General features: G+C 69.2%; 49 protein-coding genes and 3 tRNA genes (2 of these 52 cut by a window edge). 28 read left to right on the top strand and 24 right to left on the bottom strand.

Annotation, left to right across the window (positions count from 1 at the left end; translation table 11 throughout):
* From cmrA to ACH46_RS07990, 4 genes are all read right to left on the bottom strand, one after another.
* Positions 1–86 carry the 5' end (the start) of a mycolate reductase gene (cmrA, locus tag ACH46_RS07975; protein ID WP_062392435.1) on the bottom strand. Its footprint begins 721 nt before the window's first position, so only the first 86 of its 807 coding nucleotides appear in the window; it begins with the start codon at positions 84–86; its stop codon lies beyond the left edge, outside the window.
* A 67-nt stretch (positions 87–153) separates the two neighbouring features.
* Entirely contained in the window at positions 154–1,698 is a 1,545-nt protein-coding gene (locus tag ACH46_RS07980; protein ID WP_062392436.1) for an HNH endonuclease signature motif containing protein, read from the bottom strand.
* 180 nt (positions 1,699–1,878) lie between these two features.
* A complete protein-coding gene (locus ACH46_RS07985; protein ID WP_062392437.1) occupies positions 1,879–3,939 on the bottom strand; it encodes an NADPH-dependent 2,4-dienoyl-CoA reductase in 2,061 nt (686 codons plus the stop codon).
* Between the two features lie 79 nt (positions 3,940–4,018).
* Positions 4,019–4,594, bottom strand: a complete 576-nt coding sequence (locus tag ACH46_RS07990) for a PadR family transcriptional regulator (RefSeq protein WP_062392438.1) — start codon at positions 4,592–4,594, stop codon at positions 4,019–4,021.
* 182 nt (positions 4,595–4,776) lie between these two features.
* Between ACH46_RS07990 and ACH46_RS07995 the strand changes: the two genes are divergently transcribed.
* The gene (locus tag ACH46_RS07995) at positions 4,777–5,700 is read left to right on the top strand and encodes an SMP-30/gluconolactonase/LRE family protein (protein ID WP_062392439.1); all 924 of its coding nucleotides are present in this window, start codon (positions 4,777–4,779) and stop codon (positions 5,698–5,700) included.
* On the opposite strand, the gene ACH46_RS08000 is transcribed toward ACH46_RS07995, so the two are convergent.
* Together ACH46_RS08000 and ACH46_RS21815 are read right to left on the bottom strand one after the other, a co-directional pair.
* Positions 5,643–7,367 (bottom strand): ABC transporter ATP-binding protein, encoded by a 1,725-nt coding sequence (locus tag ACH46_RS08000; RefSeq protein ID WP_062392440.1) that lies wholly within the window; start codon positions 7,365–7,367, stop codon positions 5,643–5,645. The genes ACH46_RS07995 and ACH46_RS08000 overlap by 58 nt on opposite strands.
* Before the next feature lie 83 nt (positions 7,368–7,450).
* Positions 7,451–7,582, bottom strand: a complete 132-nt coding sequence (locus tag ACH46_RS21815; RefSeq protein WP_257720459.1) for a hypothetical protein — start codon at positions 7,580–7,582, stop codon at positions 7,451–7,453.
* Between the two features lie 319 nt (positions 7,583–7,901).
* Here ACH46_RS21815 and ACH46_RS08005 point away from each other — a divergent pair, with 319 nt between their 5' ends.
* Both ACH46_RS08005 and ACH46_RS08010 read left to right on the top strand, forming a co-directional pair.
* Positions 7,902–9,293: an MFS transporter gene (locus ACH46_RS08005; RefSeq protein WP_226995802.1), complete on the top strand. Its 1,392-nt coding sequence runs from the start codon at positions 7,902–7,904 to the stop codon at positions 9,291–9,293.
* On the top strand, positions 9,290–10,438 hold the full coding sequence (locus tag ACH46_RS08010) for a uroporphyrinogen-III synthase (RefSeq protein WP_082399494.1): 1,149 nt from the start codon (positions 9,290–9,292) through the stop codon (positions 10,436–10,438). The genes ACH46_RS08005 and ACH46_RS08010 overlap by 4 nt, the downstream gene beginning before the upstream one ends.
* Here the strand turns inward: ACH46_RS08010 and ACH46_RS08015 are convergent.
* From ACH46_RS08015 to ACH46_RS08030, 4 genes are all read right to left on the bottom strand, one after another.
* Positions 10,401–11,138 carry a sirohydrochlorin chelatase gene (locus ACH46_RS08015; protein ID WP_062392441.1) on the bottom strand — a complete coding sequence of 246 codons (738 nt, stop codon included), beginning with the start codon at positions 11,136–11,138 and terminating at the stop codon, positions 10,401–10,403. The two genes, ACH46_RS08010 and ACH46_RS08015, sit on opposite strands and share 38 nt — an antisense overlap.
* Positions 11,135–11,545: a nitrite reductase small subunit NirD gene (gene nirD / locus ACH46_RS08020; RefSeq protein WP_062392442.1), complete on the bottom strand. Its 411-nt coding sequence runs from the start codon at positions 11,543–11,545 to the stop codon at positions 11,135–11,137. The genes ACH46_RS08015 and nirD overlap by 4 nt, the downstream gene beginning before the upstream one ends.
* A 10-nt stretch (positions 11,546–11,555) precedes the next feature.
* The gene (nirB, locus tag ACH46_RS08025) at positions 11,556–14,090 is read right to left on the bottom strand and encodes a nitrite reductase large subunit NirB (protein WP_062392443.1); all 2,535 of its coding nucleotides are present in this window, start codon (positions 14,088–14,090) and stop codon (positions 11,556–11,558) included.
* Between the two features lie 148 nt (positions 14,091–14,238).
* Positions 14,239–18,252, bottom strand: coding sequence for a bifunctional nitrate reductase/sulfite reductase flavoprotein subunit alpha (locus ACH46_RS08030; protein ID WP_062395138.1), 4,014 nt, complete (start codon positions 18,250–18,252; stop codon positions 14,239–14,241).
* Between the two features lie 109 nt (positions 18,253–18,361).
* Between ACH46_RS08030 and ACH46_RS08035 the strand changes: the two genes are divergently transcribed.
* The 3 genes from ACH46_RS08035 to ACH46_RS08045 are packed head-to-tail and all read left to right on the top strand — an operon-like array spanning position 18,362 to position 21,457.
* Complete coding sequence (locus tag ACH46_RS08035) at positions 18,362–19,495, top strand: thiolase family protein (RefSeq protein WP_062392444.1); 1,134 nt, start codon at positions 18,362–18,364, stop codon at positions 19,493–19,495.
* A complete protein-coding gene (locus ACH46_RS08040; RefSeq protein WP_062392445.1) occupies positions 19,492–20,295 on the top strand; it encodes a crotonase/enoyl-CoA hydratase family protein in 804 nt (267 codons plus the stop codon). Before ACH46_RS08035 ends, ACH46_RS08040 begins: the two co-directional genes overlap by 4 nt.
* Before the next feature lie 4 nt (positions 20,296–20,299).
* Positions 20,300–21,457 carry an FAD-dependent monooxygenase gene (locus tag ACH46_RS08045; RefSeq protein WP_062392446.1) on the top strand — a complete coding sequence of 386 codons (1,158 nt, stop codon included), beginning with the start codon at positions 20,300–20,302 and terminating at the stop codon, positions 21,455–21,457.
* 125 nt (positions 21,458–21,582) lie between these two features.
* On the opposite strand, the gene ACH46_RS08050 is transcribed toward ACH46_RS08045, so the two are convergent.
* Positions 21,583–21,656, bottom strand: a tRNA-Arg gene (locus ACH46_RS08050).
* A gap of 59 nt (positions 21,657–21,715) precedes the next feature.
* Between ACH46_RS08050 and ACH46_RS08055 the strand changes: the two genes are divergently transcribed.
* Entirely contained in the window at positions 21,716–23,839 is a 2,124-nt protein-coding gene (locus tag ACH46_RS08055; protein ID WP_062392447.1) for a bifunctional copper resistance protein CopD/cytochrome c oxidase assembly protein, read from the top strand.
* A gap of 9 nt (positions 23,840–23,848) precedes the next feature.
* Here ACH46_RS08055 and ACH46_RS08060 read toward each other — a convergent pair whose 3' ends face one another.
* Positions 23,849–24,250 (bottom strand): TIGR02611 family protein, encoded by a 402-nt coding sequence (locus tag ACH46_RS08060; RefSeq protein WP_062392448.1) that lies wholly within the window; start codon positions 24,248–24,250, stop codon positions 23,849–23,851.
* A 308-nt stretch (positions 24,251–24,558) separates the two neighbouring features.
* Between ACH46_RS08060 and ettA the strand changes: the two genes are divergently transcribed.
* From ettA to ACH46_RS08080, 4 genes are read left to right on the top strand one after another with little or no spacing between them, the layout of a single operon-like run.
* The gene (gene ettA, locus ACH46_RS08065; protein ID WP_062392449.1) at positions 24,559–26,232 is read left to right on the top strand and encodes an energy-dependent translational throttle protein EttA; all 1,674 of its coding nucleotides are present in this window, start codon (positions 24,559–24,561) and stop codon (positions 26,230–26,232) included.
* A gap of 51 nt (positions 26,233–26,283) precedes the next feature.
* Positions 26,284–30,972, top strand: coding sequence for an NAD-glutamate dehydrogenase (locus ACH46_RS08070; RefSeq protein ID WP_226995803.1), 4,689 nt, complete (start codon positions 26,284–26,286; stop codon positions 30,970–30,972).
* Between the two features lie 8 nt (positions 30,973–30,980).
* On the top strand, positions 30,981–31,490 hold the full coding sequence (locus ACH46_RS08075) for an acyl-CoA thioesterase (RefSeq protein ID WP_062392450.1): 510 nt from the start codon (positions 30,981–30,983) through the stop codon (positions 31,488–31,490).
* Between the two features lie 5 nt (positions 31,491–31,495).
* Positions 31,496–32,200 carry a DUF8185 domain-containing protein gene (locus tag ACH46_RS08080; protein WP_062395141.1) on the top strand — a complete coding sequence of 235 codons (705 nt, stop codon included), beginning with the start codon at positions 31,496–31,498 and terminating at the stop codon, positions 32,198–32,200.
* Between the two features lie 3 nt (positions 32,201–32,203).
* Here the strand turns inward: ACH46_RS08080 and ACH46_RS08085 are convergent, their stop codons facing one another.
* A complete protein-coding gene (locus ACH46_RS08085) occupies positions 32,204–33,820 on the bottom strand; it encodes a glycoside hydrolase family 13 protein (RefSeq protein WP_062392451.1) in 1,617 nt (538 codons plus the stop codon).
* 98 nt (positions 33,821–33,918) lie between these two features.
* Positions 33,919–34,311, bottom strand: a complete 393-nt coding sequence (locus ACH46_RS08090; protein ID WP_062392452.1) for a globin — start codon at positions 34,309–34,311, stop codon at positions 33,919–33,921.
* Between the two features lie 168 nt (positions 34,312–34,479).
* On the opposite strand from ACH46_RS08090, the gene ctaJ reads away from it, so the two are divergent.
* Positions 34,480–34,728 carry an aa3-type cytochrome oxidase subunit CtaJ gene (ctaJ, locus tag ACH46_RS08095; RefSeq protein WP_062392453.1) on the top strand — a complete coding sequence of 83 codons (249 nt, stop codon included), beginning with the start codon at positions 34,480–34,482 and terminating at the stop codon, positions 34,726–34,728.
* A complete protein-coding gene (locus ACH46_RS08100; RefSeq protein ID WP_193392957.1) occupies positions 34,715–35,197 on the top strand; it encodes a DUF5130 family protein in 483 nt (160 codons plus the stop codon). The genes ctaJ and ACH46_RS08100 overlap by 14 nt, the downstream gene beginning before the upstream one ends.
* 78 nt (positions 35,198–35,275) lie before the next feature.
* On the opposite strand, the gene pepN is transcribed toward ACH46_RS08100, so the two are convergent.
* Together pepN and ACH46_RS08110 are read right to left on the bottom strand one after the other, a co-directional pair.
* Complete coding sequence (gene pepN / locus ACH46_RS08105; RefSeq protein ID WP_062392455.1) at positions 35,276–37,852, bottom strand: aminopeptidase N; 2,577 nt, start codon at positions 37,850–37,852, stop codon at positions 35,276–35,278.
* Between the two features lie 21 nt (positions 37,853–37,873).
* Positions 37,874–39,391 (bottom strand): AMP-binding protein, encoded by a 1,518-nt coding sequence (locus ACH46_RS08110; RefSeq protein WP_062392456.1) that lies wholly within the window; start codon positions 39,389–39,391, stop codon positions 37,874–37,876.
* Positions 39,392–39,458: 67 nt separating this feature from the next.
* Here ACH46_RS08110 and ACH46_RS08115 point away from each other — a divergent pair, with 67 nt between their 5' ends.
* Entirely contained in the window at positions 39,459–40,088 is a 630-nt protein-coding gene (locus ACH46_RS08115; protein WP_062395143.1) for a mycothiol-dependent nitroreductase Rv2466c family protein, read from the top strand.
* Positions 40,089–40,131: 43 nt separating this feature from the next.
* On the opposite strand, the gene ACH46_RS08120 is transcribed toward ACH46_RS08115, so the two are convergent.
* A complete protein-coding gene (locus tag ACH46_RS08120) occupies positions 40,132–41,145 on the bottom strand; it encodes a M48 family metallopeptidase (RefSeq protein WP_226995804.1) in 1,014 nt (337 codons plus the stop codon).
* A gap of 37 nt (positions 41,146–41,182) precedes the next feature.
* On the opposite strand from ACH46_RS08120, the gene ACH46_RS08125 reads away from it, so the two are divergent.
* The 3 genes from ACH46_RS08125 (at position 41,183) to ACH46_RS08135 (ending at position 43,503) form a co-directional block, all read left to right on the top strand.
* Positions 41,183–41,659, top strand: a complete 477-nt coding sequence (locus ACH46_RS08125; protein WP_062392458.1) for a ribose-5-phosphate isomerase — start codon at positions 41,183–41,185, stop codon at positions 41,657–41,659.
* A 6-nt stretch (positions 41,660–41,665) separates the two neighbouring features.
* Positions 41,666–42,484, top strand: coding sequence for an Fpg/Nei family DNA glycosylase (locus tag ACH46_RS08130; protein WP_062392459.1), 819 nt, complete (start codon positions 41,666–41,668; stop codon positions 42,482–42,484).
* A 125-nt stretch (positions 42,485–42,609) separates the two neighbouring features.
* Positions 42,610–43,503: a PE-PPE domain-containing protein gene (locus ACH46_RS08135; RefSeq protein ID WP_062392460.1), complete on the top strand. Its 894-nt coding sequence runs from the start codon at positions 42,610–42,612 to the stop codon at positions 43,501–43,503.
* A gap of 131 nt (positions 43,504–43,634) precedes the next feature.
* On the opposite strand, the gene ACH46_RS08140 is transcribed toward ACH46_RS08135, so the two are convergent.
* Positions 43,635–44,330 (bottom strand): L,D-transpeptidase, encoded by a 696-nt coding sequence (locus ACH46_RS08140; RefSeq protein ID WP_062392461.1) that lies wholly within the window; start codon positions 44,328–44,330, stop codon positions 43,635–43,637.
* 276 nt (positions 44,331–44,606) lie between these two features.
* On the opposite strand from ACH46_RS08140, the gene ACH46_RS08145 reads away from it, so the two are divergent.
* Positions 44,607–45,296, top strand: a complete 690-nt coding sequence (locus tag ACH46_RS08145; RefSeq protein WP_062392462.1) for an adenosylcobinamide amidohydrolase — start codon at positions 44,607–44,609, stop codon at positions 45,294–45,296.
* Between the two features lie 21 nt (positions 45,297–45,317).
* Here ACH46_RS08145 and ACH46_RS08150 read toward each other — a convergent pair whose 3' ends face one another.
* Both ACH46_RS08150 and ACH46_RS08155 read right to left on the bottom strand, forming a co-directional pair.
* The gene (locus tag ACH46_RS08150) at positions 45,318–45,746 is read right to left on the bottom strand and encodes an HIT family protein (protein WP_062392463.1); all 429 of its coding nucleotides are present in this window, start codon (positions 45,744–45,746) and stop codon (positions 45,318–45,320) included.
* A gap of 96 nt (positions 45,747–45,842) precedes the next feature.
* Positions 45,843–45,913, bottom strand: a tRNA-Gly gene (locus tag ACH46_RS08155).
* 156 nt (positions 45,914–46,069) lie between these two features.
* On the opposite strand from ACH46_RS08155, the gene ACH46_RS08160 reads away from it, so the two are divergent.
* The 5 genes from ACH46_RS08160 (at position 46,070) to clpX (ending at position 50,622) form a co-directional block, all read left to right on the top strand.
* Positions 46,070–46,143, top strand: a tRNA-Pro gene (locus tag ACH46_RS08160).
* 85 nt (positions 46,144–46,228) lie between these two features.
* Positions 46,229–47,599: a trigger factor gene (gene tig, locus ACH46_RS08165; protein ID WP_062392464.1), complete on the top strand. Its 1,371-nt coding sequence runs from the start codon at positions 46,229–46,231 to the stop codon at positions 47,597–47,599.
* A gap of 233 nt (positions 47,600–47,832) precedes the next feature.
* A complete protein-coding gene (locus tag ACH46_RS08170; protein ID WP_062392465.1) occupies positions 47,833–48,444 on the top strand; it encodes an ATP-dependent Clp protease proteolytic subunit in 612 nt (203 codons plus the stop codon).
* Between the two features lie 41 nt (positions 48,445–48,485).
* Entirely contained in the window at positions 48,486–49,169 is a 684-nt protein-coding gene (locus ACH46_RS08175) for an ATP-dependent Clp protease proteolytic subunit (RefSeq protein ID WP_062392466.1), read from the top strand.
* 166 nt (positions 49,170–49,335) lie between these two features.
* Entirely contained in the window at positions 49,336–50,622 is a 1,287-nt protein-coding gene (gene clpX / locus ACH46_RS08180) for an ATP-dependent Clp protease ATP-binding subunit ClpX (protein WP_062392467.1), read from the top strand.
* Between the two features lie 102 nt (positions 50,623–50,724).
* Here clpX and ACH46_RS08185 read toward each other — a convergent pair whose 3' ends face one another.
* Entirely contained in the window at positions 50,725–51,636 is a 912-nt protein-coding gene (locus ACH46_RS08185; RefSeq protein ID WP_062392468.1) for a hypothetical protein, read from the bottom strand.
* Here ACH46_RS08185 and ACH46_RS08190 point away from each other — a divergent pair.
* Positions 51,635–52,150 (top strand): SDR family NAD(P)-dependent oxidoreductase, encoded by a 516-nt coding sequence (locus tag ACH46_RS08190; protein WP_226995806.1) that lies wholly within the window; start codon positions 51,635–51,637, stop codon positions 52,148–52,150. The genes ACH46_RS08185 and ACH46_RS08190 overlap by 2 nt on opposite strands.
* A gap of 7 nt (positions 52,151–52,157) precedes the next feature.
* Here the strand turns inward: ACH46_RS08190 and ACH46_RS08195 are convergent, their stop codons facing one another.
* A complete protein-coding gene (locus ACH46_RS08195) occupies positions 52,158–53,834 on the bottom strand; it encodes a hypothetical protein (protein ID WP_157851025.1) in 1,677 nt (558 codons plus the stop codon).
* Between the two features lie 72 nt (positions 53,835–53,906).
* Between ACH46_RS08195 and ACH46_RS08200 the strand changes: the two genes are divergently transcribed.
* The gene (locus tag ACH46_RS08200) at positions 53,907–55,454 is read left to right on the top strand and encodes an acyl-CoA carboxylase subunit beta (RefSeq protein WP_062392471.1); all 1,548 of its coding nucleotides are present in this window, start codon (positions 53,907–53,909) and stop codon (positions 55,452–55,454) included.
* A gap of 77 nt (positions 55,455–55,531) precedes the next feature.
* Positions 55,532–56,143, top strand: a complete 612-nt coding sequence (mobA, locus tag ACH46_RS08205; protein ID WP_062392472.1) for a molybdenum cofactor guanylyltransferase — start codon at positions 55,532–55,534, stop codon at positions 56,141–56,143.
* On the opposite strand, the gene ACH46_RS08210 is transcribed toward mobA, so the two are convergent.
* Positions 56,140–56,448: a hypothetical protein gene (locus tag ACH46_RS08210; RefSeq protein ID WP_062392473.1), complete on the bottom strand. Its 309-nt coding sequence runs from the start codon at positions 56,446–56,448 to the stop codon at positions 56,140–56,142. The genes mobA and ACH46_RS08210 overlap by 4 nt on opposite strands.
* Positions 56,445–56,834, bottom strand: coding sequence for a YidH family protein (locus ACH46_RS08215; RefSeq protein WP_062392474.1), 390 nt, complete (start codon positions 56,832–56,834; stop codon positions 56,445–56,447). The genes ACH46_RS08210 and ACH46_RS08215 overlap by 4 nt, the downstream gene beginning before the upstream one ends.
* A gap of 50 nt (positions 56,835–56,884) precedes the next feature.
* Here ACH46_RS08215 and ACH46_RS08220 point away from each other — a divergent pair, with 50 nt between their 5' ends.
* Positions 56,885–57,358 (top strand): MarR family winged helix-turn-helix transcriptional regulator, encoded by a 474-nt coding sequence (locus ACH46_RS08220; RefSeq protein ID WP_062392475.1) that lies wholly within the window; start codon positions 56,885–56,887, stop codon positions 57,356–57,358.
* 33 nt (positions 57,359–57,391) lie between these two features.
* On the top strand, positions 57,392–57,671 hold the 5' end (the start) of the coding sequence (locus ACH46_RS08225; protein ID WP_062392476.1) for a valine--tRNA ligase. The gene runs 2,396 nt beyond the window's last position; the window shows 280 of its 2,676 coding nt (coding positions 1–280); the start codon lies at positions 57,392–57,394; the stop codon falls past the right edge of the window.

A 57,671-nucleotide genomic window follows, 5' to 3' on the forward strand; every position in this document is an offset into this window, starting at 1 on the left:
GCGAGCTCGCGGGCCAGTGCCATCCCGATGCCGGAGGAGGCTCCGGTGACGACGGCGCGGGCGGCGGAGCGAGGAGGGATCGGCATGGGGGACATGGTATCGGCGGAGCGGAATGCCTGGGCAACGGCTCCTGCCCGCTGCCTGACGGGGTGGTCAGGCAGCGGGTGGGAACTGCAGGTCCGTCGCGCCGGTGGGCGTGGCGGGGTGGCCTGCGAGCAGGCGCAGGAGTTGGTACTCCGCTGGGGAGGTCCGCGCGGTGGGCGGGTGGGCCGCGGGTGGTGGTCGGCGGAGTGGGAGGTCCGCGTAGTGGATGGGGTTGACCGTGGGAGCGACGTCGCGGTCGGCCGGTTTCCAGCCGACCCGGCCCGCGTCGTCGCCTGCCTCGGCGTCGAGGACGGTGGTGTCCCAGCGGCCGGTGCTGGCGGCCCGGTTGTGGCCGCCGCATGCGGTGCCGAGGTGGTCGATGTCGGTGGGGCCGCCGTGCTGCCAGTCGGGCATGTGGTGGGCCTCGGTCTGGGCGAAGGGGCGGTCGCAGCCGGGGGCGGTGCAGCCGCGGTCGCGGCCGAACAGGGCCAGGCGTTGGGCCTTGGAGGCGAATCGTTTGCCGCGGCCGAGGTAGAGGACTTCGCGGGTGGCCCCGGCGAACACTTCGAGGTAGGGGACGGTGTCGGCGGCGACGTCGACCAGGGCGCCGACGGGCAGTCGGGCGCCGGTGGCGGTGAGGGCGATGCCGGCGCCGGCGGCGAGGTCGGTCAGGTCGGCGGTGATGACCAGCGAGCTGGAGAGCTTGCCCGGGGCGCCGAGCGCGTGGTGGGTGAGGGCGAAGTCCAGGAGGGCTTCGAGGGCGTCGTGGTTGCGCTGCCCGGGTGACCGCATGTCCCGCTGGGCGGCGGCCTCGCGGGCGGCGGGGTCGATGCCCGGAGCATCGCACGCCCCGCGCAGCGAGTCGGGGTCATCGGGGTTGTTGAACCCGGGCGCAGCCCAGGCGGTGAGGATGAGGTCGAGTTTGGCGCGGACCTGCGGGGTGAGGCAGGCGGTGAGCTTGGACATCAGGCGCACGTCCTGGTGGGCCAGGGTCAGTTCGCGGTTCCGTTGCCGGTCGCGCTCATCGGTCAGGTGGCCGTCGGGGTCGAGGTGCGCCAGGAGGCGGTGGCCGACCTTGCGCAGTTGGTCGGGGGCCAGGGTGCGGGCCGCGTCGGCCAGATGGGCCTCGGCGTCGGCGACGATGTCGGCGGGCACCCGGTCGGGGATCAGCCGTATCACGTCGGTGATGACCAGGACGTGGGCGGCGGAGACGGCGCCGTCGGCCAGGGCCACCGCGGTGGCCGGCAAGACCGGGTCCAGGACCTCACCGCGGAGGTTGGACAGCCGCCCGACCTTGGCGGCGGCCAGGGTGCGGCGCTTCACCTCGCCGGGTCCGAGGCGCAGGCCGAAGCCGAGGAATTGGTTGAGTCGGATCCAGCCGGCTTTGCGGTAGGCGGCGCGGTCGGAGACGGCGGTGATGATCTCCGCGTCGGCGGCGTCCGCGACGCGGCGGGCCTGTTCGGCGGTTTCGGCGACGGTGACCAGCTCGTCCTCGGTGAGCGCGTCGAGGTTCGACGTGCGCAGGGCGTCGGTGACGCCGACCAACAGCTGAGCCAGGGCGATCGGGTCGTCGGGAAGCTCGACCGACGAGGGCGTGGACTGCGGTGCGGGCATCGGGTGAACCTCCCCTCCGATTCGCTCATACGTTCCTTGATTATGTGATCTATGTTACTCCAATATTTGTGGAGATCAATAGGTTGATCGAAAGTTTTTTCGAAGACGATGGGTGTCGACAAAGGTGGGCCCCGACGCGAATCGCGTCGGGGCCCACCTTGCCATCGAGTCAGCGAAGCATCACGGCATGCCCGCGGCGACCTCGGTGCCCTGGCGGATGGCGCGCTTGGCGTCGAGTTCCGAAGCGAGGTCGGCGCCACCGATCACGTGGGTGATGACACCGGCTTCGGTCAACGGATCGACGAGGTCGCGCACGGACTCCTGGCCGGCGCAAACGACCACGTTGTCGACCTCGAGGACACGCTGGCCGGTCACATTGCCCTCCTTGTCGTGGACGGTGATGTGCAGGCCGGCGTCGTCGATCTTGTCGTACGTGGCGCCCGAGATCTGCTCGACGCCTTTCATCTTGACGGCGGCGCGGTGCACCCAACCGGTGGTCTTGCCGAGCGTCTTGCCCTGTCGGCCGGTCTTGCGCTGCACCATGAAGACCTCGCGGGCGGCGGGCGTCGGGCGCGGACGAGTCAGGAAGCCGGGGGTGTCGAGATCCTCGGTGACGCCCCACTCCTGCTCCCACTCCTTGAGGTTCAGGGTGGGGGACTCGTCGACCGTCAGGAACTCGGTGACGTCGAAGCCGATGCCGCCGGCGCCGATGACGGCGACGCGCTTGCCGATCTCGCGGTGACCGAGGACGGCGTCCGCGTACGAGACGACCATCGGGTGGTCGATGCCCTCGATGTCCGGGATGCGGGGGACGACGCCGGTCGCGACGACCACCTGGTCGAAGCCGCCGTCGATGATGTCCTGCGCGGTGACGCGGGTGCCGAGGTGGACGTTGACGTGGTTGATCTCGAGCTGCCGCGAGTAATAGCGGATGGTCTCGTTGAACTCCTCCTTGCCCGGGATCCGGGCGGCGATGGAGAACTGGCCGCCGATGGAGTCACTGCCCTCGTACAGGTCGACGCGGTGTCCGCGCTGGGCGGCGGAGACGGCGGCGGACAGGCCGGCGGGGCCTGCTCCGACGACGGCCACACGCTTGGCGGTGCGGGTGGCGCCGAGAGTCAGGACGGTCTCACGACCGGCGCGCGGGTTCAACAGGCACGACACCTTCTTGCCGACGAAGGCGTGATCCAGACAGGCCTGGTTGCAGCCGATGCAGGTGTTGATCTCATCGCTGCGACCGTCGCGCGACTTGTTCACGAACTCCGGGTCGGCCAGCAGGGGACGGGCCATCGACACGGCGTCGACGCGGCCGCGCTCCAGGATCTCCTCGGCGAACTCCGGGGTGTTGATGCGGTTGGAGGCGATCAGCGGGATGTCGACGACGTCGCGCAGACGCTCGGTGAACTTGACGAACGCGCCGCGCGGAACCGACGTGACGATGGTCGGGACCTGGGCCTCGTGCCACCCGATGTCGGTGTTGATGGCGTCGACGCCGAGTTCCTCGGCGGTCTTGGCGAGGAGGGCGATCTCGTCGAAGGTCTGACCGTTCTTGACGAAGTCGGCAACGCTCTGGCGCAGGATGACCGGGAAGTCGCGCGGGACCTTCTTGCGGATGTCCTTGATGATCTCGACCAGGAAGCGCTGACGGTTCTCGGTGCTGCCGCCCCACTTGTCGGTGCGGTCGTTGGTGTGCGGGCAGAGGAACTGGTTGATGAGGTAGCCCTCGCCGCCCATGATCTCGATGGCGTCGTAGCCGGCCTGGCGGGCCAGCTTGGCGGCCGAGCCGAACGAGCGGATGACGTGCCAGATGATCTGCTCGGTCATCTGCAGGTGCTTGAACGGGTGGATGGGCGACGGCTCGCTGCCCGCAGCCACCTTGAGCGGGGTGTAGCCGTACCGACCGGCGTGAATGATCTGCAGGGCGATCTTGCCGCCCTCGGCGTGCACGGCCTTGGTGAATTCACGGTGGCGCAGCACGTCGGCGTGGTTGGTCATCTTGCCCGCGAAGGGGAGCAGCAGGCCGGTGCGCGACGGCGCGAAACCGCCGGTGATGATGAGCCCGACACCGCCGCGGGCGCGCTCGGCGTAGTACGCGGCCAGCTTCGGGGTGTCCCACAGGCGGTCCTCGAGACCGGTGTGCATCGACCCCATGACGACGCGGTTGTCGAGCGTCATGCCACCGATCTTCAGCGGCTCGAAGAGGTGCGGGTAGTGGGCGTTGGGCACCGTCTGGGCTGTCATGGCGCGACCTTTCTCGTGGTGGGACGTGCGGAGAGTCTGTGTTGGAGGGTCTGTGTTCGAAGGTCTGGGGCTGGATCGGTCAGGATGAGGTCGTCGAGGCGGCGAGCCCGGTCCGATCCAGTTCGCGGCTGAAGCGGTCGATCACCTCGTCGCACCAGGCGACGGTGTGCTTGTGCATGGACACGCCGCCGATCAGGACCAGGTACTGGCCGAGTTTGCGGCCGGTGAGGGAGTCCGGGTCGGGGTAGTAGTCGCGCTCCCATCCCTGGAAGACGGCGAGCAGTGACGCCGCTCGGTCGCGGTACTCGCGCAGTTCGGCGATGATCTGCGTGAGATCCCCGAGGTCGGCGGCGCGGAGCTTGAGTCCGATCTCGCTACGTAGTGGTTCGAGCGCGGTGGGACTGGCGACCCATTCGGCGAGCATCGCCCGGCCGGCCTCGGAGAGCGTATAGACCTTCTTGTCCGGCCGCCCCTCCTGTGCCACCGATTCGAAGCTGACGAAGCCGTCGGAGTGAAGCTTCTTCAACGTCCGATAGATCTGCTGGTGCGTCGCCGACCAGAAGTATCCGATGGACCGGGAGAACTGCTGACCGATCTCGTACCCGGTCCCCGGACGCTCGGAGAGCGAGATGAGGATCGCGTGTTCGAGTGCCATGCTCCGAGAGTAGTCATGCAACAGCGCGTTATGCAACAGTTTTCATATGAACTGTGGTGCATAGGGTGTGGGTGGGGTCGATACGGCGTCGGTAGGGTCGTTCGTCCCGGTGCGGGGGAGACCGACGTGGCATGGCGCACAGATCCGAGGCACGCGCCGCCGAATGCTGCTATGAAAGGGCCGTGACCTCGTTTCGCCGTATCGCCCTCCCCGGAACCGCCCCCGAAGACGTGCTCTGTCTCGACGACGGCAAGGTGGTGACCGGACTCGACGACGGCCGCCTGCTGCTGGTGGATCCCGCCGACGGCGAGGTGACGGTCCTGGCCGACACCGCCGGACATCTGCTGGGACTCGATTTCGGCGACGACGGCGCCATCTACATGTGCGACCACGACCGCGGACTGCTGAAACTCGATGCGGGCGAGTCGCGCACCGTCGTCCTCGCCGACACCGTCGAAGGTCGCCCGCTGCGGTTCGCGAGCAATGTGGCGAGGGCCGACGACGGCACGCTCTACTTCTCGTCGTCCTCGCAGAACTTCACCATCGACCGCTGGCGGTCGGACCTGATCGAGCACTCCGGCACCGGACGTCTCATGCGACTGGTTCCGGGTGGCGAGGTGGAGGTCCTGCGCGACGACCTCCAGTTCGCCAACGGTGTGGTCCTCGGCCCGGACGAGGAGTACGTCCTCGTCGCGGAGACCGGTGCCTCCCGCGTGTCACGCTACTGGTTGACCGGCGACGCGGCGGGCACGTCGGACGTCTTCCTCGACGCGCTCGGCGGCTATCCGGACAACATGTCGGTCGGGAGCGACGGGCTGCTGTGGGTGGCACTCGCGTCGCCGCGGAACGCGGTGCTGGAAGGCATCTTCCGACTCCCGTCACGAGCCCGCAAAGTTCTCGCGCGCGCACCGCAGAACATCGGACCGGCGCCCGAGGAAGTGGTCTGGGTGCAGGCTTACAGCTTCGACGGGACCCTGGTCCACGACGTCCGGATCGACGACCTCGACTTCGGCTTCGTGACCGCGGTGGCCGAGAACGACGGCGTGCTCTACCTGGGCACCATCATGGGCAGTGCGCTCGGCGTTCTGGACCTGCCCGCGCAGTAGTCGACCGCCCGAATCCGTCCGTCCTCCAGCCGCACAGTGGTGTCGGCGATCGACGTGACCCGCGCATCGTGGGTGATGAGCAGGGTGGTCCGGCCGCGCGCGAGGGCGCGCAGCGGGGTCAGGATCTCGGCGACCGCGGCGTCGTCGAGAGCCGCGGTCGGCTCGTCGAGCACCAGGACCGGAGTGTGTCGGAGGATGGCGCGAGCCATCGCGATCCGCTGACGTTGACCGCCGGAGAGCTCCAATCCGTCGCCGGCCAGCACCGTGTCGTAGCCGTCGGGGAGAGCCGTGATGAATTGGTGCGCGCCGGCATCGACCGAGGCCGCGATCACGTCGGCACGCGACGCGTCGGGCCGACCGTAGGCGATGTTCTCCGCGACGGTCCCCGGCCGGATGTGCGGTAGTTGCGGTAGCAGCGTGACCTGTTCGCGGACCGAGCGTCCGGTGGCGGTCGCGAGGTCGTGTCCGTTGATGGTGACGCGACCGGCATCGGGGTCGTCCAAAGCGCAGATCAGTGCGGCGAGCGTCGACTTCCCGGCGCCGCTCGGTCCGGTCAGGGCGGTGATGGAGCCCGGGCGGAGCTCCAGGTCGACGCCGCGCAGGACAGGTGCCTCGGCGTGCGCGAAGTGGACCTCGGTGAGCCGCACGACCGCCGTCCCGTCTGCGGAGACCGGCAATGGCTGCGCGTCGGCGCGATCCGGACGATGGATCGGCTCGTCGAAGAGTTCGGCGATCCGATGGGCGCTGACCGCGGCCTCGGCGACCGAGAGCCGGACGTCGGCGACCTGCTGGAGTTTCGGATACAGCATCGCCAGGTAGCCGGTGAGTGACAGGAGTTGTCCCACCGAGAGCGCGCCGTGCCGGACCTGCCACACCCCGACGAGCGTGACGATCAGCGAGACGCACACCTGGGCGAACCCGAGGACGCTGCCGAACCCCGCCTCGATGCGGGCCTGACCGATGCGGGCGGCGGCCCAGCGATCGCCGTCGCGCGCCAGCCGGTCCGCTTCGCGCTGCTGCTGGTTGTAGGCGACGGTGGTCTCGTGGGCGGCGAGTGCCGCATGGATGGAGTCAGCGATGTCGCTGGTCGCGGACCGTTCCTCGTGAGTGGTGTCGGTCTGGCGCCGTCCGTAGAACGCGGAGACGCCCCACAGCACCGGGCAGGCGGCCAGGGCGACCCCGGCGACGACCGGACTCATCAGGAACGCGGCGATCAGCAGGCCCGCGGCGTTCGCGACGGCGACGGCCAGGGACATCAGGCCGGTGCCGACCAGATGCTCGACGGCCTCCAGGTCGCTGGAGTGCCGAACCAGGAGGTCGCCGAGGCCGCGGCGCCGGTGACTCACCGGTGCCAGCCGCTGCACGTGAGCGAACAGGGCGGTCCGCAGCCGCAGAACGATGCCCTCGGAGGCGACCGTGGCCAGCACCATCCCGACGTAGTCGGCGCTGACGCTGACCGCCGTGAGGAGCAGCCACGCGGCGGCGAGGTGGGCGAACGCGCTCCAGCCGTCGGCGCCGAGGGCACCGTCGACGACATCGGAGAGGACGAACACGCCGACCGCGTCGCAGGCTGCCGCGATGAGGAGGAACAGCGACGCCGAGACCAGGCGCCTGCGCTGGCCGACGAGGAACGGGGAGAAGCGGCGGACCGCGGCGGAGAAGGTCATCGAAGGGCTCCGGGACGGGCGAATGCGCCGTGCCGAAGGGGGACGGCACGGCGCATTCGACGATGGGTGGTGGCGGAAGTCGTTCAGCCCACCCAGGTCCAGATCCACCGATGGTTGCGACGATCCCAGCGACGTTCGCGGCGGCGGCGCGGCGCGGCGTGCTGGCCGCCCTGCGGACGCTGGCGGTTGTCGGTCCGGTTGCTGTCGAAGCTCATGAAGGGACTCCTGATTCTGTCGGTGTGATCCGGCTGCGGAGGGGAACGGTTGGTCGTTCCTCTCCGCTGCCGGCCGCGGATCTCGCGTCCGACCTGAACGAATCTATGGACGGGTTCTGTACGAGCACTGGCCCTCGCCTGGCAGGCTTCTGGCAATCTCAGTGGCTTGGAAAACGCTGTGCGCCAAGCCCTCACACGAGTCCGACGAACTCGGTGAGGTGATGCTTACGCGCGCGTGATCGGGGTGCGGCGTCCACGCAACACCGCGCTCCTACGGTCGAACCGATCCGATCGACGGATCGGGAACCGAGGAGGCGGCGTGAGCGACGAGGTGCGACGGCGATGGGCGGGGCGCGGGGCGGTCATCAGCGATTGGGATCCCGAGGATCCGGTCGCGTGGCGGGAGGGCGGCGCGGCGATCGCCCGCCGCAACCTGGTGTGGTCGGTGGTCGCCGAGCACGTCGGCTTCTCCGTGTGGACCCTGTGGTCGGTGATGGTGCTGTTCATGCCGTCCGACGTCTACGGGGTGTCGGCGGGCGACAAGTTCCTGATCGGGGCGGTCGCCACGCTGTCCGGGGCCACTCTTCGATTTCCGTACACGATGGCGACCGCCCGCTTCGGAGGACGGACCTGGACGGTCTTCTCCGCGCTGATCCTGGTGATTCCGGTGGTCGCGACCGTCGTCATCCTGGCGAATCCGGGACAGCCGCGCTGGATGTACCTCGTGTGCGCCGCGCTCACCGGGCTCGGTGGCGGCAACTTCGCGTCGTCGATGACGAACATCAACGCCTTCTACCCGCAGCGGTTGAAGGGCTGGGCGCTCGGGGTCAACGCGGGCGGCGGGAACCTGGGCGTGCCCGCGGTGCAGCTCGTCGGCTTTCTCGTGATCGCGTGGGCGGGGGACCGGCAGCCTTACTGGGTGTGCGCGGTGTACCTGGTGCTGCTCGCGGTGGCGGCGATCGGTGCGGCGGTCTTCATGGACGATCTCGACGTCCCGGGCGTCGACCTCGCGGCCATGCGGGCCGCCGCGGTGGACCGTGACACCTGGTTGATCTCCCTGCTCTACATCGGGACCTTCGGCTCGTTCATCGGCTTCTCGTTTGCGTTCGCGCAGGTGTTGTCACTGAACTTCGCTGCTGACGGTCAGAGTCCGGCGCAGGCGGCGTTGCACGCCGCTCAGATCGCCTTCATCGGTCCGTTGCTCGGGTCCGTCGCGCGGGTGTTCGGTGGACGCCTCGCGGACCGGGCGGGTGGCAGCTGGGTGACGCTCGCCGCGTTCGCCGGGATGGTCGTCGCCGCAGGCGTCGTGCTCGTCGGTCAGACGATCGCGGTGCAGGCGATCGGCTTCGTCGCGCTGTTCGTCCTGTCGGGGATGGGCAACGGCTCGGTCTACAAGATCATCCCGTCGGTCTTCGAGGCCAAGGCGCGACGTCTGCCGATCGACGACGACGCCCGGTCAGTCCACTCGCGGGCGATGTCGGGTGCGGTGATCGGCATCGCGGGTGCGGTCGGCGGACTCGGGGGCGTCGGCATCAACCTGGTCCTGCGGCAGTCGTACCAGCAGTCAGGGGAGGCGACCGCCGCGGTTCTGGTGTTCGCCGCCTTCTACCTCGTCGCGGGTCTGGTGACGTGGCGCGCCTACATCGCAGTTCCTCGCGCGCGAGCCGAGGCGACGACTCCCGGCGCGGCGTCTGCGAAGCTGTCCGCATGAGCGATGACGCGATGAACACGTCACGGAGCACTCCGCAGTCACTGGCGGGGTGCTCCGTCGCAGTGACGGCAGCCCGGCGGGCCGATGAGCTCGCAGCCCTCCTCGGTCGACGCGGTGCGCACGTGGTCGCCGCGCCGACCATCGAGATGGTGCCGCTGTCCGACGACCCCGCGCTGCGGGCGGGCACCGACGCGGTGATCGCGACGCCGCCCGACCTCCTGATCCCCACCACCGGCATCGGCTTCCGCGGTTGGGTGGAGGCCGCCGACGAATGGGGCCTCGCTGACCGGCTGATGACGGCACTCGCGTCCGCACGGATCCTCTCCCGCGGTCCCAAAGTGACCGGCGCGCTGCGAGCGCTCGGCCTTCGCGAAGAGTGGTCGCCGCCGTCGGAGTCGGCCGCGGAAGTCCTGGAGCACCTGCGATCCGAGGACCTCGCGGGCCTCCGTGCGGCGGTTCAGCTGCATGGAGCCATCGACGACTGGGACCCGAACCGTGCCCTGATCGACGGGCTGGAGGCGATGGGCGTCGAGGTGATCGCGGTTCCGGTCTACAGCTGGCGGCGTCCAGCCGATCCGACGCCCCTCGACGCGCTGATCAGCGACCTCGCCGACGGTCGTTTCGATGCGGTCGCCTTCACCTCCGGTCCCGCGGCCGTGTCACTGCTGACCCGTGCCCGGGAACTGGGCGTCGACGGCCGCCTGCTCGCCGCGCTTCGTGAGAGGACGGCCGTGTACTGCGTCGGTCCGGTGACCGCGGCACCGCTGGATGCAGCGGGCGTGCCGAGCGCCTGGCCCGAGCGGATGCGGTTGGGGGCGCTCGCGCGGCTCGTGGCCGAAGACCTTCCGGCCCGCACACCCGACCTGGTCGTCGCCGGGCATCGGTTGAGCCTGCGCGCGTCGTCGGTGCTCGTCGATGGGGAGGTCCGGGACGTCGGCTCTGCCGGTCGGCGTCTGCTCGACGTCCTCGCCGGCGACGACCCGGGTGCGGTGGTGTCCCGATCAGACCTGTTGGCGGTGCTCGGCTCGGACGACGAGCACGCGGTGGAGACGGCCGTCGCACGACTGCGTGCGGCCCTCGGTCACCGCGAGCTGATCGCGACCGTCGTCAAGCGCGGATATCGGCTGGCCGTCGACGATCGGTGACGGCGGCCGGCCGATCTGCGCGGCGGGCGGCGGCGATCCGGGCGCACGCCAACTCGATCACCGGCGTCGCCGACCCGAGCGGACGCGCGACGACGTCGGCACCGCTCTCGTCGAGCCGTCGTTGAAACAGACCGTCGGTCAGGAGATACGACGCCACCGCGATCCGACGCCGCGGCCGATGGCGGCGCAGCGCGGCCACGGCGCCCGGCACCGACGGATAGGGCGATCGCGCGGAGGTGCTCGCGAACGCGATGCACACCGGCTGCCGGGTGGCCTTCGACAGCAGCGCGGCCGTCCGTTCGACATCGACATGAGCGGACGGATCCGACGAGCCGGCCGCGGCCAGGACGACGGCATCGGTCCGCGTCGTCCCGGCCTCGGCCAGGCGGATCATGAGGGCCCGCACCAGTTCCGGCGACGGGCCCAGGGCCTCGGCGAGCAGGACCGGACGGCCCGCCGAGGCCAGGCGCCCGGGAAGGTCGACGCGGGCATGGTGCCCGCGCGTGAGGAAGGCCGGGAGCACCGTCACCGGACCGTCGGGGAGATCGCCGAGCACCTCGTCGGGGGTGGGGCCCACGACGTCGACGAAGCCGACCGCGACGTGCTCCTCGAGGTGGCGGCCCACCTCGTCGGCCAACCGGTACGACAGCTCGACGCCGCGCGGATCGCGGGTGCCGTGCGCTACCAGCAGCACGCTCATCGGACTGTCCGGAAACCCTCGGGCCGGAATCCGAAGCGGATGTCGGGCGCGTTGGCGACGAAGACATTGCCGTCGAGGCCGATCCGGGTGCCGTACACGGGGATCCGGACGTCCGGGGAGTCCAGGCAGCGCCCGTCGATGAGGCTGAACGCCTGCTTCTTCAGCGGTGAGGTGACGACCGGGAAGCCGTTGCGATCGCCGACGATGCCGCGGGAGAGCACGGCCGCCCGACCGATCGGATCGATGTTCCCGACGGCCCGGAGGCTGTCGTCGGCGAGCCGGAACAGGGCGACCTGGGCACCGTCGGGGAGCAGGACGGCCACACCTCGGAGCCGATCCAGACGGTCGAATCGGCAGGCCGGGGTCCAGTCGCGGGCCCACTTCTGGAGGTCGAATGCGAGGGTCATCGGGTGCCTTTCAGATCGTGGCGGCGGCGAGCGGCGGCAGCGACGGGGAACCGAGGAGGACGGGGACGCGGCGACCGTGGCTCTCACCGAACGAGACGGTGGGGTCGGGGACACCCGGTGCGTTGACGAACGTGACGAATCGGCGAAGCTTCTCGGGGTCGTCGAGCACGCCCTTCCACTCGCACTCGTAGTCCTCGACGTGTCGGGCCATGTCGGCTTCGAAGTCGGCGGCGAGCCCGAGAACGTCGTCGATCACGACGGCCTTGACGCGGTCGACGCCGCCGTCGAGGGACTCCATCCACGCGGCGGTCCGCTGCAGACGATCGGCGGTCCGGATGTAGTACATGAGGTAGCGGTCGATGTAGGAGACCAGCGTCGCGTCGTCGAGGTCGCCGGCCAGCAGCTGTGCGTGGCGCGGAGTCATGCCGCCGTTGCCGCCGACGTACAGGTTCCAGCCCTGCTCGGTGGCGATGACGCCGACGTCCTTGCCGCGTGCCTCGGCGCATTCGCGCGCGCAGCCCGACACGCCCATCTTGATCTTGTGCGGCGAGCGCAGGCCTCGGTACCGGAGCTCCAGGTCGATCGCCATCCGGACTGAGTCCTGCTGTCCGTACCGGCACCAGTCGGAGCCGACGCAGCTCTTGACCGTGCGCAACGACTTCCCGTAGGCGTGGCCGGACTCCATGCCGCCGTCGACCAGTCGACGCCAGATCAGCGGGAGTTGATCGACGGTGGCGCCGAACATGTCGATGCGCTGACCACCGGTGATCTTGGTGTAGAGGCCGAAGTCCTTGGCGACCTCGCCGATCAGGATGAGGTGCTCGGGGGTGATGTCGCCGCCGGGGACGCGCGGCACCACCGAGTACGTTCCGTTGCGCTGGATGTTCGCCAGGAAGTGGTCGTTCGAGTCCTGCAGTGAGGCCTGCTCGCCGTCGAGGATGTGCCCCGAGCCGATCGAGGCGAGGATCGACGCGACCGTCGGCTTGCAGATGTCGCAGCCGGTACCGCTGCCGAACCGCTCGACGATCCCGGAGAACGTCCGGATGCCGGAGGCCCTGACCGATTCGAACAGCTCGGCCCGCGACTGTGCGAAGTGCTCGCAGAGGGCCGTGGACTGTTCGACTCCCTCCTCGGCCAGGATCTGCGACAGCAGCGGCACACAGGATCCGCAGGCCGTTCCGGCGCCGGTGCACGACTTCAACGCGGCGACGTCGCACGCGCCGTCGGCGATCGCCGCGCACAGTTGTCCCTTGGTCACGTGGTTGCACGAGCAGATCTGCGCGTCGTCGCCGAGCGCGCCCACGCCGAGCGCAGGGGCCTCTCCGGACGGGCTGATCAGACTCACCGGATCGCCGGGGAGTGTGGAGCCGACCAACGGCCGCAGCAGTCCGTAGGCCGAGGCGTCGCCGACCAGGACGCCGCCGAGCAGCGTCGACGCGTCGTCGGAGAGGACCAGCTTGGCGTAGACGCCGCCGATCGGATCGGACACCACCACGTCGAGGGCGCCGGGCGTGCTGCTCAGCGCGTCGCCGAAGCTCGCGACGTCGACGCCGAGCAGTTTGAGCTTGGTCGACGTGTCGGCACCGGGGAACACGGCGTCGCCGCCGAGGATCCGGTCGACGACCACCTCGGCGGTCGAGTACCCGGGCGCGACGAGTCCGTAGCACCGGCCCTGCACGGCTGCGACCTCACCGATCGCGTAGACGTCCGGATCACTGGTCACGCAGTCCGTGCCGGTGAGGACGCCGCCGCGATCGGCGAGCGCGAGGCCGCAGTCTCGGGCGAGCTCGTCGCGCGGTCGGATGCCCGCGGCGAAGACGAGGAGAGCGGCGCCGACCGTCGTGCCGTCGGCGAGGGTCGCGCGGATCCCGACGTCGGCGGGCTCGATGGACGTGACACCGGACGACAGCGAGATGTCGATGCCGAGGTCGCCGATCATGCGCGCCAGGTGTTCGCCGCCGCCGGCGTCCACCTGGTGCGGCATCAGGCGAGGGTTCACCTCGACCACGTGCGGTCGCAACCCGAGCAGGCGCAGCGCGTTCGCGGCCTCCAGCCCGAGGAGTCCACCGCCGACCACGATCCCGACGGGCGGTCGGTCGCCGGCTGAGACGAGGGCGCGTTCGGCATCGGCGCGGATCGCATCGAGGTCGTCGAGGGTGCGGTAGACGTGGCACCCGGGAGAGTCGCACCCGGGGACGGGCGGGACGAAGGCGCGGGACCCGGTCGCGAGAACGAGGGCGTCGTAGTGGACTTCGAGGCCGTCGCCGGTCCGAACGACGCGCATCGTCCGGTCGATGTCGACGACCCGCTGATTCACGTGCAGTTCCACGGTCGCGTCGTCCGGATAGCGCGATCCCGGAAGGGCGAGGGCCCCGCGGTCCCACGGGCCGACATAGCCGGACAGGCCGACGCGATCGTAGGCGGCGTCGGACTCCTCGCCGAACACGACGACGCGCCACTGGCCTGCGGTGTCCCGGGCGCGCAGGGTCTCGACGAACCGGTGCCCGACCATGCCGTGTCCGATGACTGCAACGGTCTTGTTCATGGGTGGAACTCCCTTCTGATCAACTGCTTGACGGGGACGCTACGGGCGGGGTGTTGCGCTCCGAGGCGACGAACGTTTCCGTCGGATCACAAGTCCCGCACGAGGTTTCGGGGAGGTTTCTCGCGCCGGATTGCGCCGGATCGCGCCGTCAGTAGACGTCGCGCGCATAGCGGCCGTCGGCCGCGAGGGACCGCAGATACCGTTCGGCGGCAGAGGGGGTGAGCCCGCCCTGTTCGGCGATGACCCCGATGAGGGCATCATCGACGTCGCGGGCCATGCGGGCGGCATCGCCGCACACGTAGAGGTGCGCGCCGCGGCGGATCCACGCCCAGAGGTCGGCCGCGTGCTCGAGCATCCGGTGCTGGACGTAGAGCTTGGCGTCTTGATCGCGGGAGAAGGCGACGTCGAGGCGGGTGAGGACGCCCGACTCCTGGAGTGCGGAGAGTTCGTCGGCGTAGAGGAAGTCGGTGGCGCGGTGGCGGTCGCCGAAGAACAGCCAGTTGTCTCCGGCCGCACCGGTCGCGGCTCGGTGGTGCAGGAAGCCGCGGAAGGGCGCGATCCCCGTTCCCGGACCGATCATGATCATCGGGGCCGCGGGATCGTCGGGTGGTCCGAACCGCGCGTTGGGCTGCACGAAGATCCGCGCGGTGTCGACGGTGCCGGTGCCCAGCGTCGAGAGGTATCCGGAGGCCACGCCTCGTCGTGGCGTGTCGGGTGCGCCGAACCGGACCACCGAGACGGTGATCTCGACGCGGTCCGGGTGCGCGACCGGACTGGACGAGATGGAGTAGAGCCGAGGCTGCAGGCGACGCAGGACGGTGAGCCACTCCGTGGCCGTCGCCTGGACCGGGTGCGCGGCGAGGAGATCCACCGACTGCCGGCCCCACGACCAGTCGGCGAGCTCGCGAGGGTCGTCGAGCAGCGTTGTGAGGTCGGGGTCGGGGTGCCGTTCGGCGACGAACGCCACGAGGTCGCGAGTGCACCGGGCGATCTCGAAGTGCTCGGTGAGCGCCGCGCGCAGCGTGATTTCGGCGTCGTCGACCAGCACCGGCGCGTCGCCGGAGAGACCGGTGCATCGCAGCCATTCGTCGACGAGCGCGTCGGCGTTCCGCGGCCAGACACCGAGGGCGTCGCCCGCCGTGTAGGTCAGCGATCCGTCCGGTACCTGGAAGGAGATCCGGCGGACGTCGCGCCCGCCGGTCGGGTCGGTGAGCACCGTGTTCTCGACGACGCGGGCTGCGAGGGGAGCGGTACGCGAGGGTGCGACGGTCTCCGCCGACGGATCGGCGGGAGCGGCCTCGAGGGCACGGACGACGGCGTCGAACCACCGGCCCGCGGTGTTCGCGTAGTCCGGTTCGCAGTAGGCGGCGGACACGAGGCGATCGGCGCCGAGCGTCGCCAGCCGAGCGTCGAGCTTGCGGGCGAAGCCGCAGAAGTCGGCGTACGACGAGTCGCCGAATCCCAGAACCGCGTAGCGGAGGTCGGAGACGTCCTGCGAGCTGAGCCCGGAGAGGGCATCCCACAGCGGCAGCGCGGCGTCGGGTGCGTCGCCGTCTCCGGTGGTCGCGACGATGAACAGGACGTCGCCGGTCAGGTCGTCGACCCCGGTGCGGTCGGCGGCGGTGGCGACCGGGGTGTAGCCGATCTCCGCGAACGCCGCAGCGCACTCGGCCGCATAGGCCTCCGCGGTCCCGGTCTGCGACGCCCACACGATGCGGACCGCGCGGACGTCGTCGGCGTCGACACCGCCGCCCGCCGATGCGGGCAGCCGCGAGAAGTACCCGGCCAGGACACCGTCCACCCACGCGCGGGCCGCGGGTTCCAGGGGCGCGTTGCCGGGCAGGACGGGAACCGCACCGTCGGGTGGATTCGCCGACAATCCCCGCAGCAGGCCGCCGAGATAGCCTCGCTCGACATCGGACAGGACTGGCTCGTCGATGCTCACGCCGAGAGCAGCGGCGAGGGATCGGTCGGGTGGTGCGGTCGTCACGGGTGCCTCCTCGGGGTCGGGTTCGGACTCGGCGACGGGGGTGAGGGCGACGGCGCAGGCCTTGAACTCCGGTTGCAGCGACTCGGGGTCGACGGCGTCGTTGGTGACGGCGTTGATCGCGAGCAGTTCGCCGAAGGCGTCGCCCCAATGCATCGGAACGAAGCACAGTCCCGGCTGGACGGCGTCGTCGACCCGGGCCCTGACCCGGACCGACCCGCGTCGGGAACGGACCTCCACGAGCGACCCGGCATCGATCCGCAGGAAGTGGGCATCGTCCGGGTGGATCTGGACGAACGACTCCGGGTCGAGCCGCTGCAGCTTCGCGACCCGCCCCGTCTTCGTCATCGTGTGCCACTGGTGCGCCAGCCGCCCGGTGGTCAACGTCATCGGATAGTCGTCGTCGGGCAACTCCGCGGGTGGGAGGTGAGGTCGTGCCAGGAAGCGCGCCCGACCGTCGCCGGTGGGGAAACGCGGCACCCCGTCGTCGTTCACATAGCGGATCGGATTGCGGTCCGGGCCGCCGGGTGCCGCCGGCCACTGGACCGGCCCGGTCCGCAGGCGTTCGTAGTCGACGCCGCGCAGGTCCCATCCCGTCGTCCGATTGTGGAATCCGGTGATCTCGTCGAACACGGCGGCCGCATCGGCGTGGGCGAAGCCCTCGTGGAAGCCCATCGCTCGCGCGAGCTGCGCGATGAGCAGCCAGTCGGGGCGGGCCTGACCGGGCGGCGCGGCGGCGGGGCGAGTCAGAGTGATGCTCCGTTCGGAGTTCACCATCGTCCCCTCCGCCTCCGTCCACAGGGCGGCGGGCAGCACGACGTCGGCGAACTCGGCGGTCTCGGCGCCCTCGAAGGCCTCCTGCACCACGACGAACTCCGCGCGTTCCAGCGCGGCGACGACCGTGGACCGGTTCGCGACCGAGGAGACCGGATTGGTGCAGATGATCCACGCGGCGCGGATCTGTCCGGCGGCCATCCGTTCGAACAGGTCGACGGTGCCGCCGCCGGGATCGTCGCGGAGGGTGCCGGGTGCGAGTCCCCAGCGCCGTTCGACCTCGGCGCGATGGTCGGGGTCCAGGGCGGTTCGCTGTCCGGGGAGGCCCGGCCCCATGTAGCCCATTTCGCGGCCGCCCATCGCGTTCGGCTGGCCGGTGAGGGAGAAGGGACCGGATCCGCGACGGCAGATCGTTCCCGTCGCGAGGTGCAGGTTGCAGACCGCGTTCGTGTTCCAGGTGCCGTGGGTGGACTGGTTGAGGCCCATGGTCCACAGGCTCATCCAGTTCTCGGTGCCGATCAGGATGTCCGCGGCGCGGTGGAGTGCGACCTCGTTGACGCCGGTGATCGTGGCGACACGGTCGGGCGGGTAGTCGTCGAGGTGCTCGACGAGCTGCTCCCAACCGCTCGTGTGGGCGGCGATGAAATCGCGGTCGATGCCGCCGGAGTCGACGATGAGCCGCAGGAGACCGTTGAGGAGCGCGAGGTCGGTGCCGGGCCGGACGGGGAGGTGGAGGTCCGCCTTGCGGGCCGTCGCGGTGCGCCGCGGGTCCACCACGATCAGTGTCGCACCGGCCGCGATGCGATCCATCATCCGCAGGAACAGGATGGGATGGCAGTCGGCCATGTTGGCGCCGATCACGAGGAAGGCGTCGGCGTGGTCGATGTCGTCGTAGCTGCCGGGCGGGCCGTCCGCACCGAGCGACTGCTTGTAGCCGGTGCCCGCGCTCGCCATGCACAGGCGCGAGTTGGACTCGATCTGGTTGGTGCCGAGGAAGCCCTTGGTCAGTTTGTTCGCCAGGTATTGCGCTTCGAGGGACATCTGCCCGGAGACGTACACGGCGATCGAATCGGGGCCGTGACGGTCGCGGATGGCGGTGAGACGGCGTGCGGTCTCGGCGATCGCCGAGTCGACGTCTGCGGGTATTCGGGTGCTGTGGCGGTCGGGGCGGATCAGGGCGGTGGTGAGACGGCCGGGTGCGGCGAGCAGGTCGGCGGTGGTGGCGCCCTTGGTGCAGAGGCGACCCCGATTGGCGGGGTGGGAGGGGGTGCCGCGCGCTCCGGTGACCGTCCCGTCGTTCACCTGCAGGGTGAGCCCGCATCCCACACCGCAGTACCCGCAGACGGTGTCGACGGAGCGCTGAGCGTCCGTCGGAAGCAGCGGCACGAGTTCCGGGTGCATGCCGATCACGGTGTCTCGCCGGTGTTTCCGATCGGGCAGCTCGGTGTTACGACGACGTCAACTCCGGGACACTCTTCCCAACCGAGCGCTTGTTAGGTATGAAAGAGGGATGACTGATGCAGTGATCGTCGACGCCGTCCGCACCCCGATCGGGAAGCGCAACGGCGCCCTGGCCGACATCCACCCCGGAGACCTGAGCGCACACGTGCTCACCGCCCTCGCCGACCGCGTGGGCTTCGATCCCGCCACCGTCGACGACGTGATCTGGGGCTGCGTGAGCCAGGTCGGAGACCAGGCGGGGAGCATCGGCCGCGTGGGCGTCCTCGCCGCCGGTTGGCCCGAGTCGGTACCCGCGACGGTCGTCGACCGCCGCTGCGGATCGAGCCAGCAGTCGGTGCACTTCGCGGCCGCCGGGGTGATCGCCGGGCAGTACGACATCGCGATCGCCGGCGGTGTCGAGTCGATGTCGCGCGTGCCGATGGGCGCTGCCCGCGGCGACGGCAAGCCCTACCCGCCGTCGGTGCTGGAGCGCTACGGCGTCGACGGCTTCAACCAGGGCCTCGGCGCCGAAATGATGGCCAAGCGCTGGAATCTCTCGCGCGAACAGCTCGACGCCTACTCCGCACGGTCCCACGAGCGCACCGCCGCCGCGCAGGACGCCGGTGCCTTCGACGGGCAGATCGCGGCGATCCCCGGGGGACTCGCCGTCGACGAGGGGCTGCGTCGCGGCACGACCGTCGAGAAGCTCGGCGGACTCAAGACTCCGTTCGATCCGGAGGGTGTCATCACCGCGGGCAACGCCTCGCAGATCTCCGACGGCGCCGGCGCACTCCTCATCACCAGCAGCGAGATCGCCAAGGCCAACGGATGGACGCCGATGGCGCGGATCCACACCGCGACCCTCGCCGGCGACGACCCGGTCATCATGCTGACCGGTCCCATCGCGGCCACCAAGAAGGCACTCGCCCGATCCGGTCTGAAGGCCTCCGACATCGGCGCCTACGAAGTCAACGAGGCGTTCGCGCCCGTCCCGATGGCGTGGCAGGCCGAGATCGGCGCGTCCGACGACGTCCTCAATCCCGTCGGCGGTGCCATCTCCGTCGGCCACCCGCTGGGCGGATCCGGCGCCATCCTGATGACTCGCCTCGTTCACCACATGCGCGACAACGGCATCCAGTACGGTCTGCAGACCATGTGCGAAGCAGGCGGCATGGCAAACGCGACGATCCTGGAACTCCTATGAGCGGTGACGTGCTGCTGATCGAGCGGGACGGCGACGTCGTCACCTGGACCATCAACCGGCCGGAGACGCGCAATGCGATCTCCGAGGACGACGCCATCGACGCCTTCGTCGCCGCGGTGGACGCCGCGAACGCGGACCCGTCGATCCGCGCGATCATCCTGACCGGTGCGGGGACGGCGTTCTCCGCGGGCGGCAACGTGAAGGACATGGCCGCCTCCGCCGGTCTGTTCGGCGGTGCCTCCCATCAGCAGCGCGTCGGCTACCGCGAAGGCATCCAACGGATCCCACGAGCGATGTACTCCCTGGAGGTGCCGCTCATCGCCGCGGTCAACGGACCGGCCGTGGGCGCCGGATGCGACCTCTCGCTGATGTGCGATGTGCGGATCGCGTCGACGAAGGCCTTCTTCGCCGAGAGCTTCGTGAGACTCGGACTCATCCCCGGCGACGGCGGTGCGTGGCTGCTGCCGCGGATCGTCGGAGCGGCGCGGGCCGCCGAGATGACGTTGACCGGTGATCGGGTCGACGCCGCCACTGCGCTCGACTGGGGGATCGTGTCGCGGGTCGTCGAACCGGAGGATCTGCTGCCCGCCGCGCGGGAGATCGCCGATCGGATCGCCGCCAATCCGCCCATCACCGTGCGGATGACCAAGAAGCTGCTGCGGGAGTCCTCGCAGCAGACCCTCGACCAGCTGTTGGAGCTGTCGGCGACCATGCAGGCGATCGCCCACCACACCGAGGACCACCGCGAGGCCGTCGCGGCCTTCCTGGAGAAGCGGCCGCCGAACTTCGTCGGACGGTAGCCGGGTGCGGGTGATCGTCGCGGGCGCAGGCGTCGGAGGACTGACCGTCGCCGCCGGCCTCCTGCGCGACGGACACCACGTCACCGTGTTCGAGCGGCGGACCGACACCGCGTCAGGTGCGGGGATCAGCCTGTGGCCCAACGCTCTCGCCGCGCTCGACACCCTCGACCTGGGCGCCGCGGTCCGCGAACGGTCCGCACGGGTCAGCGGCGGCGCGATGCGCTGGCGCGACGGCACCTGGTTCCGCAGGCCGGCGAGCGATGCCCTCACCGCGACGATGGGGGAGCCGCTCGCCGTGATCCGCCGCGCCGACCTGCGCGACGTCCTGACCGCGGCTCTGCCCGCCGACGCGGTCCGATACGGCGTCGCGGTGACGACCGCGCGCACCGACGGCGACCGTGTGACCGTCGCGACGTCGGACGGGGCGTCGTACACCGCCGATCTGCTGATCGCGGCCGACGGTGTCAACTCCCGATTGATCCGGCCGTTCAACGCCGGCCTGGCCAGTCGGTATACCGGGTACACCGCGTGGCGCGGGATCGCCGAGACACCGGTGCCCGCAGAGCTGGCGGGCGAAGTCCTGGGCGACGGCGTCGAGTTCGGCGTCGTGCCGCTGCCCGACGACCGCACGTACTGGTTCGCGACTCGGCGGGAACCGGAGGGCACCGAGTTCGCCGACGAGCACGCGGAAGTCGCGAAGTTGGGGGAGGACTGGCCCGAACCGATCAGTGAGGTGATCGCGGCGACCCCGCCCGGCGCGGTGATGCGGACCGATCTGTACGACCGGCCGACGGCACGGCACTGGTGGTCGGGACGGGTCGTCGCCGTCGGTGACGCCGTCCACCCGATGCGGCCGCACCTGGGGCAGGGCGGTTGCCAGGCGATCGAGGATGCGGCCGTCCTCGTCGAACTGCTGCGACGATCACCGGTCGCCCGGGCGTTGGAGCGCTACCCCCGGATCCGGAAGGCGCGCGTTCGACAGGTCGTCGCGGAGTCGGCGCTCATCGGCCGGGCCGTCAACGCGCGCCCCACGGCGGTCGTGGGGGCGGTGATCCGCTCGACGCGAGTCCTGCCCGACTCCCTCATGATGGGCCACGTCGCCGCAGTCGCCGGCCCGGACGCCTTCCTCCGACAGTGGGAGCGCTGCGCACGGTCGTCGTAGGGCGTTCGCGTAGCTCGCCGGAGCAGGCCTTGCGGACTGAGGCGTTGGGCACATCTCAGCGGTGTGCGCGCGGTCGCACCGATCCGGCGGTCTGGGCGACGGTGATGCGTCGTCGCAGGTCGGAGCGCCCCCAGCAGGACTCGAACCTGCGACCTAGAGATTAGAAGGCTCTTGCTCTATCCATCTGAGCTATGGAGGCTTGTCGCACCGCATCGTGGGCGACGAAGGCCTACTATATCGCGTCATAGAGTGGAGGCCATGACAGTGACGTCCGCTGAGACAGCGGAGGAACCCGTACGCGACCGGCTCAACGACCCGTCGGGGATGCGGTCCGCGTTGATTCTGCTGATCATGGTGGTCGGCGCGGTCGCCTCGGTGATCGTGACGGCGGCGTCCGCCGCCTACGCTCTGCGTCTGCTCGGTGTGCCGGACGCCGGATGGATGACGACATACGGCCTCCCGGTGGCGACCGTGATCGGCCAATTGAGTGCGGCGGTCGGATTCGGCAGCGTCATCTTCGCGGCGTTCTTCGTGCCGCCGCAGAAGACCGGCTTCCTCGACGCAGGCGGTTACCGCGCGATGCGGTGGGCGACGTGGTCGTTCATCATCTGGGCGGTCTGTGCACTGCTGATGATCCCGCTGTCGATCTCGAACACGAGCGGATCGCCGCTGAAGGACTTCTGGGACAGCCCGCGAACGCTGTGGACCGCCTATCAGATCGTGGCCGACGGCAAGTATTGGATGTGGACCGCGGTCTTCGCGGTCTGCGCCGCACTGGTCACCCGGCTGGCCCTCCGGTGGGGGTGGACCTTCGTCGCCCTGCTCTTCGGATTCCTCTCGTTGATGCCGTCCGCGCTGCTGGGACACTCGTCCTCGGGCGGTGCGCATGACATCGCGACCAACAGCCTGATCCTGCACATCGTCGCCGCCGCGGTCTGGGCGGGCGGCCTCCTCGCCGTCCTGGCCTACGCGTTCGGGGACGGCAAGTGGCGGAATCTCGCGCTGTCCCGCTATTCGCGGGTGGCGTTCTGGTGCCTGTTCGTCGTCGGAATCAGCGGCGTCATCAACGCCCTCGTCCGGATGTCGATCGGCGACCTGTTCACCACCACCTACGGCCTCGTGGTCGTCGGTAAGGCCGTCACCCTGATCCTGGCCGGCGTCATCGGCGCGATGCACCGAGCCTTCACCCTCCGCGAACTCGAAGCCACCGACCAACCGCGCAAGTCGCTGTTCGTGCGCTTCGCGGCCGTCGAACTCGCCGTCTTCGCGGTGGCCTTCGGCTTCGGCGCGGGCCTGTCACGCACTCCGCCGCCGGTCCTGTCGACCGCGAACGTGACGCCGATGGAACTGAAGATCGGCTACACGCTCGACGGCCCGCCGACCTTCGCTCGACTGATGCTGGACTGGCGCTTCGACCTGATCTTCGGCACCGCGGCGATCCTCGCCGCCGTCGTCTACCTGCGCGGCGTCTATCGCCTCCACAAGCGCGGCGACGCCTGGCCGGTCGGCCGCACCGTGGCCTGGCTCCTCGGCTGCGGCTCGCTGCTGTTCGCGACGTCGTCCGGTATGGGCCGATACGCACCGGCCATGTTCAGCACCCACATGATGAGCCACATGATGCTGTCGATGCTGGTCCCGGTTCTGCTGGTGCTCGGCGGCCCGGTCACCCTCGCGCTGCGGGCACTGCCCGCCGCCGGCCGCGACAACCCGCCCGGCCCGCGCGAATGGATCCTGCTGGGCATCCACAGCAAGTACTCGCGGATCATGACCCACCCGCTGATCGTGGTGGTCCTGTTCGTCGGCTCGTTCTACGTCCTCTACCTGGGCGGGCTCTTCGACGCGGTGGTCGAGAACCACTCCGCGCACCTGCTGATGAACCTGCACTTCCTGGTGAGCGGCTACCTGTTCTACTGGCTCGTGATCGGCATCGACCCGGCGCCGCGGCAGATCAGTCCGGTCGCGAAACTCGGGGTCGTGATGGGTTCGCTGCCGTTCCACGCGTTCTTCGGCGTCGCGCTGATGATGACGAGCGGGATCATCGCCGAGAAGTGGTACACGTCGCTGCAGCACCCGTGGGCTTTCGACATGGCGGCCGACCAGCGCGTCGGCGGCGGCATCGCCTGGGCGACGGGCGAGTTCCCGCTTCTGGTGGTCATGCTGGCCCTGCTGATCCAATGGAACCGGTCCGACAGCCGAGCGGCCAAGCGGTTCGACCGCAAGGAGGAACGCGACCATGACGCGGAGCTCGACAGTTACAACGCCATGCTGCGGCGGATGAACGCTCCCGAACCGGCGGTGGAGGCCGTCGACGTCGCAGGCAGTGACGAGACGAGTGTCGAGTCGACGGGGACGCCCGAGGCGAAGGGCGACGCGTCGACGTAGCCGAGGCGGCTACGCGGCGGCGAGCTGCAACTGCGGGAACTGGAACCGATGCTGATGCTCGGTCCAGGTCCGCAGGTAGTGGACGCCCGTCTGGTAGTCGAGGAACAGGTTCTTCCAGGCGCGGGCGCTCTGCACGACGTGCGTCGTGATCACCGCGGTCTGATGGAGCAGGCGCCGCATGAACGAGGTGACGCGGTGTGCCCACTCGAACTCGGTGGACAGGACGCCGAGGCCGAGGAAGAAGGTCACCCACCCGGGGCCCGGGATCGGAAGCGGGATCATCACCAGGCCGGCCAGCACCATGAGAGTGCCGATGACGCCGACGCCGACGCGGTACAGACGGTTGAGGACCGGACGCTGCCGGATCATGTAGCGCCGCTGCCGGTGCCAGACCTTCAACCGCAGTCGCATGTCAGCATGTGCCTCTCGTCGGGGACGGGTCGTCGTCGGTCGCGGGTGAGCGACCGTCACTGATTGATAACGAGCCAGCGCCTACGACGGTTCCCAGTGTGACACACCACACTCGCAGATCGGGAATTTCTCGATCGAGTGTCGGCGACGTCATCGCGACCGGAGGCCGGTGGCGGCCGTGGCGCGAGGAGCGTCGCAAGACCGATAGGATGGTCGCCGAGCCATGCCGCCGCCGACGCCGGTTCGGTGGGCGCATCGAGAGAAGAATCATTCATCGCAGCGGAAAGCTGCAGCTAGGAGCGGTAATCGTGGCTGAGTTCATCTATACGATGAAGAAGGTCCGCAAGGCGCACGGCGACAAGGTGATCCTGGACGACGTCACCATGTCGTTCTACCCGGGCGCCAAGATCGGTGTGGTCGGTCCCAACGGCGCGGGCAAGTCGTCGATCCTGAAGATCATGGCCGGTCTGGACCAGCCGAGCAACGGCGAAGCCTTCCTCGATCCCGACGCCACCGTCGGCATCCTCCTGCAGGAGCCGCCTCTCAACGAGGAGAAGACGGTCAAGGAGAACGTCGAAGAGGGCATGGGCGAGATCAAGGTGAAGCTCGACCGCTTCAACGAGATCGCCGAGCTCATGGCCACCGACTACTCCGACGAGTTGATGGAGGAGATGGGCAAGCTCCAGGACGACCTGGACAACGCCGACGCGTGGGACATGGACTCCCAGCTGGAACAGGCGATGGACGCCCTCCGCTGCCCGCCCGGCGACCTGCCGGTCACGAAGCTCTCCGGTGGCGAGCGTCGCCGCGTCGCACTGTGCAAGCTCCTGCTGCAGAAGCCGGACCTGCTCCTGCTCGACGAGCCCACCAACCACCTGGACGCCGAGAGCGTGCTGTGGCTGGAGCAGCACCTCGCGAACTACGCGGGCGCCGTGCTCGCCGTGACGCACGACCGCTACTTCCTCGATCACGTCGCGCAGTGGATCTGCGAGGTCGACCGCGGCAAGCTGCACGGCTACGAGGGCAACTACTCGGCCTACCTGGAGAAGAAGGCCGAGCGCCTCGAGGTCCAGGGCAAGAAGGACCAGAAGCTGCAGAAGCGCCTCAAGGAGGAGCTCGCCTGGGTCCGCTCCGGTGCCAAGGCCCGCCAGACCAAGAACAAGGCGCGTCTGGCCCGCTACGAGGAGATGGCCGCGGAAGCCGAGAAGCACCGCAAGCTCGACTTCGAAGAGATCCAGATCCCGACGCCGCCGCGTCTGGGCAACGTGGTCGTCGAGGTCAGCAACCTCGACAAGGGCTTCGACGGCCGCGTCCTGATCAAGGACCTGTCGTTCACGCTGCCGCGCAACGGCATCGTCGGCGTCATCGGCCCCAACGGCGTTGGCAAGACCACGCTGTTCAAGACCATCGTCGGTCTGGAGAGCCCGGACTCGGGCGACGTGAAGGTCGGCGAGACGGTCAAGCTCAGCTACGTGGACCAGAACCGCGCGAACATCGATCCCAAGAAGACAGTGTTCGAGGTGGTCTCCGACGGACTCGACTACATCGAGGTCGGCCAGAACGAGATGCCGTCGCGCGCCTACGTGAGCGCCTTCGGGTTCAAGGGCTCGGATCAGCAGAAGCCCGCCGAGGTGCTCTCGGGCGGTGAGCGCAACCGCCTGAACCTGGCCCTGACACTCAAGGAGGGCGGCAACCTGATCCTCCTCGACGAGCCGACCAACGACCTCGACGTCGAGACCCTGAGCTCGCTGGAGAACGCCCTGCAGGAGTTCCCGGGCTGTGCCGTCGTGATCTCGCACGACCGCTGGTTCCTGGACCGCACCTGTACTCACATCCTGGCGTGGGAGGGCAACGTGTCCGAGGGCCAGTGGTACTGGTTCGAGGGCAACTTCGAGGCCTACGAAGCCAACAAGATCGATCGCCTCGGACCCGACGCCGCGCGCCCGCACAGTGTCACGCACCGCCGCCTGACGCGCGACTGACGGCCGATCGGCTCGGACGGCCCTCCAACCCCGTCCGCGGGCGGTACTCTCGTGCCGAACGTAGACGAGGTGGAGCCGACCCCGCCGACCGGCCCGCGTGCGCTCCTCCTCGACAGAGGGAGGCAGATTCACGTGAACGACGCGCCGGATCGATCGGGCGAGGACATCGCCGCCGAGTTCGCTGCCTTCTATTTCCCCGAATCCCCGGATGCCGCTGCGGTGTCCGGGGATTCGTGGTCTCGCCTGAAGCGACACCTGGAGCTCGGTGACACCCGGGAGGCGGGGGAGACCGCAGTCGGCACCACCGAACTCGCCGACGGTTCGATCGAGGTGCAGGTGGTCGCCGACGACATCCCGCTGCTGGTCGGATCGGTGCTGACCGTCCTCGACGAGGCCGGCCTCACGATCGCGGCCAACGAGCACCCGATCCTCGCGGTCCGCCGCGACGCGAACGGCCGGATCGAGGGCCTCGACGAGACCGTCACGAACGTCAGCGGCGGCAGCGACGCGGAGTCGTGGATCAGCGTCACGACCGGCCCGGCGCCCGGCTGCGACATCGATCGGCTGCGCGCCGAGATCGGTGGCGCCCTGGTGCGCGCGCAGGCCGTCGACGGCGACACCGCGGAGATCGCCCGACGCCTGTCCGACCTCGCGGAGGCGATCAGCGACGACGACGAGGACGCCGACCTGCTGAGCTGGTTCGCGATCCGCGACAACTTCCTGGCCGTCGGCTACCGCGAGGCCGTGCCCGGACGCCCCGGGCTCGGTGTCTGGCGCGACGCGGCGACGCTGCGCCCGGATCCGATCGACGACGCCGACACCCTGACGGTCGATCACACCTACCTGCCCACGGGCCTGCTGCGCACCCGGTTCCCGGTGATGCTCCGCGTCCACGTCGACGGGGTGGAACACCAGGTGGTCGGCGCCATCACCTCGCTCGGCGACTACCAGTCGGTCCGATCGGTGCCGGGCGTCCGCGGCAAGGTCGGCGACGTCCTCCGCGGCCTGGGCCTGCCCGAGGACTCATTCGGCGGCATCGCGGCGCTGGAAGTCCTGCAGACCTATCCGCTCGCCGAACTGATGGTCATCGACAGCGACGACCTGACCCGCCGGATCGCCCAGGTCCTCGACGCACAGACCACCCGCGATCCGCGCTTCTACGCGCGGACCGGGCCGGACGGGTTCGCGAGCATCCTGGTGTTCATGCCGCGCGAGCAGTACTCGTCCGACGTGCGCTCCCGCATCGTCGCACTGCTCGAGGACCAGCTGCAGGGGAGTCAGACGGAGTTCCTCACCAAGCTGTCCCACCTTCCGCTGGCCCAGCTCCTGGTGGTGATGCGGACCGATGCCGACGTCGCGACCGCCGTGGGCGGCGACCTGCTGGCGAATCTCACCGACGAGGCGCGCACCTGGTCCGATCGCGTACGGGCCGTGCAGACCGCCGACCCGGAGGTCGCGCGGCTGCTCGGAACCGTGGGTGATCGCTATCGAGACGAACGCGAACCGTCCGACGCCGCCGTCGACCTGCCGATCGCCGCCAGGCTGGCCGCCGGCGACCTGCACGCCTACCTCGACCGCACGGCGGCCGACGCCTGGCGCTTCGTCCTCTACCTCGCCGACACCACCGCGGCCCTGACCGACGTCCTCCCGATGCTGCAGAGCCTCGGACTCACGGTGGTCGACGAGCACCCGCACACCATCGACCGGCCCGACGGCGTCGCCGTCAACGTCTACGACTTCACCGTGCACCCCGCACCGCACGTCGACGTCGACGACGCCCCGGATCCGGAGGGGCGGATCGCCGAGGCGTTCACCGACATGTGGCTCGGCGAGACCGAGGTCGACGGTTTCAACGAACTGGTGCTGCGCGCCGGCCTCACGTCCCGGACCGTCGCGATCGTCCGCACCTATGCCCGCTACCTCAACCAGTGCGGTGTCGGGTTCACCCTGGCGCACATGGCGGAGGTCCTCGGCGACCACCGCGCCGTGACGCAGGCCCTCGTCGACCTGTTCGTCGCCACCTTCCATCCCGAGCAGGGTTCGGCGGAGCGACGGGACGCCGCCGACGCGAGACTCCGCGAGCACATCGCCGAGATCCTCAGCCTCGATGCCGATCGGGTGGTGTCGGCGCTCGCAGGCACCGTCCGCGCCACCCTGCGCACCAACTTCTACATCGACGATCATCGGGCGGGCATCCGCCGCACCATCGCGGTCAAACTCGACACCGGCGCCATCCGGCAGGCGCCGCTCCCGCGGCCGAAGTACGAGATCTTCGTGTACTCGCCGAAGATCGAGGGCGTCCACCTGCGGTTCGGCGACGTGGCACGCGGCGGACTGCGCTGGTCGGACCGCCGCGAAGACTTCCGCACCGAGGTGTTGGGGCTGGTGAAGGCGCAGGCGGTGAAGAACGCGGTCATCGTGCCGGTCGGCGCCAAGGGCGGTTTCGTGGTCCGCGAACCCGTCCCGCCCACCGGCGACCCGGCCGTGGATCGGCAGGCGTTCCGCGACGAGGGCATCGCCTGCTATCGGGCGTTCGTCGGCGCACTGCTGCAGATCACCGACAACCTCGACACGGTCAGCGGCGAGGTCCTGCCGCCCGCGCGGGTGGTACGCCGCGACGGCGACGACCCGTACCTGGTGGTGGCCGCGGACAAGGGGACGGCGGCGTTCTCGGACATCGCCAACGCTGTCGCGGACCAGTACGGGTACTGGCTGTCGGACGCCTTCGCCTCCGGCGGATCGGTCGGCTACGACCACAAGGCCATGGGCATCACCGCGCGCGGCGCCTGGGAGTCGGTGAAACGGCACTTCTGGGAGATGGGGGTGGACACCCAGACCCAGGACTTCACCGCGGTCGGCATCGGCGACATGAGTGGCGACGTCTTCGGCAACGGCATGCTCCTGTCGCGGCACACGCGGCTCGTCGCCGCGTTCGACCATCGCCACATCTTCATCGACCCCGACCCCGACCCGGCGACGTCGTATCCGGAACGCGCGCGACTATTCGCACTGCCGCGATCGTCGTGGGACGACTACGACCGCACGCTCATCTCGGCCGGCGGCGGCATCTGGTCGCGGGAACAGAAGGCGATCGACATCAGCCCCCAGGTGCGGCGGGCGCTCGGCCTCGCGGACGCGGTGACCGTCCTGTCGCCGCCGGAACTGATCCGGGCGATCCTCCTCGCCCCCGTCGACCTGCTGTACAACGGCGGCATCGGCACCTACGTGAAATCCTCCGACGAGGCGAACTCGGCGGTCGGCGACAAGGCCAACGACGCGATCCGCGTCGACGCGAATCAGCTGCGCGTCAAGGTGCTCGGGGAGGGCGGCAACCTCGGAGTCACCGAGCACGGCCGGATCGAAGCCGACCTCGCGGGCATCCGCATCAACAGCGACGCCCTCGACAACTCGGCGGGCGTCGACTGCTCCGATCACGAGGTCAACCTGAAAATCCTGCTCAATGCCCAGGTGTCCGGCGGTGCACTCGACGCCGACGACCGCAACGATCTGCTGCTGTCGATGACCGACGACGTCGCGGAGCTGGTGCTGGCCGACAACATCGATCAGAACGCCGAACTCGGGATGGCGCGCGACACCGCGGACGACGACACGGACCTGCACGGCCGGATGCTCGGTCATCTCGCGGACGCGGGCGTCGACCTGAAGCTGGAGGCACTGCCGACCCCGGGAGAACTGAAGCGTCGACGCTCGGGAGAACTCGCGCGCGGGCTCACCAGCCCCGAGCTCGCGACGATGATGGCGCACATCAAACTCGACGCGAAGCAGCGGCTGCTGGCCTCGCCGCTGCCCGACAACGAGATGTTCGACGGCCTCGCCTCGGCGTACTTCCCGGAGCCGGTGCGGGAGAAGTTCGCCGACGGCATCCGGGCGCACCGACTGCGCCGCGAGATCGTGACGACGGTCCTGGTGAACCGGACGGTCGCCGACGGCGGCATGACCCACCTGTACACGCTGGGCGAGACGTCCGGCACCGACATCGGTGACGCGATGCGCGCGACGGTCGTCGCGACCCGGGTGTTCGGCATCGGCGCGCTGCTGGCGGAACTGCGCGGCGAGAAGGTCGCGGCGTCGGTGGTCGACGACGCCACCCGACGGGTCCGCGGGCTCCTGGCCGCCGGCGCCCGCTGGTTCCTGGCGCACCGGCCGCAGCCGATCGCGATGGCGGCCGAGACCACCCGCTACGCCGACGTCGCCGACCTCGGGGGACGCCTGGATGAGTGGCTCAGCGAGACCTCGTCCCGGGAGGTGGCGCGGCGCCGCGACATCCTGGTGGACGCCGGGGTGCGCCCGGCCGCGGCACAGGCCGTTGCGATCAGCCCGTACCGCCTGCAGCTGCTGGATGTGCTGGACCTCGCCGAGATCACCGACCGGTCGCCCGAGGAGGTCGGCGAGCTGCTGTTCACCCTGGTAGAACGGTTCCGGATCGACGAGCTCGCCACTCACATCGCCGAACTGGACCGCAGCGACCGGTGGTCGCTCTTGGCGCGACTGTCTCTGCGCGACGAACTGCACTCGGTGCTGCACGCGCTCACCCGCGCGATCCTGTCGATGTCGGAGCCGGACGAGCCGACCGTGCAGAAGATCGACGACTGGGAGCAGTCGCAGTCGGCGATGATCGGTCGCGCGGAATCGACCCTCGACGACCTCGAATCCGACGGGCACTGGGACCTGGCCACGCTGTCGGTGGCCGTCCGATCCCTGCGCGGCATCGTGGGTTAATGTCAGGCATGGCTGATCTCGAGAATCCCGGTGATGAGAAGCAGGCTCAGCGAAGGCTTTTCGCCGACAACGGCCACACCACCGACCGCGGCTACGTGGTCACGGTCCCGGTCCGTTGGTCCGACATGGATGTCTTCCAGCACATCAACCACGCGCGGATGGTGACGCTCCTGGAAGAAGCGCGGATCCCGTGGCTGTTCTACGACGACAAGCCGACGGCGCCGATGCGCAAGGGCTGTCTGGTGGCGGACCTCCACGTGAAGTACCAGGGCCAGATCCGGCACGACGAGTCGCCGATCACCGTGACCATGTTCGTCGAGAAGCTCCGCGCCGTCGACTTCACCGTGGGCTACGAGGTGCGTCCCCACGGCGCGGCTCCCGACTCCAAGCCGGCGGTCGTGGCGTCGACGCAGCTGGTGTCCTTCGACATCGACACCCAGCGTCCGCGGCGCATGCCGCCGGAGGAGAAGGCCTACCTGCAGTCGTTCCTGCGCGAGCCCGGACAGTCGGCGAAGTGAGCGTGATGGACGGCGGCGTCGAGCACGTCCTGCACCCGCACGGGCCGTCGGACCGCACCGACGTCGCCGCCTTTCTGGATCGGGCGCGCCGCGTCGACGACTCGGGCGTCCTCCGCGCCCAGCAGCGCGCCGACGGTCGCGTGGGCCTGTGGATCCGCACCGGCTTCGACATCCTCGCCACCCGCTCGGTGTTCGGCACGGTGACGCCGTCCGACGTGATCGCCGACGTCGGCGCGATGACCGCCTCGCTGCCGGGCGGCGGTCCGGTGTCGCTCGGCTTCGCCCTGCCCGGCGCGTGGCAGGGAGCGCTGCCGCCGGCCGACGGTTTCATTCACCTGGACGACGTGCCCGCCCGCGACCTCGTCGCGCTGTCGCGCAGCGGCGCCGACGTCGCCCGCAACGAGTCGGGCGCGCTGGGGATGGCGTCGTCGTTGCTCGACCAGACGGTGCTCGAGGTCAGCGCCCACGACGCAGACGGTGCCGCGGTCGGCGAGGTCGCGAAGGTGACGATGCGGGCCGTCTTCTCCCTGACGGCGATGGGCTTCGTGCGCGACGCGGACGGTCACGAGATCAGCGAGACGTCGCCGCTGGAGCGCATCGCGGCGGACGAGCCGGTGCGCGTGCGCGTGTCGTCGAGCTGGGTGCGCGTGGACGCCAGGTTCGGCTCCGTGTACCAGCGGCGATCGGTGCTGAACCTCGGCGTCGTGTAGGCCTTACACCAGCCAGGCGGTCGCGCCGGGGACCAGCAGGCCGGACTCCAGCGGGGTGCTGACCAGCAGGATCTGCCCGGGCGGCAGCGGCACGGGCTGCGCCGAGAGGTTGGTCGCGCAGATCAGTCCGCCGGGACGGCGGAACGCCAGGCAGCCGTCGGGCGCCCCGTACCACTCGACGGTGTCACCGGAGAACTCCAGGCGCGCGTACCGCAGTTCGATGGCCTGCCGGTACAGCGACAGCGTCGAATAGATGTCCTCGAGCTGCGATTCGACGGTCAGCGACGCCCACTCCGCGGGAAGCGGCAGCCACGGCTCGCCGGTCGTGAAACCGAAGGGCGGCTCGGTGCCCTCCCACGGCAGCGGCACGCGGCAGCCGTCGCGGCCGCGATCGGTGTGCCCGGAGTTCTCCCACACCGGGTCGACGAGGGCCTCGTCGGGTAGGTCGACGTCCGGTATCCCCAGCTCGGCGCCGTTGTAGATGAACGCGGTGCCGGGCAGTGCCAGTTCGAGCATGACCATGCCGCGGGCGCGGGTGGTGCCGATCGCGAGGAGTTCGTCGGGGGAGAGGCCCTCCGCGGCGTCGCCGGTCGGCAGGTAGCGCGTCACCTCGCGGGGGACGTCGTGGTTCGACAGGGTCCAGGTGGGGGTGGCTCCGACCAACGACGTCGCGGCGAGGGAGGCGTCGATGGCGGCGCGGACCTCGTCTGCGTCGAATCCCGCGGTCGCAAGGGCGAAGTTGAAACCGAGGTGGAGCTCGTCCGGTCGGACGTACTCGGCGAAGGCCTCGGGAGAGCTGACCCACACCTCGCCGACATTGAAAGTGCCCGGGTACTCGTCCATCACGCGGCGGATGGCGCGGTGGATCTCGTGAACGCCCGGATTGTTGAACCGCGGATCGTCGTCGGTGTGCCGGAGCACCTCGGCCGGATGCTCCAGGTCGGGGAGTCCCTCGGGCTTGGCCATGCCGTGCGAGACGTCGATGCGGAAGCCGTCGATGCCGCGGTCGAGCCAGAACCGCATGGTGGTCTGCAGATCGGCGAGGACCTCGGGGTTGTCCCAGTTCAAGTCGGGCTGCTCGGGGGCGAACAGGTGCAGGTACCACTGACCCGGGGTGCCGTCCGGCTCGGTGACGCGGGACCACGCGGGGCCGCCGAACACGCTGGTCCAGTTGTTGGGCGGCTCGTCGCCGTCGTCGCCGCGTCCGTCGGCGAAGTGGTAGCGGGCCCGCTCCGGGCTGCCCGGTTCGGCGGCCAGCGCCTCGGCGAACCAGGCGTGCTGGTCGCTGGTGTGGTTGGGGACCAGGTCCATGGTGACGCGGATGTCGCGGTCGTGGGCCTGGCGGATGAGCTCGTCGAAGTCGTCGAGATCACCGAACAGCGGGTCGACGGCGCGCGGATCGGACACGTCGTAGCCGTGATCGGCCATCGGCGATCGCATGATCGGCGACAGCCAGATCGCGTCGACGCCGAGGAGCTCCAGGTAGCCGAGCTTGTCGATCAGACCGGCCAGATCGCCGACGCCGTCGCCCGACAGGTCGGAGAACGATCGCGGATAGACCTGGTAGACGACCGCCGACCGCCACCACGCATCATCGGATGCGTCGGGGGCGTTCGTCATGCTCTGCTCACTCACCGTCTCGTTTCCTCACCGTCTGTCGTGTCCTGCTCTGTGGTGCCGTGCGTCTGCCTGCAGTCTTCTCTACCCGAACACCGGCATCAGTACGGGCTGTTGACCAGCATCTCGGCCGCAGCCTTCATGTAGTTGTGCATGGCCTCGCGATGTTCGTCGTCGAGCGTCTCGGCCTCGATGGAGTCGATGGCGACGGTCATGCAGCGCAGCCATGCGTCGCGGGCATCGGGACCGATGACGTACGGGATGTGCCGCATCCGCAGGCGGGGATGGCCACGCTCCTCGTTGTAGGTGTGGGGGCCGCCCCAGTACTGCTCCAAGAACATGCGGAGGCGACGTTCCGCGGGGCCGAGGTCCTCTTCGGGATACATCGGCTTCAGGATGTCGTCGGTCGCCACCTCTTCGTAGAAGCGGTGGGTGATCCGGCGGAAGGTCTCGTGTCCGCCGACTTCCTCGTAGAACGTCGTCACAGGCACCATTGTCCACTATCCCCGCGGGGCGGGTGGCAGCCGCCGTCGAAGATCTACTACCCGGTGTAGGGACCTACGGGGACAGCGGTGGGGGCCGTGCGATAAATTGTTCTCACCGGATCTGCATACGGCAGATCGTTTGCGCTTAGCTCCGAGCGCTTGTCGAAAGGGTGGGGTGTGGACCAGCTTCTTGTCCCCGTCGGAATGACCGTCGTGGTGCTCTGCGTGATCGCAGTCGCCCTCTGCGTCGTCTCGATGGCGTTCTCACATGGTTTGAAGCGGCCGAAGATCAACGAGTACTCGCTTGACCAGAAGTGGGAGAACGGCCCGCTCCTGTTCAGCGCGACCGAGATCCAGCCGATGGCCCTGAGCCGGCATTTCGAGCCCGGCGATATCGAGGGAGGTTCCGCAAGTGGCAAGTGGTGACGTGACCCAGAACTCCACCGCCGTCGCACGCGCGGGCGCACTGCCCCTCGGCACGGTCGTGACCAACAGCGGCCGCATCTCGGCCGCGCTGTACCCGGGCGACGACTTCGGCACCCCGCCGTTCAGCCGCGACGACCTGGTGCTCCTCGACGACACGCTGAGCGAGACCAGCGAAGTGGCGCACGTCCGCTTCTCGGTCTACATCGGCGACCTCGGCTCGGACATCGTCGCCGGTGCCCGCGAGATCCTCGCGCAGGCCCCCGAGCCCGCCCACGGCGCGCTGATCGCGGTCTCGCCCAACACCAAGGACGTCGCCGTCGTGTCCGGCGCCCAGGTGGCCGGTCGGGTCAACGACCGCGTCGCCGAGCTCGGCGTCTCCGCCGCGCTGGCCTCGTTCAAGCAGGGTGACCTGATCGACGGTCTGGTCGCTGCGCTGCGCGTGATGGCCACGGCCGTCGATCGCCCCTGATGCTGATCGACCGCTGATCTGACGATCTGACGAAGCAGGCCCCGCCTTTCGGCGGGGCCTGCTTCGTGTTCTCTAGAACTACTTCGCGCTGTCGAAGGCGCGGGCGCGGAGCGAGCGAGCCACTCCGTCCCGGCCTTCCACGATCAGTCGGCGCAGGGCCGCCGGGTGCTCCTCGGCGAGGAAGGCGTCGGCCTTCGCGAGCCCGTCCTCACTGATGTCCCACGACGGGTACAGGCCGATGACGACGGTCTGGGCCACCTCGCTGGTACGACGCTCCCAGAGCGCGGCGACCTCGTCGAAGTAGCGCTGCGTGTACGGCGCCATCAGCTTCTCGCGGCCGGGACGCGCCAGTCCCTCGACGATCGACCGGACGGTGACGTTGGCGATCGAATCGTCGTTGAAGGCCTTGTCCCACGCCTCGGCCGTGGCCTCGGCGGTCGGTCGGGCCGACCGTGCGGCCTCGGCGTTGCGGGCGCCGGCGGCGGTGTTGTCGGCCGCGGCCTCGGCGTCGATCACGTCGGTGTCGATGCTGCCGTGAGCGGCGAGCGCCTTGACCAGCCGCCACCGGAGGTCGTGATCCACCACCAGGCCGGCGAGGCCGTGGTTCGCGGGATCGTCGCCGTCGAGTAGCGCCCGGATGCCGGACTGCAGCGCGTCGGGGGTGACGCCGCCGAGGAGCGCATTGATGAAGGCGAGCTGGTGGTCGGAACCGGGCTCCGCCTCCTTGGCGAGCTCCAGCAGACGCGTCGCCAGTGCGGTGCGCCCGGTCGACGCCGCCCACGCCGGGTCGGCGTACGACTCCAGCGCGGTCGCTGCCTGCAGCAGGACCCGCTGCACGACGCCGACCTCGGTCTCGGCACCGATGCCGCGGCTCACCAGGGCGATGAAGTCCTGCGCGGTCATCTCCGCCTGACGGGTCATCTCCCAGGCGGCGGACCAGACCAGCGTGCGCGGCATCGAATCGGTGATGTCGCCGATCCGGGCGGTCGCGGTCGCGAGGGACTCGGGGTCCAGTCGCACGGACGCGTACGTGAGGTCGTCGTCGTTGAGGAGGACCAGGTCGCCGCGCGCAGCACCGACCAGCTCCGGGACCTCGGTGCGCTCACCCTCGACATCGAGTTCGACGACGTTGCTGCGGGTCAGCGCGCCGTCGGTGTCGGTGTAGACGCCGATCTTCATGCGGTGGACGCGGGTCTCGCCCGCACCCGGGACGGCGCCCTCCTGCAGGACGGCGAACGAGGTGAAGCGACCGTCGGCGTCGACGGTGAACTCGGGACGGAGAACGTTGATGCCGGTGGTCTTGAGCCATTGCGCGCCCCACCCGGACAGGTCACGACCGGAGGAACGCTCCAGTGCGCCGAGGAGGTCGGCGAAGGTGGCGTTGGCGAAGCGGTGCTCGGCGAAGTATTCGCGGAGCCCGGTCAGGAACGGTTCCAGACCCACGTAGGCGACGAGCTGCTTGAGCACCGAGGCGCCCTTGGCGTAGGTGATGCCGTCGAAGTTGACCTCCACCGCAGCGATGTCGGGGATGTCGGCGGCCACGGGATGCGTGGACGGCAGCTGATCCTGGCGGTACGCCCACGACTTCTCGACGTTCGCGAACGTGGTCCACGCGTTGGTGTACTCGGTGGCGCTCACCTGGGAGAGGACCGAGGCGAAGGTGGCGAACGACTCGTTGAGCCACAGGTCATCCCACCACTGCATGGTGACGAGGTCGCCGAACCACATGTGCGCCATCTCGTGGAGGATGGTCTCGGCGCGCCGCTCGTACAGGTAGCGGGTGACGCGCGAGCGGAAGACGTAGTCCTCCAGGAAGGTCACCGCACCGGCGTTCTCCATGGCGCCCGCATTGAACTCGGGGACGAACAGCTGGTCGTACTTGCCGAACGCGTACGGAACGCCGAAGGCCTCGTGGTAGAAGCCGAATCCCTGCTTGGTCTCGGTGAACAGACGGTCGGCGTCCATGAACTCGGCGAGGGAGGCACGGCAGAACAGGCGCAGCGGGATGGTGCCGTGCTCGTCGGAGTACTCGTCCGACCAGACCGCGTACGGTCCGGCGATGAGCGCGACGAGATAGGTGCTCATGATCTCGGTGGTGGCGAAGCGATGCACCACCGCGCCCTCGCGGGTGGTCTCGGATGCGTCCTCGGTGGCCCCGTTCGAGATCACCTGCCAGTCCGCCGGTGCGACGACGGTGACCGCGTACTTCGCCTTGAGGTCGGGCTGGTCGAAGCAGGCGAACATGCGCTTGGCGTCGGCGGTCTCGAACTGCGAGTACAGGTACACCTGGCCGTCGGCCGGGTCCTGGAACCGGTGCAGGCCCTCGCCGGTGTTCGAGTAGGCGCACTCGGCGACCACTTCGAGGGTGTTCTCGGCGGCCAGGTTCGGCAGCGCGAGCCCGACGGACTCGTCGAAGCCCGCGATGTCGAGGGCCGTGCCGTTCAGGGTCGCGGACACCAGTGTCGGTGCCACCAGGTCGATGACGGTGCTCGCGCCCGCGGTCGCGGTGAACGTGACCTGCGTGATGGAGGTGAATCGCTCGACGCCCGGCGCGCCCGCGCCGTCGGTCAGGTCGAGGTGGATCCGGTAGGTGTCGACGGAGAGGAGGGCGGCGCGCTCGGCAGCCGCATCGCGTGTCAGATTCGGTGCACTCACCCCTCCAACACTAGACACGGGTCAATCGGCGGGGCGGAACAGTTCGGCGAACTGCGCCCGCAGCTGTGCCTTCTGCACTTTGCCCATCACGTTCCGCGGGAGCGCATCCACGGTCCGGACGGCGCGCGGCTGCTTGAAGCGTGCCAGGCGGTCGCGGAGCGAGTCCAAGAGCTTGGCCTCGTCGGGGGTCTGTCCGGCGGCCGGGACGACGACGGCGACCACCGCCTCGCCCAGGTCCGGGTGGGGTACACCGATCACCGCGGTCTCCAGGACGGTCGGGTGCGCGTCGAGCAGCTCCTCGATCTCGATCGGGTACACGTTGAGGCCGCCGGAGATCACCATGTCCTTCTCGCGTCCGACGATGCAGACGTAGCCGTCGTCGTCGAGGCGGGCCACGTCACCGGTGATGAAGAAGCCGTCGGGCCGGAACTCGGACGCCGTCTTCTCCGGCATCTGCCAGTACCCGGCGAAGACGTTGGGGCCGCGTACCTCGATGATCCCGGTGTCGCCGTCCGGGACCGTCTCGCCGGTCGCGGAGTCGGCGATCCGCAGTTCGACGCCGGGCAGTGGGAAGCCGACGGTGCCCGGCTTACGCGGGCCGTCGTACGGGTTGGAGGTGTTCATGCCGGTCTCGGTCATGCCGTAGCGCTCCAGGATGGCCTGCCCGGTGCGTTCGGAGAACGCGCGGTGGTCGGAGGCGAGCAGCGGTGCCGACCCGGAGACGAACAGGCGCATGCCTGCGGTCCGGTCGCGGTCGAATCGGTCGTCGGCCAGCAGCCGGGTGTAGAAGGTCGGCACGCCCATCAGCACGGTGGAGTCCGGAAGCAGATCCAGGACGGCGTCGACGTCGAAGCGCGGAAGGAAGTGCATCCGTGCGCCGGTGGTGAGCGACAGGTTCGCGGCGACGAACAGGCCGTGGACGTGGAAGATCGGCAGCGCGTGGATCAACCGGTCGGTCGGGGAGTACCGCCAGAGTTCGCGCAGCGCATCGCAGTTCGACGACAGGTTCCCGTGCGTCAGGACAGCGCCCTTTGACCGGCCGGTGGTGCCGGACGTGTAGAGGATGGCGGCGGGATCGTCCGGGGCCACGGCTCGGACGTCCGCGAGTTCGGGAAGCGCGTCGGCGACCAGGCTGCCGTCCCCGTCGACCCCGAGCGTCTCGACGACCAGACCCGCGGTGCTGGATCGGTAGTCGTCGGCCCGCTCCGGTGCGCAGACCAGGACGGTGGGCGCGGCGTCGTTCAGGAAGTAGTCCACCTCGGCACCGGTGTACGCGGTGTTGAGCGGGAGGAACACCGCGCCGATCTGCTGGGTGGCCAGGTACAAGGCGATCGCCTCCGGTGACTTGCCGACCTGCATCGCCACCCGGTCGCCGGCTGCCACGCCGTCGGCGACGAGCCGCGCCGCGATCCGCCGCACGGTGCCGATGAAATCGCGGTAGCTCCGCGTCTCGCCGCCGGGGAGGTCGAAGGCGACGGACTCGGGGTGCTGGTCGGCGTGCTGGAGGATGCGGTCGAGGATCGACGTGAACGCGGTCATGCTCCCAATTCATCACACGGCGGCACTCACCGGACCGCGGTCCGTGGATTCGGGTTGAATGGACGGCATGGCTGACAACACCGCTTCCTCGGAATCTCTTGATCGCGTCGACTTCTGGTTCGACCCCCTGTGCCCGTGGTGCTGGATCACCTCGCGCTGGATCCTGGAGGCCGAGAAGGTCCGACCCATCGACGTGAACTTCCACATCATGAGCCTCGCCGTCCTCAACGAGGGCAAGGACGTTCCGCAGGGCTACCGCGACTTCCTGGATCAGGCCTGGCTGCCGGTCCGTGTGCTCGCCGCCGCGGCGGCCAGGCACGGCGACGAGGTGCTCCCGCGCCTGTACACCGAGCTCGGCACCCGATTCCACAACGAGAACACGAAGGACTACGCCGTCGCGATCCCGGCCGCACTGGAGGCCGCCGGTCTGGAGGCAGACCTGTACGAGGCCGGCGAGTCCACCAAGTTCGACGACGCCATCCGCACGAGCCACCACGAGGGCATGGACAAGGTCGGCGACGACGTCGGCACACCCACCATCCACGTCAACGGCTCGGCCTTCTTCGGGCCCGTCCTCTCCCGGATCCCGCGTGGCGAGGACGCCGGCCGCGTGTGGGACGGCGCCGTCGCCCTCGCGTCGTACCCGCACTTCTTCGAGCTGAAGCGAAGCCGTCACGAGGATCCCGAGTTCGACTGACCTCGGACCGACCGGCCTGTCCGCTCTGTACGGTCCGGGCCGATCAGTACTGCCCGGTCTGCTCCAGCCGGTTGGGGAGCGAACCGGGCGGCAGGTCGGTCGGCGCGGCGGGCGGCGGCACCGGCGTCACGCCGCCGCTGCCGATCCCACGCACGAAGTGCCGGGGCCGCAACAGGATCGAGCCCGCGCGCGTGCGATCGCGCAGGGCCGAGGCCCGCCAGGTGAGCACCGGGTGTGACGACAGCGCGTTGGCGACGGTGACGAAGAAGCCCTTCTCGTGCGTCGCGCGGTCGGCGAACTGATCGAAATCCACCCCGCCCAGGAGGTACTTGCCGCCGGCGAGGAGCCCGATCATGGAGTGCGCGCCGTCGGGCCGCGTGTAGTACCCGTAGTTGTCAGCCGTGTACTCCTGGGCGCGGGAGAGCAGCGAACCCAGGAACGGCACGCTCATGATCACGGTGCTGAACAGTTGCCGCCAGTAGGAGACGTGACCTGCGGCGATGTGCCCCACCTCGTGGCCGATCACGAACTCGAGGGCCTCGGGGCTGCGGGCACGACCGCCGACCTCGAACAGGTCGGAGTAGATCACCACGTACCGGCGGAACCCGTGCCCGGAGGCGAAGGCGTTGATGGTGCCGTTGCCGTTCACCACGTAGGCGTCGGGCACGTACTCCATGCCGTAGCGCGCGGCGGCTTCGACGACCATCCGGTAGCCCTCGGGGAACTGGGTGGGGGACATCTGGATTCCGTTGACGCGCTGGGACGCGTAATTCAGGCCGCGCGCCAGGAACACGACCAGCGGGAGCATCAGCGCCAGGAGCATCCAGTCGGACACCAGGCCGCGCGCCACCAGCAGGATCGCCGCCGCATAGGCGATCGCGGCCATCAGCACCCCGATCACCAGAACCGGGATCTCCCACGGATGTCGCTTGGGCGTGCCCGCGTACAGGGCGGGCTGCCGCCACACGGCATTGGGGCCGGGAAGGTCGGCGGGCGGCTCGACGATGCGGGGGTCGTCGACGCCGGGGACTGAGGGAATGGGTCCGTGGGTATCCACGTCCACCAATCTACTGGCCTCCCTTTAGACTGACGCCATGCGCATTTATCTCGGTGCCGACCACGCCGGTTTCGAACTCAAGAATCAGATCGCCGACCACCTGACCGCGGGCGGCCACGAAGTCGTCGACTGCGGCGCCCACGAATACGACGCTCTCGACGACTACCCGGCCTTCTGCATCGCGGCCGCGCAGCGCACCGTCGCCGACCCGGGCAGCCTGGGCATCGTGCTCGGCGGCAGCGGCAACGGCGAGCAGATCGCCGCGAACAAGGTCCCCGGCGCCCGGTGCGCCCTCGCGTGGAGCGTGGAGACCGCACAGCTGGCGCGCCAGCACAACAACGCCCAGCTCATCGGCATCGGCGGCCGCATGCACTCGAAGGAGGAGGCGCTCGCCATCGTCGACGCCTTCCTCGCGACCGAGTGGTCCGACGAGGCGCGCCACCAGCGTCGCATCGACATCCTCGCCGAGTACGAGCGCACCGGCGAGGCTCCCGCTCTGCCCGACGCCCAGTAGGTCGTCGTGCCCGAAGGGCATGCGCTGCACCGGCTCGCCCGGCGACAGCAGCGTCTCCTCGGTGGGCAACGTCTTCACGTCTCCAGTCCCCAGGGCCGCTTCGCACACGAGGCGGCCCTGCTGGACGGCATGGTCTTCCGGACTGCGGAGGCGTGGGGCAAGCACTTGATCCACCGCTGGGACGACGGCGGCCGCGGCACGGCTGCGGTGCACCGCATCGTGCACGTCCATCTCGGCATCTACGGCACCTTCCGCGAGGAGCCGCTGCCGATGCCGGAGCCGACCGGTCAGGTCCGCATGCGGCTGATCGGTCCCGAACTCGGCATCGACCTCCGCGGTCCCAACGCGTGCGAGATCTACAGCCCGGACCAGCTCGACGCCCTCGTCGCGCGGCTGGGTCCCGACCCGCTCCGCAAGGACGCCGACCCGGAGATCGCCTGGCGGGCGATCCACAAGTCCAGGCGCGCCATCGGCTCGCTCCTGATGGATCAGAAGATCATCGCGGGCATCGGCAACATCTACCGTGCGGAGGTCCTCTTCCGCGTAGGCGTCGACCCGTACCGGCCGGGCACCGGCGTCACCCGCGACGAGTTCGACGCCGTCTGGGCCGACCTGCTGCACCTGATGCCGATCGGGGTGCGCCGCGGCCACATCCATGTGGTCCGTCCCGAAGACGACCACGGCGCCCCGGCGTACTCCTCCGACCGCCCGCGAACCTACGTGTACCGGCGGGCGGGCGAACCGTGCCGCCTGTGCGGCACCGCCGTGCTGTGGGCGGAGATGGAGGGACGCAACCTGTTCTGGTGCCCCTCCTGCCAGTCGTAGACCGGCACCCGTGGCCCCTGCACCCGTAGACCCGGCATCGGGCGCGGACACGTTCGCAGGGACTCATCAGGAAACCCTCAGACGGACGCAACGCGCCTCCCAGCCTCGCCCGGCATGCTTCAGACATGAAGCACACGCAGCAGACCGCACGTGCGAGTTTCATCGTCCTGGCCGTCGGCGGCACGGGGGAGTCGTACGACGGCGACCCCCGCACTGAGGTCACCGGCCTGCTCGCAGCGGTCACCGACCGCCTCGACGAGCGTTTCGAGGCCCGCTGGGTGGGCTACCCGGCAAGTTACGGACCCGCGCCGCAGCACGACGGCATCAGTTACGTCCAGAGCGTCGCCGCAGGCGTCCGCGCGCTGGCGGCCGCGATCCGCGAAGCCGACCGACCGGTGATGCTCATCGGCTACTCCCAGGGCGCCGCCGTCATCCGCACCTTTCTGGCCCACCCGGCCGCCTTCGCGCTGCTGTCGAAGATCGCGGCGGTCGGATTCGTCGCCGACCCGAACCAACCGCGCGGCGTCGTGGACGGATGCGCGGGATGGGGAGTGGCCGGCGAGGGCGGAGAGCTTCCGGACGGACTGCCCGCGTACTGGGTCGGCGCGCCGTCGGACATGATCTGCAATGCCAGCGACGACTCGCTGATCCGCGACATCGCCGACCTCACCGACTCGCTGTCGCTGACGCAGATGCGACGGTGGGCGGCGGACGCGACGGCGCGCATCATGAGCCGGCGCATGCAGAACGCCGAGGCGACCGGGTTCGCACCCGCCCAGTGGCGCCGGGACCTGCACCGCATGCGGATCGCGATCCGTGAGGTGCGCGGCTATCTTCCACGGCAGATCGCGGTCGGTGCGTGGCAGGTGGCGAATCCGATCGGCGGCAGCCACGTCTCCTATGCGACGCAACCGTACCGGCGCGCCCCGCTGACCGATCCCGGTGTCACCGGATGCGAGACCCTGGCGCACTGGCTCCAGCTGCACGCGACGATGGGAGGGTGTTTGCAGCATCAGTGAGACCGCACCCCACGGTCTGTCGAGTGCCGACTGTGAGCGCAGCGAGATGACAGACAGCGAGAACCGGGCTCCTCCGATCGGATCGGAGAAGCCCGGTTCTCGTGATTGCTCAGGTGCGAGCGGCGTCGTTCCTAGTCGCCGGTGTACGCGCCACCGACGGTGCCGCGGACGACGATCGGGGTGCCGCGGCCGATGGTGTCGTACACCCACTTGCCGTTGGCGGTGCTGACGTTGATGCAGCCGTGGCTGGCGTTGGAGACACCCTGCTGGGCGACCGACCAGGGGGCGGCGTGGATGAAGATGCCGTCCCACGACATGCGGGTCGCGTACTCGACGTAGGTGCGGTAGCCCTCAGGCGAGTCGACCGGGACACCGTACGTGGAGCTGTCCATGTACATGTCGCGGTACTTCTCCTTGGTGTGGTACACACCGTTCGGAGTCGGATGCTTATTGGTGCCCATCGAGATCGGCATCTGCTTGACGAACTTGTGGTCCTTCCACCAGTAGATCTGGTGGTCACCGTCGACAGCGAGCGCGACCCAACCGGTCGGCGACTTCACGTTCGGCTCGGCCGGGATGCCCGGCTTCTCCGGAGTCGTGACCTTGGGCTGCTGCTTCTTCTGCTTGGGCGGCGTGGTCGGCGCCGGGACTCCCGGAATGTTCGGAAGCTCAGGGACCTCGATACCGGGCAGGCCCGGAATGATGGTCACAGGCTGCGCGTTCGCCACTGCCGGTGCCCCCATCGCCAGCGCCGCGGCGCTGGTCGCCACAGCAATGACTCGAGCGACGCGGCTGATCCGGCGGCTCGAAGACTTGGTGGAAAACACTTCGTCTCTACCTTCGTTATGTGGTCAGAAATGAGCATCACCCCCGTGAATGCTCGACCTGTATCGTTACACAACTGTTGTATGTGCGCCAACATTTCGCGGCTCGCCCGAACCTGTGTGCCAGATGAAAGACCAGGTCAAGTCGGTGACGACATTCACATGCGACATTGCTGATGTTTCCCGTGTGGTGGCGCGGCTCGGGTGTGTTTCGTGCCGACTTCTCCGATTCGTCCCGGCGGAGTCCTCGATCGATCGGATGACTACAGTGAGCGCTCTATGACCATCGACCTGCATCTCCATCGGTTTCGCGGCGCGAGCGGCAGCGACCTGACCACCACGGTGTGGGAGATCGGGGAGGGGCGTCGCGCGGTGTCGTCGGCGATGCTGGGCGGCGGCATCGGCCCGGTCGCATGGGTCGTCAACGCGCAGGTTCCCGGCGATTACGCGCGCATGGATCCGGTGGCGCACCTGCGGGAGATGGCCGACGACCTCGGGCTCGTCGGACGCGGCGTCGGAATGCTCACGGCCGCCGCGGTGTCGCGGACCGTCACCTCCGCGGACGGCGGTGTCACCGCTTCGGCGACCGTCGGCCTGCGCGTCCCGACGTGGGCGGCGGCCCCGGTGACGAGCGTCGATCCCGAGCTGACGCCCGTCGTGCCCGCGCCGATGACGCCCGGCACCATCAACATCACCGTCGACCTGCCGGTCGCCCTCACCGACGCGGCCCTGGTGAACGCGGTGATGACGGTGACCGAGGCCAAGACGCAGGCGCTGATCGAAGCGGGATACGCCGCGACCGGCACGGCGTCGGACGCTGTCGTCGTCGTGGTGCCGGTCGACGGGACGCAAGAGGTCTTCGCCGGCCCGCGGTCCGTGTGGGGAGGCGCCATGGCCCGGGCCGTGCACGCCGCAGTCCTCGCCGGCGCGCACGACTACGCCCGGCGCCTGCGCGACGGCGGCCTGTAGTCGACGCTAGGCCGTGTCGGCCTAGGCCAGCGCGTCGGACAGGCGCTTCGCGACCGCGACGATCGTGTCCTTGTCGCCGGGGACGTCGGGCTGCCACGGCAGCACCAGCTTGTCCTTGCCCTTGTCCCGGTAGCGCGGGATCACGTGCAGGTGGAAGTGGAAGACCGTCTGCCAGGCGTCGGCACCGCAGCAGTTCAGGAGGTTGACGCCGTCGGCGCCGAGTTCTCCGACCACCTGGCGGGCGATCTTCTGGGCGGTCGCGGTGACGGCGGCGAGGTCCTCGGTGGGGATCTCCAGGAGGTCCTTGCTGTGGCGCTTCGGGATCACAAGCAGGTGCCCTTCGGAGGCGGGGTTGATGTCCATGAAGGCGTACGTCGCCTCGTCCTCGTAGACCTTCGCGCTCGGGATGGCGCCGTTGATGATTCCGCAGAAGATGCACTGATCGCTCATACGTCGACCCTATCGCTGCTCGCTCCGGGCGGAGCACGTACTCCAGAACGAGGTCAGGGCCCTTTCCCCGACTGGGAAAAGGGCCCTGACCTGCGGAGCGGGTGACGGGAATCGAACCCGCGTAGCTAGTTTGGAAGACTAGGGCTCTACCATTGAGCTACACCCGCGTTGCGGACGCGGTCGCAGGATTCCTGCGGCGTCGTGCGCCCGACGAACATTACCGAGCGACGGGCCGATTGACAAAACCGGAGCCGGGTTCGTCGGCGGGCGTGCGCAGCCCGTACTATGTGCCTTTGGCCGCGCCGGTGATCCGACGCGGTCACCGGGATGTGGCGCAGCTTGGTAGCGCATCCGCTTTGGGAGCGGAGGGTCGCAGGTTCAAATCCTGTCATCCCGACGACGTGTCGCGGCCGGTCGGCTGAGCCGGCGAGCGGCGAGAACAACGTGCTGACAGCAAGTACCGACTAAGGAGTACCAACACCGTGAAGAGCACCGTCGAGCAGCTGAGCCCGACCCGAGTCAAGCTGAATGTCGAGATCGCGTTCGAGGATCTCTCCGGTGACTTCGACCGCGCCTACAAGGCGCTGGCCCAGCAGATCCGGATCCCGGGCTTCCGCCCCGGCAAGGCCCCGGCCAAGCTGATCGAGGCCCGCGTCGGTCGCCAGGCCGTCCTGGAGCAGGTCGTCAACGACGCCCTCCCCGCCAAGTACACCGAGGTCGTCACCGAGGCTGACATCAAGGCCATCAGCCAGCCCGAGATCGACCTGGGAGAGCTCGTCTACGGCGAGCCGGTCAAGTTCACCGCCGAGGTGGACGTCCGCCCCGAGATCACCCTGCCGGAGTTCTCGACCATCGCCGTCGAGGTCGATCCGATCGAGGTCGCCGAGGCCGACGTCGAGACCGAGCTGGACAACCTCCGCGCCCGCTTCGGCACCCTGGTCGGCGCCGACCGCGGCGTCGAGAACGGCGACTTCGTGTCGCTGGACCTGACGGCCACCGTCGACGGCGAGCCTGTCGAGGACGCGTCGACCGAGGGTCTCTCGCACGAGGTCGGCAGCGACACCCTGATCGAGGGCCTCGACGAGGCCATCACCGGCGTCAAGGCCGGCGAGTCGACCACCTTCACCTCCAAGCTGGTCGCCGGCGAGCACGCGGGCAAGGACGCCGAGATCACCGCGACCGTGAAGTCGGTCAAGGTCCGCGAGCTCCCGGAGCTCGACGACGAGTTCGCCCAGATGGCGTCGGAGTTCGACACCGTCGACGAGCTGCGTGACAGCCTCCGCGAGCGCGTGTCCGAGGGCAAGAAGTACGAGCAGGCCGGCGCCATCCGCGACGCCGTCCTGGAGCAGCTGCTCGACACCGTCGAGTTCCCGCTGCCCGAGTCGGTCGTCGACGAAGAGGTCGAGTCGGTCCAGCACCAGCTGGTCCACGCCCTCGGTCACGACGACGCTCAGGTCGACCGCTTCCTCGAGGCGCAGGGCAAGACCCGCGACGAGTGGAACGAGGAGAGCAAGGTGGAGGCCGAGAAGTCGGTCCGCACCCAGCTGCTGCTCGACGCCATCGCCGACAAGGTCGAGGTCGAGGTCTCCCAGGACGAGCTGACCCAGCAGATTCTGATGCAGTCGCAGCGCTACGGCATCGCACCGCAGGAGTTCATCGCGCAGCTGCAGCAGGCCAACCAGATCGGCGCCCTGTACGCCGACGTGCGCCGCAACAAGTCGCTGGCCGAGGTCATCGGTGAGGTCACCGTCACCGACACCAACGGCGAGACCATCGACACCAAGGCGTTCTTCGGCGGTGCCGACGACGACGCCGAGGGCGACGAGGCTGAGGCCGCGGGCGACGACGCCTGATCTCCTCGCGTCACGACCAACACTTTCCGGCAGCCGGGACGAGCGATCGTCCCGGCTGCCGGTGTCTTCCGAGGACGCCGTCTCACCCGTTCTGCTGTAAGCGAATTAGGGGTGTCGACGGAACATCTCGGGGGGTGAAATTGATTAACCTCGGTGACAGCTTCTTCGGCGAGCGGAGCGCAGACGCGTCCGCCGGGCCCCGGCCCTCCGAGGAGAAACGCACCGTTAGACAGATGGGACAACCAGTGAGCACTCTGTACACGCCCTCGATGAGCTCAGGCGTCGCCGGCTTGAACCTGACCGATTCGGTCTTCGAGCGTCTGCTGCGTGAGCGGATCATCTTCCTCGGCACGCAGGTCGACGACGACATCGCGAACCGACTCTGCGCGCAGATCCTGCTGCTCGCGGCGGAAGACCCGACCAAGGACATCAACCTCTACATCAACTCGCCGGGCGGCAGTGTCACGGCGGGCATGGCGATCTTCGACACGATGCAGCTGGCACCGTGCGACGTCGCCACCTACGCGATGGGCATGGCGGCCTCGATGGGCCAGTTCCTGCTCGCCGCGGGCACCAAGGGCAAGCGCCACGCCCTCCCGCACGCGCGGATCATGATGCACCAGCCGTCGGCGGGCATCGGCGGCACCGCTGCCGACATCGCCATCCAGGCCGAGCAGTTCGCCGCCACCAAGCGCGAGATGAACCGACTCAACGCCCAGTTCACGGGACAGCCGTTGGAGAAGATCGAGCACGACGCCGACCGCGACAACTGGTTCACCGCCGAGGAGGCCAAGGAGTACGGCTTCGTCGACCACGTGGTAACCACCGCGGGCGCGCAGGCCTGACCGCATCCGACGTCCACACACCTACCGGTAACGGAGACACCATGACTAACTCGCTTCCCGCCGACGTCCGCGCGGGCATCCCGGATGCGGCACTGGCGCTGAAGAGCATCGAGGCGCGCTACATCCTCCCGCAGTTCATCGAGAACACCCCGAACGGTCAGCGGCAGTACGACCCGTACGCCAAGCTGTTCGAGGAGCGCATCGTGTTCGTCGGCACGCCGATCGACCAGACCGTCGCCAACGACGTGATGGCGCAGCTGCTGGTCCTGGAGAGCCAGGACCCCGACCGCGACATCACCATGTACATCAACTCGCCGGGCGGCAGCGTGCCGGACATGCTCGCGATCTACGACACCATGCAGTACGTGCACTGCGACGTCATGACCGTGTGCCTGGGCGAGGCCGCGTCGGCCGCCGCGATCCTTCTGGCGGGCGGTACGCCCGGCAAGCGTGCGGCACTGCCGAACGCCACCGTGCTGATCCACCAGCCGCGTACCGGCGGCGCCTACCAGGGCCAGGTCTCCGACCTCGAGATCCAGGCCGCTGAGATCGAGCGCATCCGCAAGCGCCTCGACGAGATCCTCGCGTCGCACACCGGCCAGGATCCCGAGAAGATCCGCAAGGACACCGATCGCGACAACATCCTCACCGCCGCGCAGGCGAAGGAGTACGGGATCATCGACGAGGTGTTCGAGTACCGCAAGAAGTCGGCCCGCACCAGCTAGGAGCAGGGCGTGAGGCCGACGTCGTCGACACGCCCGGGCATGGATGCCCGGTCCGACGACGTCGGCCTTCTAATCTCAGTGACTGCCGCATTTCGGCTCGTCGAAGACAGTGTGCGCGGGTACCGTCACAGGTAGTTCGCAGATAGAGGGAAGTAGGTGCGACCACATGGCGCGAATGGGAGACGGTGGTGACCTCCTGAAGTGCTCGTTCTGCGGCAAGAGCCAGAAGCAGGTCAAGAAGCTCATTGCCGGTCCGGGTGTTTACATTTGTGACGAGTGCATCGACCTCTGCAACGAGATCATCGAAGAGGAACTCGCCGAGACCAGCGATGTGAAGCTCGACGAGCTTCCCAAGCCCGCTGAGATCCGTGACTTCCTCGACAATTACGTGGTGGGACAGGACACGGCCAAGCGGACGCTCGCTGTCGCCGTCTACAACCACTACAAGCGCATCCAGGCGGGGGAGAAGAAGAGCGACAAGCGCGCGCCCGGCGGCGAGACCGTCGAGCTCGCGAAGTCGAACATCCTGATGCTCGGCCCCACCGGCTGCGGCAAGACCTACCTGGCGCAGACCCTCGCGAAGATGCTGAACGTTCCGTTCGCCATCGCCGACGCGACCGCCCTCACCGAGGCCGGCTACGTGGGCGAGGACGTCGAGAACATCCTGCTGAAGCTGATCCAGGCCGCCGACTACGACGTCAAGCGCGCCGAGACCGGCATCATCTACATCGACGAGGTCGACAAGATCGCCCGCAAGAGCGAGAACCCGTCGATCACCCGCGACGTGTCGGGCGAGGGCGTCCAGCAGGCGCTGCTGAAGATCCTGGAGGGCACGCAGGCCAGCGTTCCGCCGCAGGGCGGTCGCAAGCACCCGCACCAGGAGTTCATCCAGATCGACACGACCAACGTTCTGTTCATCGTCGCCGGTGCCTTCGCGGGCCTCGAGAAGGTCGTCGACGAGCGTATCGGCAAGCGGGGGATCGGCTTCGGCAACGACGTCCCCAGCAAGGACAAGGCCGACACCGTCGATCACTTCGCCGAGGTGATGCCCGAGGATCTGATCAAGTTCGGTCTCATCCCCGAGTTCATCGGCCGTCTGCCGATGGTCGCGTCGGTCACCAGCCTCGACAAGGACGCTCTGGTCTCCATCCTGTCGGAGCCGAAGAACGCGCTCGTCAAGCAGTACGTGCGCCTCTTCGACATGGACAACGTGGAGCTGGAGTTCACGCAGGACGCCCTGGAGGCGGTCGCCGACCAGGCGATCCACCGCGGCACCGGTGCCCGCGGCCTCCGCGCGATCATGGAGGAGGTCCTCCTCCCGGTGATGTACGACATCCCCAGCCGCGACGACGTCGCCAAGGTGGTCGTCACCGGTGAGACCGTCCGCGACAACGTCCTGCCGACCATCGTCCCGCGCGCCGAGGACGACGGCCCGAAGGAGAAGTCGGCGTAGCCGCTTTCCCTGACTGAGCGCGAAACGCCCTGGGCGTCGACGTTCGCACAGACTTGAAGTCTGAGCGTTTGTCGACGCCCAGGGCGTTTTCTGCGTGTCGGATCAGACGAGCCCGAGCCGAGCGAGCTTCCGCATCACCTTCGGGACCATCGTCCGGTCTTCGAGGTCGCGCCAGATCCAGCGCACCACGTCGTCGACGATCTCGCGGAGTGCGTCCTCGCGGAGCTTCTCCCGAACGACGACGTCTTCGACGCTCTCTCCGGGACGGATGTCCCGGCAGTACTTGCGCAGACCGTCGAACTCTCCGACGAGGCGACCATCCCAGTCGAAGTCGGGATAGGCGTTCGAGCCGTCGAGCAGGACGTAGTGGCGTTGGAGGATGGCTGCGGGCAGTCGTGCTTCGATCATCTGGGCCCGGCTCCAGGACTCGCCGGGGTTCGCGGCGAGACCGTTCGCATAGCGCAGGGCGTATCGGACCATCGCGATGCCGCGAAGGCGGTGACGTTCGGCGAGCTCGGCCAGTTCGTCGTGCGTCACGCCGAGGCGCAGAGCGCTGTCCAAGGCGGTGAGTGCGCCCGCGAAGTCGCTCGCCGCTGCGATGTCGACGGCGGTCCGAGCGATCGACGCGACCGGCAGTCCGTCGACGATGACGACTTCGTCGTCCGGGAGGCCGACGTGAACGTGTCGACACTTGGTGAGCCGACCTCCCGTGGCTCCCGGCTTCGCGAAGTGGATCAGTGAGCGAGCGGGTTTGAGGAGCTCGAGGCGGTGGACGGCCGCCGCCGACTCGTGACTCAGGGGGAGTGTTTGTCCGACGCCGGCGGCGATCGACGCGTATCTGTAGATCTCGTCGTCGACGTCGTACTTCGGCAGCAGCTCGGTGCGAATGAAGGCGCCGTCGCCAAGCGGTGTGATGACGCCCTCGCGGACCGCCGCCCGCAACTGAAGGTCCGTGTACCCGACGTCGAGGGACGCGGTTCGTCGGATGATCCCGTACTCGTCCTCTGGAAACATGCGGCCAGTAAAGCGAAGTCCAGTTTGTCTGTCACATACGTTATCCACAGTTCTGCGAAACGCCCTGGGCGTCGACGTTCGCGCAGGGTTGAAGCGTGCGCGTTCTTCGACGCTCAGAGCGTTCGCGACGTGCAGACAGTCGGTCGCGATCTGCGCGGACCTGAACGGCGACGGTGCCGCGGCGGTCGCGTCGGTGCACTCGCTGGTCGGGCGCAGCGGGCAGGCCGCCTACGTCGCGTCCAAGCACGGCGTCGTCGGCATCACGAAGGCGGCTGCCATCGAGTACGGCGGTCGCGGCATCCGAGTGAACGCGGTGTGCCCGGGTTACATCGACACCCCGCTGCTGAAGGACACCCCCGCGGAGTTCCGGGAGCAGCTCGCCGCCAAGCATCCGGTCGGTCGGCTGGGCACCTCGGAGGAGGTGACCGACGTGACGGCATTCCTCCTCGGCGACGGCGCGGGCTTCGTGACGGGTGCCGCGTACACCGTCGACGGCGGCTTCACGGCCCAGTGACCGACGGTCAGCCGCGGCCGGACCGGATGTAGTAGTAGAGCGGTTCGGCCATGTCCAGAAGGCTGCGGACCTCGTCCGTGCTGAGCCGGTTGGCGCGGCTCATCGCGAGGAGGACGAGGTCGTTGATGTTGCGGACCAGGTCGCCGAGGCCGTCGGAGTCTCCGACAGCGGCGTCGTCGACCGGATAGCGGTCTGCGAGGTCCGCGGCCGCGGCGGTCGCCCGCGTGCGCAGGATTCCGGCCGCGCCGCGCCGACCCCACCGTCGGCCGGCGTGCCGGTAGAAGCGAGCCGCCGAATCGAGCAACGCCGCCGGGCTCAGCGGCAGCGACTCCGGCTCGCCGGCGCGTCTGTCGGCGTCGTCCGCACCGAGGGCGACGGCCTTGGCGGTCAGGAACTCGGCGGTCAGGACGTCGCGGAGCGGACCGAATCCCGACGTGCGGAGAAGATCGACCGAGGACTCCCGGTACTCGGCCAGCACCACGCTCAGAGCACCCGGATTGGCGAGGAGGCCCGCGCGCTGCACCTGACGTGTGACGTCGTCGAGCCGGAGCAGCGCCCGCGTGTCCGCCTCGAACCGGTCACGGCCGTCGGTGGTCGCGGCGAAGCAGCGGAGGAGTGCGGCCTGCACGTCGTCCATGCCGTCCCCGAAGACGTCGCGATACAGCGACCCGAACTCCGGATGATCGTCGTAGGCGTGCGTCAGCTCGCACAGGAGGGCGACGATCTCGGCGAGGTCGTCGGGGCGGAGGGCGTCCTGCATGGGCTGATCGCCGATCGCGTCCGGGGTGCACAGCGCGATGAGCGCATCGGCGACGTTCCGTGCGGCACGCAGCTCGCGTCGCGGATCCTCCTCGCACAGGGCCCGGGCCCGGTCCGCGTAGAAGTCGGCGACCGCACGACGGACCGGCCACCCCAGGGCGTCGGCGAACCGGCTCTCAGTCTCCTTGACACTGCGAATCCGGCTCAACCCCGTCGCCTCGTATGCCGGATCCGACGACAACAGCGTCTCGGCGCGGGCGACGGCGGCTGTGCAGCGCAGACCCGCCATGCAGTCCAGGCGGGATTCCACGTCCACCAGATCGATGCCGTGCAGAGCCCAGTCGCGTGCCGACGCGGCACGCTTGCGGTCTTTGCGTCGACAGCGTCGCAGGAGGCGTTCGGCGAGTTCGGCCGACCAGAACAGCATGTCGGACCGATCGTCGCGGGCACGTGCGGCCCGGTACTGCCGTTCCACCGCCGCGGCGTCCAGGTGCTGACCGGCGAAGCGCATCTCCAGCCGCTCCGCATCCGCCGTCGACTGGCGCGTCGGTGCCGCCGTCGCGCCGGTCGGCCGTGCCAGGGCCGCGATCTCATCGGGAACCGGAACGTTCCGCACGGTCATCGCCTCGGCGACGGCCACCGCGAGCGCGTCGACGGTCCTGAAGTGCTTCCACATGGTGGCCTTGGGGACCGGCCCGACGCTTCCGTCGCGGCGGACGTAGCCGTCGGAGGCGGCGCAGACGGCGGTGATCGACAGATCCGCGAGAGCGGCGCCGCCCGGCTGCTGCTCGATGAGGTCGACCATGACGCGTTCCGCGGCGGCCACGACCATCGCCTCGGTGCGCTCCTCCCGCTGCCGACCGCTGCGCTGCTGATAGGAGACCGGGGAGTCGACGGCGGGGGAATTCACTGCATGAGACGGCATGAACTGAGTCTACTGCGGCGTCCATTGCTATCCACATGGTGTGGACGTGTTCATCACGGTTAGCGTCGACGCGTGCCAGAGACCACCGCAGACAAACTCGCCGAACTCCGTCGACGCCTGGCGGACGCGCAGGAACCGACGGGCGACGTCGGACGGGCCAAGCGCGCCGCGAAGGGCATTCCCAGCCCGCGCGAGCGGATCGCGACCCTGCTGGATCCGGGCAGCTTCATCGAGACCGGTGCACTGGTCCGACAGCCGGGCGTGGCCGACGCGCCCTACGGCGACGGCGTGGTGACCGGCCGCGGCACCGTCGAAGGTCGCCCTGTGGTGGTCATCGCCCACGACCAGACCGTGTACGGCGGCTCCGTCGGCGAGATGTTCGGTCGCAAGGTGGCCGCCGCGATGGACATGGCCGCCGACATCGACGTCCCGTTCGTCGCGATCAACGACTCGGGTGGCGCGCGGATCCAGGACGCCGTCACCTCCATCGCCTGGTACGCGGCGATGAGCCGCAGGCAGCTGCGACTGTCCGGCGTGGTCCCGCAGATCTCGATCATGCTCGGCAAGTGCGCGGCGGGCGCGGTGTACGCGCCCATCAACACCGACGTCTTGATCGCCACCGAATCGGCCTACATGTTCGTCACCGGCCCCGACGTGATCCGGGAGACGACCGGCGAGGAGGTGACCCTCGAGGAGCTCGGCGGCGCCTACAACCAGGCCCAGAACGGCAACATCCACCACGTCGCGAAGGACGAGGCGGCCGCGTTCGCCTGGGCCCGCGAGTACCTGTCGTACATGCCGACCAGCTGCTTCGAACCCGCACCGGTCGTCAATCCGGGCCTCGAACCCGAGATCACCGAGCACGACCGGAAGCTGGACACCCTGATCCCGGACTCCGACCGCCAGGGCTACGACATGCACGACGTCCTCCTGCGGATCTTCGACGACGGCGCCTTCCACGAGATGGGCGGGTCGACGGCGCAGAACCTGATCACCGGTTTCGCGCGGGTCGACGGCCGCAGCGTCGGCGTCGTCGCCAACCAGCCGCTCGTCTCCAGCGGCGCGATCGACGCCCGCGCCTCCGACAAGGCCGCCCACTTCATCCGACTGTGCGACGCCTTCAGCCTGCCGTTGATCTTCGTCGTCGACACGCCGGGTGTCCTGCCGGGCGTCGAGGAGGAGAAGATCGGCGTCATCAAGCGCGGCGGTCGATTCTTCTACGCGGTCGTCGAGGCCACCGTGCCGATCGTGACCGTCGTGGTCCGCAAGGCCTACGGCGGCGGCTACGCCGTCATGGGCTGCAAGCAGCTCGGTGCGGACGTGAATCTCGCGTGGCCGACGGCCCGGATCGCGGTGATGGGCGCCGAGGCGGCAGTGGGGCTGATGGGGCGCCGACAGCTGGCGGCGGCTCCCGAGGATCAGCGCCCGCAGATGCGGCAGCAGATGATCGACTTCTACAACGCGGCCGTCGCGACGCCGTGGACCGCGGCCGAGCGCGGGTACATCGACGCGGTCATCCAGCCGTCGAACACCCGCCTCGAGCTGCGCAAGGCATTGCGGATGCTGCGCGACAAGCAGGCTCCGCACGGACCGCGCAAGCATCACCTGATGCCGCTGTAGCGCCGACGCACCACACCCGTGCCACCGGTTGCGCCAACTACGGCACGGTCCGGAGCAGTCTTTGTCACACTGGGCGCATGACGAGCACGGGTGACAAGAAGCTGGCCGGAATCATCCTCGCGGGCGGGCGTTCTCGCCGCATGGGACAGGACAAGGCGGCACTGGAATGGGACGGCGTCCCGATGCTGTCCAAGATCGCGTGGACCATCAGTTCACGGTGCGATCCGGTGCTGATCGCGGCACCCCCGACCTCGCAGGCGTATGTGGATCTGGCCGAGGAGACCGACCTGCAGTGGGTGACCACCGAGAAGGCGGGCAGCGGTCCGCTCGGCGGTCTCGTGGAGGCGCTGCGCGCGGCGGAGAAGGCGGGCGCCGACGCGGCCTTCGTGTGCGCCACCGACATGCCGCTGGTCGACACCGGGCTGATCGACGAACTGTTGGGCGGTCTCGCGGAGTCGGCCGACGTCGTCGTCGCGAACGACGCCGGGCGTGACCATCCGATGGCGGGCATCTACCGCACGCGGGTGGCCGATCAACTCAGTGAACTGGTGGCCGGCGGCGAACTCCGGATGGTTGCGGCGCTGGAGGCGTTGGTGACCCACCGCGTCGGCGTCTCCGATCCGGAGTGGCTCGCCAACGTGGACGCCCCCGAGGACCTGCACCGACTCCGGATCCGCCGCGCCTCCTAGGCGATCGTTCCCGCGATCGCCAAGACCGTCCCCGCGATCGACGTCGCCACGATGACGGCGACGGTCGCGAACAGCGCGGTCCAGATCGAGTCGGTTCCGATGATGCGGTCGAGTCCCTTGGGGAAGTGACGCACCGCGACGAAGGCGATCACGAGCCCGCCGAGGAAGGTGATGAACGCCCAGAGCGGGAAGCCGAAGCGGAGTGCGCTGAAGCCGCCCGCGGCGGCGGTCACGAAGACCGCGAGGCCGGTGCGCTGCCAGGCCAGCGCGGTGCGCTGCGGCTGGAGTCCCGGGTCGGAGGTCACAGCTGGTTGACGATCGAGATGACGGCGAAGACGATCAGGCCGACCGCGGCGATCGCGATGCCGGTGACGAGCCAGGGGAGCGGCAGCGGCGGCGGCAGGGGCTCCTTGAGTCGGAGGGCGCGCTCGTTGCGCTGCCACGAGAACAGCGCGACCACCGCGAGGACACCGCCCGCGACGCACGCGATGATCGACAGGAGGTGGACGATCAGCGGCGACGTCGTCAGTCCCGCCACCGTCGTGAGGGTGATGCCGCCGGCGATCAGGGCGAGCGCGGTGCGCACCCAGGCGAGGGCGGTGCGTTCATTGGCGAGCGAGAACCGGATGTCGGGTTCTTCGCCGACCGAGTAGACTGCCAGCGGCCGACGCTGCGGAGGATTTGTGCTCATCGCCTCAACTCTGTGTGCGTGAAGGGCCGGACGCCGACCGAAGTAGTTCTGTGACAGAAGTAGATTACCTGACCGAACCCACCCCGGGCGACGACGCGTGGGCGCTGACCGCCGCGATCACCCAGCTTCGACGATCCCTGCGATCGAGTGTTCGCGAGGATTTCACCTGGGAGTCCCTGCCGATGGCGCAGGTCGAGTTCCTGCAGCGGCTCGAACGCGAGCCCGGACTGCGGATCGGGGACCTGGCGCGCAAGCACCGGATGGCGGTGAACACGGTCAGCACCCTGGTCAACCAGATGCTCAAGGCCGGCCTCGTCGTGCGGGAGTCGGACCCCGACGACAAGCGGGCCGTCCTGGTCCTGCTCAGCGAGGAGGGGCGTGCCCGACTCCACGCGTGGACACGTGCCAACGAGCGCCGGATCTCGGCGGCCCTGGGCGACCTGACCGCCGATCAGCGGGCCGCGATCGACGCCGCGGTCCCGGCTCTCGCGGCCCTCGCCGAACGCCTGGACGACCGGTCCTGAGCACCGTCGCGGCGTTCTCTAGAATTGGATCCCGTGACCAGTGCTGCAGCCCATGACCCACAGACCCCCGCCGACGGCCTCCCCAAGAACTGGGACCCCGGAACCGTCGAGGCCGACCTGTACCAGGGTTGGGTAGACGCCGGCTACTTCACCGCGGACGCCGCGAGCGACAAGCCCGGCTACTCCATCGTGCTGCCGCCGCCGAACGTCACCGGCTCCCTGCACATGGGCCACGCGCTGGACCACACCCTCATGGACACCCTCACCCGCCGCAAGCGGATGCAGGGCTACGAGGTGCTGTGGCTGCCGGGCA

The sequence above is a fragment of the Gordonia phthalatica genome (assembly GCF_001305675.1).
GTDB classification, from domain to species: domain Bacteria; phylum Actinomycetota; class Actinomycetes; order Mycobacteriales; family Mycobacteriaceae; genus Gordonia; species Gordonia phthalatica.

Excerpts from the sequence above, each read along its gene's own strand:
- ACH46_RS07980 (WP_062392436.1), bottom strand. The coding sequence starts at position 1,698 with ATGCCCGCACCGCAGTCCACGCCCTCGTCGGTCGAGCTTCCCGACGAC.
- ACH46_RS07985 (WP_062392437.1), bottom strand. The coding sequence starts at position 3,939 with ATGACAGCCCAGACGGTGCCCAACGCCCACTACCCGCACCTCTTCGAG.
- ACH46_RS07990 (WP_062392438.1), bottom strand. The coding sequence starts at position 4,594 with ATGGCACTCGAACACGCGATCCTCATCTCGCTCTCCGAGCGTCCGGGG.
- ACH46_RS08000 (WP_062392440.1), bottom strand. The coding sequence starts at position 7,367 with ATGACCTTCTCCGCCGCGGTCCGCCGCTTCTCCCCGTTCCTCGTCGGC.
- ACH46_RS21815 (WP_257720459.1), bottom strand. The coding sequence starts at position 7,582 with ATGAGCTTCGACAGCAACCGGACCGACAACCGCCAGCGTCCGCAGGGC.
- ACH46_RS08010 (WP_082399494.1), top strand. The coding sequence starts at position 9,290 with ATGAGCGATGACGCGATGAACACGTCACGGAGCACTCCGCAGTCACTG.
- ACH46_RS08015 (WP_062392441.1), bottom strand. The coding sequence starts at position 11,138 with ATGAGCGTGCTGCTGGTAGCGCACGGCACCCGCGATCCGCGCGGCGTC.
- nirD (WP_062392442.1), bottom strand. The coding sequence starts at position 11,545 with ATGACCCTCGCATTCGACCTCCAGAAGTGGGCCCGCGACTGGACCCCG.
- nirB (WP_062392443.1), bottom strand. The coding sequence starts at position 14,090 with ATGAACAAGACCGTTGCAGTCATCGGACACGGCATGGTCGGGCACCGG.
- ACH46_RS08030 (WP_062395138.1), bottom strand. The coding sequence starts at position 18,252 with ATGCACCCGGAACTCGTGCCGCTGCTTCCGACGGACGCTCAGCGCTCC.
- ACH46_RS08035 (WP_062392444.1), top strand. The coding sequence starts at position 18,362 with ATGACTGATGCAGTGATCGTCGACGCCGTCCGCACCCCGATCGGGAAG.
- ACH46_RS08040 (WP_062392445.1), top strand. The coding sequence starts at position 19,492 with ATGAGCGGTGACGTGCTGCTGATCGAGCGGGACGGCGACGTCGTCACC.
- ACH46_RS08055 (WP_062392447.1), top strand. The coding sequence starts at position 21,716 with ATGACAGTGACGTCCGCTGAGACAGCGGAGGAACCCGTACGCGACCGG.
- ACH46_RS08060 (WP_062392448.1), bottom strand. The coding sequence starts at position 24,250 with ATGCGACTGCGGTTGAAGGTCTGGCACCGGCAGCGGCGCTACATGATC.
- ACH46_RS08075 (WP_062392450.1), top strand. The coding sequence starts at position 30,981 with ATGGCTGATCTCGAGAATCCCGGTGATGAGAAGCAGGCTCAGCGAAGG.
- ACH46_RS08080 (WP_062395141.1), top strand. The coding sequence starts at position 31,496 with ATGGACGGCGGCGTCGAGCACGTCCTGCACCCGCACGGGCCGTCGGAC.
- ACH46_RS08085 (WP_062392451.1), bottom strand. The coding sequence starts at position 33,820 with ATGACGAACGCCCCCGACGCATCCGATGATGCGTGGTGGCGGTCGGCG.
- ACH46_RS08090 (WP_062392452.1), bottom strand. The coding sequence starts at position 34,311 with ATGGTGCCTGTGACGACGTTCTACGAGGAAGTCGGCGGACACGAGACC.
- ACH46_RS08110 (WP_062392456.1), bottom strand. The coding sequence starts at position 39,391 with ATGACCGCGTTCACGTCGATCCTCGACCGCATCCTCCAGCACGCCGAC.
- ACH46_RS08115 (WP_062395143.1), top strand. The coding sequence starts at position 39,459 with ATGGCTGACAACACCGCTTCCTCGGAATCTCTTGATCGCGTCGACTTC.
- ACH46_RS08125 (WP_062392458.1), top strand. The coding sequence starts at position 41,183 with ATGCGCATTTATCTCGGTGCCGACCACGCCGGTTTCGAACTCAAGAAT.
- ACH46_RS08135 (WP_062392460.1), top strand. The coding sequence starts at position 42,610 with ATGAAGCACACGCAGCAGACCGCACGTGCGAGTTTCATCGTCCTGGCC.
- ACH46_RS08145 (WP_062392462.1), top strand. The coding sequence starts at position 44,607 with ATGACCATCGACCTGCATCTCCATCGGTTTCGCGGCGCGAGCGGCAGC.
- ACH46_RS08150 (WP_062392463.1), bottom strand. The coding sequence starts at position 45,746 with ATGAGCGATCAGTGCATCTTCTGCGGAATCATCAACGGCGCCATCCCG.
- ACH46_RS08170 (WP_062392465.1), top strand. The coding sequence starts at position 47,833 with ATGGGACAACCAGTGAGCACTCTGTACACGCCCTCGATGAGCTCAGGC.
- ACH46_RS08175 (WP_062392466.1), top strand. The coding sequence starts at position 48,486 with ATGACTAACTCGCTTCCCGCCGACGTCCGCGCGGGCATCCCGGATGCG.
- clpX (WP_062392467.1), top strand. The coding sequence starts at position 49,336 with ATGGCGCGAATGGGAGACGGTGGTGACCTCCTGAAGTGCTCGTTCTGC.
- ACH46_RS08190 (WP_226995806.1), top strand. The coding sequence starts at position 51,635 with ATGCGGCCAGTAAAGCGAAGTCCAGTTTGTCTGTCACATACGTTATCC.
- ACH46_RS08185 (WP_062392468.1), bottom strand. The coding sequence starts at position 51,636 with ATGTTTCCAGAGGACGAGTACGGGATCATCCGACGAACCGCGTCCCTC.
- ACH46_RS08195 (WP_157851025.1), bottom strand. The coding sequence starts at position 53,834 with ATGCCGTCTCATGCAGTGAATTCCCCCGCCGTCGACTCCCCGGTCTCC.
- mobA (WP_062392472.1), top strand. The coding sequence starts at position 55,532 with ATGACGAGCACGGGTGACAAGAAGCTGGCCGGAATCATCCTCGCGGGC.
- ACH46_RS08215 (WP_062392474.1), bottom strand. The coding sequence starts at position 56,834 with ATGAGCACAAATCCTCCGCAGCGTCGGCCGCTGGCAGTCTACTCGGTC.